Origin of the sequence: Streptomyces sp. H27-D2, assembly GCF_035828615.1 — a bacterium.
Lineage (GTDB): Bacteria > Actinomycetota > Actinomycetes > Streptomycetales > Streptomycetaceae > Streptomyces.
On sequence record NZ_JAYMZR010000069.1, the window covers coordinates 1 to 41,355 of the forward strand.

Sequence of the window (41,355 nt, forward strand, 5' to 3'; positions counted from 1 at the left end):
GAGGCCGGCGGGGTGCCGTTGCCCGCGCGCGGCTACCGGATGACGGACGTGGACGACGTCCTGGACCGGCTCGGAGCCGAGCTGGCCGAGCGGGACGCGCGGATCGCCGAGCTGGAGGCGGCCGTGGCGGGCGCGCAGGCCACGTCGGTCGGCGGTACCGCGCTGTTGACGGGCCACGTACGGGACGAGTCGCCGAGCCGCTGGCCGTCCGGGGAGGACGCGGCTCGGTACACGGAGACCGAGGCTCGGTACACGGAGACCGAGGCTCGGTACACGGAGACCGAGGCTCGGTACACGGAGACCGAGGCCCAGTACACGGAGACCGAGGCCCAGTACACGGAGACCGAGGCCCAGTACACGGAGACCGAGGCCCAGTACGCGGAGGACGCGCCCCAGTACACCGAGACCGCCGCTCCGTACGCGGAGACCGCCGTGGATGCCGATGACGGGACGGGCCAGGGAAACTCCGCCGAGTCCGGACGCCTTGGCGAGTCCGGACGTCCCAGCGAATCCGGACGCCCTGGCGAGTCCAGGGGGTCCGCCGAGTCCGGGTTCCCGGACGCGCCCGGACGCTCCGACGGCGTCGACGCCGAGCAGCCCGCCGCCGGGACCGGAGAGAAGCCGGGCGAGGGCCCGGACGGGAAGCCGGACGGGAAGCCGGACGGGAAGCCGGACGGGAAGCCGGACGGGGACGAGCCCGGCGGCTCCTGGTTCGATCAGCAGCAGCGATGACCGGTCGGGAGACCGGGCCGGGCGGGCCCGCCGCCCGGGCGACCGGCCGGACTGCCCCAGCGGCGCGCTCTGCGCGGCCTGACGCGCCCGCGCAGGCGTGCGGGGTGGTGATCGGCCCGGACGGGCTGGCGCGCTGTCCCTGGGGGCTGGAGACCGCGGACCGGGCGGACTACCGGACGTACCACGACGCCGAGTGGGGACTCCCGGTGCACGGGGACGACGCGCTCTACGAACGGCTCTGTCTGGAGGCGTTCCAGTCCGGGCTGTCCTGGCTGACGATCCTGCGCCGGCGGGAGGGCTTCCGGGCCGCCTTCGCGGACTTCCGCATCCACAAGGTCGCGGCCTTCACCGACGAGGACGCGGCCAGGCTGCTCGCCGACCCCGGCATCATCCGCAACCGCGCCAAGATCGCCGCCGCGATCGGCAACGCGCGCGCCGCCGCCGAACTCGGCGAGGGCGCGCTGGACGAGCTGATCTGGAGCTACGCCCCGGACCCGGCGGGCCGTTCCGCGCCGGGTACCTTCGCCGACGTCCCGGCGACGACTCCCGGCTCGACCGCGCTGGCCAAGGACCTCAAGAAGCGCGGCTTCCGCTTCGTCGGCCCGACCACGGCGTACGCGCTGATGCAGGCCTGCGGGCTGGTCAATGACCACCTGGCGGCCTGCGTGGCCCGCGACACGAGCCGCTGACCGCAAGCCGCCCCCCGGCCGCTACCACTGGCTACCGACGACTACCGCCCCAGATACCGCGGCTTCTCCTTCTTCACGAAGGCTTCGACGGCGATCCGGTGGTCCTCGGACGCCCCGGCCCGCGCCTGGAGCTCGTCCTCCTTGCCGAGCGACTCGCGCAGCGTGTGCTCGGCCGCGTAGGCCAGCGACTCCTTGATCGCGGCGTATGCGGCGGTCGGGCCCTCGGCCAGCCTGCGGGCGATCGCGGTCGCCTCGGCGGCCAGTTCCGCTGCCGGTACGACCTTGTTGGCGATCCCGATCTCCAGCGCGTCCTGCGCGCTGATGCTGCGCGGGAAGAGCAGCAGGTCGGCGGCGCGGCCGTGGCCGATGAGGCGGGGCAGCGTCCAGGAGACGCCGGAGTCGGCGGTGAGGGCGACCCCCGCGAAGGAGGTGTTGAAGGCGGCGGTGTCGGCGACCACGCGGTAGTCGGCGGCGAAGGCGAAGCCCGCCCCGGCGCCGGCCGCGACCCCGTTGACCCCGGCGACGACCGGCTTGGGCATCTCCACCAGCGCGGTGACGATGGGGTTGTAGTGCTCCTTGACGGTGCTCATCGTGCGGCCGGTGCCGTTCGCCCGGTCGGCCGCGAGCGAGCCGATGTGCTCCTTGAGGTCCTGGCCCACGCAGAAGGCGCGGCCGTTCCCGGTCAGCAGGACGGCCCGTACGCCCGGATCGTCGGCGGCGCGCCGGACCGAGTCGCGCAGCGCGACCTTGGTGTCGGTGTCCATCGCGTTCATGGCCTCGGGGCGATTCAGGGTGATCGTGGCGAGGCCGTCGGTCACCTCGTAGAGCACGGTGTCGGCCATGGGCGGGTCCTTCCGTCGAGGCTCGGTGGAACGGGGCCGAAGGCGGCCCAGCGCACACAATGCCGGAGATCACCCACCGCCGATATGTGACGTACATCAAAGAAACCGGCCCGTGGACGTGTCGAGCGGCGGCGGAGTATCGCAGTCGTCTCCCCGAATTGGGTGGTTTTGCGCGAGTGCGTTGCAGAAGGGATGCCGGCCGATGTTGGTCATCGGGTCCTGGGATGCGGGATAATGACTGGGAAGCAATGTGTTCGATGCCGGTGACACCTGGGTTGTCGGCTGCGATGAGCTGGTTTCAGGAAGGGGAACGAGCATGGCGGCCATGAAGCCGCGGACGGGCGACGGCCCGCTCGAGGTGACCAAGGAGGGGCGGGGCATCGTCATGCGAGTACCGCTCGAAGGCGGCGGTCGACTCGTCGTGGAGCTGACACCGGATGAAGCCGAAGCACTCGGTGACGCCCTTAAGAAGGTCGTCGGCTAGCCGACGAGCCCAGCTTTCCCTGAGTCACAGATTTCGCTGCCCCGGCGGGCGGTGCGGAGTTCTTGCGCACCGCCCGTCGGGGCAGCGGCATGTCCGGATACGGCCGGGATGGGCTATTCGAGCCGCTGTGCGGAGGCCCCCGGCGGCGTGAAATTCACGAGTTTCGGCGCCGGACGCGAGCGGAAAGTCAGCTTCGGGGACCGAACGCGGGAAAATTCAGGAAATTCAGGCGCGCTTGACCGCGCACAGCAGGCCGTCCCCGACCGGCAGCAGCGAGGGCACCAGCAGGTGGCTCTCCCGCACGGTGCGCAGCAGTTCGCGCAGCCGCAGCACCTCGGCCGGTTGCGCGGAGGAGTCGACGGTCCTGCCGTCGGCGAAGACGCCCTCGAAGCAGACCAGGCCGCCGGGGCGCAGCAGGCGCAACGATTCGTCGAGGTAGTCCAGGCTCTCCAGCCGGTCGCCGTCGCAGAACACGAGGTCGTAGCCGCCGTCCGCGAGCCGGGGCAGTACGTCGAGGGCGCGCCCGGGAATGAAGCGGGCCCGGTTTCCGGCGAATCCGGCGGCGCGGAACGCCTGCCGCGCGAATTGCTGGCGCTCCGGCTCGGTGTCGACCGTGGTCAGCACTCCGTCCGGCCGCATCCCGTGCAGCAGGTGTATTCCGGACACGCCGGTGCCGGTGCCGATCTCGGCCACGGCCTTGGCGTCCACGGTGGCGGCGAGCAGCCGCAGCGCGGCGCCGGTGCCTGCGGAAACTGAGGGCAGCCCTGCTTCCCGGGACCGGTCGCGTGCCCAGCGCAGCGCGGGGTCGTCGATGTGCTCGACGCCGTACGCCTCGGCGAACGCCCAGCTCGTCTGCCGGTTGGCGGTAATGGCCCTCTCCTGTTCCCGTAGTTGACGCAACCGTGACTGTATCCGCTGCTGACGGGAACCCGCAGATGGGACCGGGCGTTGGTAAGTCGCGGGGGATGCCGTGGAGCAGGACCAAAAGCGGGTCAAAAAAGCTTATCCGGAGCTAACGGGCGAGGTGGATATGGTAGGGGCTCTACTGGACGTCACCAGAGCCGATAGGGGAGGTGCGGCTGCGGCCGTTGACCGGAAGGTGCCCAAACGCCTTTGCAGGTCGTTCGGCGAGCCGAGATCCGTGACCAACACCGCTGACCGTTTCCGCACCGCCAAGACGGCGACCACCGCGACTTTCGCCACTGACGCGGGTTCGCCGGCGTGGACGCCTCCCAGCTGGGAGGAGATCGTCAGCACCCACAGCTCGCGCGTCTACCGCCTCGCCTACCGGCTGACGGGCAACCAGCACGACGCGGAGGATCTGACCCAAGAGGTCTTCGTCCGCGTCTTCCGCTCCTTGTCCACGTACACGCCGGGTACGTTCGAGGGCTGGCTGCACCGCATCACCACCAATCTCTTCCTGGACATGGTGCGCCGGCGTCAGCGAATCCGTTTCGACGCGCTCGGCGACGACGCGGCGGAGCGGCTGCCCAGCCGTGAGCCGTCCCCGCAGCAGCATTTCAACGACACCCACTTCGACGCGGACGTGCAACAGGCGCTGGACACCCTCGCGCCGGAGTTCCGCGCCGCCGTCGTGCTGTGCGACATCGAGGGCCTGTCCTACGAAGAGATCGCCGCGACCCTCGGCGTCAAGCTCGGCACGGTCCGCAGCCGCATCCACCGTGGCCGCTCCCACCTGCGCAAGGCGCTCAAGCACCGGTCTCCCGAGGCCCGTGCGGAGCAGCGTTCGCTCGCTGCTGCCACTCCGGGGCTTGAGGGGGAGGTCGGGATCGCGTGACCCGTTCAGGCGGTACGACCCCCGCCGAACAGCATCTGGGAGACCGACTCGCGGCCCTGGTCGACGGGGAGCTGGGGCATGACTCGCGCGAGCGCGTGCTGGCCCATCTGGCGACCTGTTGGAAGTGCAAGGCGGAGGCCGACGCACAGCGCCGGCTGAAGAGCGTGTTCGCCCAGACCGCGCCGCCGCCCCCCTCGGAGGGCCTGCTGGCCCGGCTCCAAGGGCTGCCCGGCGGCGGAGACGACGGCCCCGGCTTCGGCGGCGGTGTCTTCGACGTGGGAAGAGACGGCTTCGGCGCTGACTCGTTCGGCACGGAGACCTTCGGTACCAACGCCTTCGGCTATGAGCCCCCCGTTCCGCACTCCGCCCCGCATTCCCCGCATTCAGCGCTCGCCTCCTCGGCGCAGCGCGAGCGCGGATTCCGTATCCATGACGTCGAGCGCTCTGGCTCGCGCGGGCGCAGGTTCGCCTTCGCCGCGGCTGGCGCGGTGTCGCTGGCCGCGCTGGCGCTCGGCGGCGCGATGCCGTTCGACAGCACGGTCGACCCGTTCGCCGACGGCGCGGCCACCGCTGCCACGCCGGTGCGTACGGTCCCCGCCGGGTCCGCCGGACAGCCCCGCGGCGCCCGCGGCGGAAGGAACCCCTCCGGCGAGCGGCGGGCAGGTCTGCTGGGAGCTTCGGGCGGCGCCGCGAACGTCACTCCTTCGACGCCCGTCTCGCCGGCCCAGCTGCTGCGGCTCTATGCCGCACCGCTGTTGCCGCGAGTGGAACTGCCGCCGCTGATACGTCCGGCCGTCCCCGCTTCGGGGGTGACTGCCCCCTCGACCTCACCCGGCCTCCGGTTCGGGCTGGTCGCCGCCGACGCCCCGGCGACCCCGTTGCCGAGCGCGCTCCCCGTACCGCCGATCTCGCAGGAGCGCAGCAAGCCGCTCGCCGCCACCGGCGCCTCAAAGGCCCCTGACGTCGCTTCTTCCCTCCGACGCTGAGACGCGGCACTGCGCGGGCGGCCGTGTACCTGGTTGAATCCCTACGGGGGCTGCTGTCGCGCTGGGGGCGCGAGCCGTGAGGTGTGCGGCAGTCCGACCGTGTCGCGGGTGAACTGTGGGGAGATCATGGACGAGGGGAAGGCCACCGGGCCCAGGCCCAAGTGGTGGAGCCGTCCGCGCGTCGTACTCGGCGACCGGCCGGCCCACGAGGAACCGCGGGCCGCGTCGGCGTCAGCGACGGGGGCGGCTGAGCGGACGGGGCAGCGGGATTCTCCCGAGCGGGTGGACTCGGTCGAGCCGTCCGAGCAGGTTGCTTCCGTTGAACCGGTCGAGCCTGCCGGCGAACCGGTCGAGCCTGCCGGGGCGAACGAACCAACCGAAGCACCCGCCGAGCCATCCGCCAAGCTGTCCGGCGAGCCGTCCGCCGAGCTGTCCGACGGGCCCGTCCCGGCGTCCGGGGCGCTGAGCGACGGTCCGCAGGACGCGATCCCGGGCGCTTCCGCCGGGACCGAGCGGCCCAAACCGCTCCATGAGCCGGACCCGTACAGCACCCCGCCGTACGGAGGCCCCGGCCCGTGGGCTCCCGCGCCGCCTGTGCAGCGACCGGTGCCGACCCCGGCGCAGGGCACCCCGGTCCCGCCGCACGCGGCACAGCCGCATCTGACGCCCTCGCAGACCCCGGCGTACGGCACGCCCCACCCGGCACCCCGACCGCCGCACGTACCGCAGCAGCACGTACCGCAGCAGCACGTACCGCAGCAGCACACACCGCAGCAGCACACACCGCAACAGCACACACCGCAACAGCACGTACCGCAGCAGCAGCCACACGCGCCGCAGCCCCAGCAGCACACCCAGCCCCAGCCCCAGCCCCAGCCCCACCCTCAGCAGCAACAGCCCCACCCCCCGACGGCAGCGCATGCCACCGGGCCCGCCGGGCCCACCGCACGGGGCGGACCCGGCGGCCCCGCCCCGTACTCCGCCTGGCAGCAGTACGACCCCTGGGCCGCGCCCCGCCCCGCCTTCCACAGCGGCGCCCTGCCGCAAGCGGCCCCGCCCCGGCAGCCGCGCCGCGGCCGGCTGCTCGCCGCCGGGCTCGCGGTCGGGCTGCTCGCGGGCTGTGTCGGCGGCGGCATCGGCGCGTACGTCGAGCGCAACGGCGGCGTCAGCGACGTCGAGCTGCCGCAGACCGCGCCGGACAAGGGCGGCCGTTCACCCGAGAGCGTCGCGGGCATCGCCGCCACGGCGCTGCCCGGCGTGGTCACGCTGCACGTCAAGGGCTCCAGCGAACAGGGCACCGGCACCGGCTTCGTGCTCGACGAGCAGGGCCACATCCTGACCAACAACCATGTCGTGGAGCCCGCCGGGGCCGACGGCGAAATATCGGTGACGTTCAACGGCGGCCAGGTGGCCAAGGCCAAGGTCGTCGGCCGGGACAGCGGTTACGACCTGGCCGTCGTCAAGGTCTCGGGGGTGTCCGGGCTCCGCCCGTTGACGCTCGGCAATTCCGAGTCCGTACGGGTCGGCGACCCGGTGGTGGCCATCGGCGCGCCGTTCGACCTCGCGGGCACCGTCACCACCGGCATCATCAGCGCCAAGGAGCGGCCGATCACCGCGGGCGGCGGCAAGGAGGACGGCAGCGACGTCAGCTACGTCGACGCGCTGCAGACCGACGCCCCGATCAACCCGGGCAACTCCGGCGGTCCGCTGGTCGACGGCAGGGCGCGGGTGATCGGCATCAACAGCGCGATCCGCGCGGCGGACAACGGCTCGGAGCTGAGCGGCGAGCAGGGCGGCAGTATCGGCCTGGGCTTCGCGATACCGATCAACCAGGGCAAGCGGGTGGCCGAGGAGCTGATCAACACGGGCAAGGCCACCCACCCGGTCATCGGCGTCACGCTCGACATGGAGTACACCGGCGACGGGGCGCGGGTCAGCGCCAAGGGTGCCGGCGGCTCGCCGGTGACCCCTGACGGACCCGGCGACAAGGCCGGAATCCGGGCCCACGACGTGATCACCGAGGTGGACGGCGAGGCCGTGCACAGCGGTGAGGAGCTGATCGTCAAGATCCGCAGTCACCGGCCGGGCGACAAGCTGCGGCTGACCGTGCGGCGGAACGGCGCCGACCGGACCGTGGAGCTGACCCTCGGCTCGGCGAGCAGCGACTGACCCGATCGGGCGGCCGGGCGCTCCGGCGTCCGGCCGCCGGAGCGTGGATTCGTGTTCGTCCGGGTGTCTCCCGCGCGCCGCGCGCAGGCAGGTACCGTGAATACGTGATGGACGGTCCGGGCCGATACCGGCCCGTGGGCCGTGGATACCCCAAGGAGCTGCCAGGTGTTCTTCGACATAGGGGCCCTCGAAGTGGTGGCGCTCGTCATCCTTGCGGTGCTCATCTTCGGCCCCGACAAGCTGCCGAAGGTCATCAAGGACGTCACCGGGTTCATCCGGAAGATCCGGGAGTTCTCGGACAGCGCCAAAGAGGACATCCGCTCCGAACTCGGCCCGGAGTTCAAGGATTTCGAGTTCGACGACCTCAATCCGAAGAACTTCGTCCGCAAGCAGTTCCTGGAGAACGACGACCTGGGGCTCCAGGAGATCCGGAACGGCTTCGACCTGAAGAAGGAGATGGCCGACCTCACGGACGCGGTGACCGGCCGGGAGAGCAGCTCCGCCGGCTCGTCCTCCGCTGACGCGGGCGCGACCGCCGCCGGCTCCGCGGACCGTCCCTCCGGCAGCGTCTCCACGGCCTCGGTGAACGGCTCGCCGGACACCCCGAACCGCCTCCGCAAGAGTGACCCGCTCGCCAAGCAGGACCCGCCGCCGTTCGACTCCGACGCCACCTGATCACCCCGCTTGCCCGCCCCTGGGCAGCGGTATGGCTATTCTCCCTGTGTCCGGGGTGAGGTCGTCCGAGGGGGGCGGGTCGCCCAGAGGTTCAGGGCAACTAGGAGGCGCCGCGCAGATGGAGACGACGAGTCGGGTAGGTGCGCAAGGAGCGACGGGTGAGCCCGTCGTGGAGACCGCATCGCAAGCGGCGGCAGCCCAGGGGGTGCCCGGAACCCGGCGGATGCTCGACGGCTATCTGCTGGCCGCGTTCCCCTGGTACGGACTGGACGAGGCGTACACCGGGGCACGCCGGCTCATGCAGGTCGGCGCCGCCGCCGACGGCACGGTGGAACACGGATCGACGGGGCACGGCGAGGCGCCGTCGCTGCGGATCGAGGTGGACCCGGACGACCAGCGCTTCTCGGTCGTCGTGACGGTCGCCAGCCGCCCGGTGCGGCGCAGCGCCGACGGCACCGGCATGCTGGAGGCCACCTCGGTGTCCTCCGCCGCCTGGCTGGCGGGGTCGGGGCTGCTGTCCTGCACCTGGCCCTCGAAGATGGAGCGCGGGCTGCGGCAGGACTGGCTGGACCAGCAGACCGCCATCGCCTGGGAGCTCGCCGACGACCTGGACGGACCGGGCTGGTCGAACCTCTCACTGCCGGTGGACGGAGTGCCGACGCCCTTCCACTACCGCGAGTCCGAGTACGGCTGGGTGCTCGCGGGCTCGACCCAGACGGGCGTGCACTTGGGCGCTTACGGGCGCGGGATGAGCGCCTACGGGCTGGGCTTCTCGGTGATCAAGGACATCACTTCGTACGACGGCTGAGCCCGCTCGACGCCTGAGCCCGCTCGCGGCACCCGCGAGCGCGGCCGGCGCGCCGGAGAGCGCCCCGGAGGACGAGCAGCGGGACGAGCAGCGGGACGAGCACCCAGACGTGCACCCCGCGGGCCCGGTCGGGAAGACCGGGCCCGCGCGCGTCACCCGGGCCGGCTCAGAAGGCGTCGGCTCAGAAAGTGCCGGATCGGAAAGTGTCGGCTCAGAACTTGTTGCGCGGGGTGATGCCGAGCGAGAGCCCGGACAGCCCGCGCGCACGGCCGCCGAGCTTGCCCGCGATGCTGCGCAACGCGCTGCCCGCCGGGGACTCGGGGTCGGTCAGCACGATCGGCGTGCCCGAGTCGCCGCCCTCGCGCAGCCGTACGTCGATCGGGATGGTGCCCAGCACGGGGACATTCGCGCCGGTGGTCCTGGTGAGCCCCTCGGCGACCCGCTCGCCGCCGCCGGAGCCGAAGACGTCCACGATCTCGTCGCAGTGCGGGCAGGGCAGCCCGGACATGTTCTCGACCACGCCGACGATCTTCTGGTGGGTCTGCACGGCGATGGCCCCGGCGCGCTCGGCGACCTCGGCCGCGGCCTGCTGCGGCGTGGTCACCACCAGGATCTCGGCGTTGGGCACCAGCTGGGCCACCGAGATCGCGATGTCACCGGTGCCCGGCGGCAGGTCGAGCAGGAGTACGTCCAGGTCGCCCCAGTAGACGTCCCCGAGGAACTGCTGGAGCGCCCGGTGCAGCATCGGACCGCGCCAGACGACCGGTGCGTTGCCGGGGGTGAACATGCCGATCGAGATGACCTTCACGCCGTGCGCGGACGGCGGCATGATCATGTCCTCGACCTGGGTGGGCCGGGCGTCGGTGCCGAGCATCCGGGGGACCGAGTGGCCGTAGATGTCCGCGTCCACGACGCCGACCTTGAGCCCGTCGCCCGCCATCGCGGCCGCGAGGTTGACCGTCACCGAGGACTTGCCGACGCCGCCCTTGCCGGAGGCCACCGCGTACACCCGGGTCAGCGAGCCGGGCTGGGCGAACGGGATCTCGCGCTCGGCCTTGCCGCCGCGCAGTGTGGAGGCCAGCTCCTTGCGCTGCTCGTCGCTCATCACGTCCAGCTCGACGCTCACGCCCGTCACGCCCGCGACCGCGGCGACCGCGTCCGTCACGCTGTTGATGATCGTCTCGCGCATCGGGCAGCCGGAGACGGTGAGGAAGACGGCGACCGCGACTGTCCCGTCCGCCGCGATCTCCACCGATTTGACCATGCCGAGATCGGTGATCGGGCGGTGGATCTCCGGGTCGTTCACCGTCGCGAGTGCTGCGCGCACCGCGTCCTCGGTGGGCGCGGAGTCGTACGTGTCGGTAGCCATGACCCGATGGTACGGCGCGGGAGGCGGCCTCCGGAAAGGGCTCTCAGCGGTCGCGTTCGTCACTCTCGGCGGAGCCCCCGGACGAGAGCGCCTGCCGCTGCTCCAGTTCCTTCACGAGATCCTGGAGTTCGGAGCGGATCCAGTCGCGGGTGGCGACCTCGCCGAGGTTGATCCGCAGCGCCGCGACCTCGCGGGTGAGGTACTCGGTGTCGGCGATGCTGCGCTCGTTCTGCTTGCGGTCCTGCTCCAGATTGACCCGGTCCCGGTCGTCCTGCCTGTTCTGCGCGAGCAGGATCAGCGGGGCCGCGTAGGACGCCTGGAGGGACAGCACGAGGGTCAGGAAGATGAACGGGAACTCGTCGAAGCGCAGGTGCTGCGGCACCGAGACGTTCCAGACCACCCACAGGATGATCACCATCGTCATCCAGGCGATGAACCGCCCGGTGCCCAGGAAGCGGGCCGTGCGCTCCGAGGTCCGGCCGAACGCCTCCGGGTCGAACGACGGCCACAGGCTGCGCCGCTGGGCGCGCGGCTGGTCGAGCCGCTCGCGCCGGGCGGTCGGGCGGCCGTCCCGCCCGGAGCCGCGGCGGCTGTCCGGTCTGCCGGTGTGCCGGCTGTCGTGCCGGCCATTGTGCGGGGTGCGGTCCGAGCGGTCAGCGGCCATCGGTGACCTCCCGGGCGTCGTCGTCCGTCACGGTGAAGTCGTCGGCGACCGACTCGCGCCAGTCGTCGGGCAGCAGATGGTCGAGCACGTCGTCCACGGTCACCGCGCCGAGCAGCGATCCGCTCTCGTCCACCACCGGGGCCGAGATCAGGTTGTACGTCGCGAGGTAGCTGGTGACCGCGGGCAGCGAGGTGCCCGGCGGCAGCGGCCGCAGGTCGGTGTCGACTATCGAGCCGACGAGGGTGCCCGGCGGGTCCCGCAGCAGCCGCTGGAAGTGCAGCGTCCCGAGGTACTTCCCGGTCGGCGTCTCGTCCGGCGGCCGGCAGACGTACACCTGGGCGGCGAGGGCCGGCGACAGGTCCCGGATGCGGACCCGGGCGAGCGCCTCCGCGACCGTCGCGTCGGGCCGCAGCACGATCGGCTCGGTGGTCATCAGGCCGCCCGCCGTGCGCTCCTCGTACGACAGCAGGCGGCGCACCGGCTCGGCGTCCCGCGGCTGCATCAGCGCGAGCAGCCGCTCCTGCTCGTCCTCGGGCAGCTCCGCGAGCAGGTCGGCCGCGTCGTCCGGGTCCATCGCCTCCAGGACGTCGGCGGCGCGCTCCTTCTGCAGCTTGCCGAGGATCTCCACCTGGTCGTCGTCGGGCAATTCCTCCAGCACGTCGGCGAGCCGGTCGTCGTCGAGTGCGGCGGCGACCTCGGCGCGGCGCTTGGGGGAGAGGTGGTGCAGCACGTTCGCGAGGTCGGCCGGGCGCAGCTGTTCGAAGGTGGCGAGCAGATTCTCCGCGCCCTGGCCGTCCTCCTCCAGCGAGAAGCCGCTGACGGCGGACCACTCGACGGTCAGCGTCTCGCCGCGCTTGCGCAGCGCGCCGCCCTTGCCGCGCCGTACGAAGACCTTGTCGATCTCCCAGTCGCGGCGGGCGGGCAGTTGGGCCATCGAGACGTCGAGGACCGTCACCTCCTCGTCCGGCGCGACGTCCGTGCCGACCAGCTGGACCCGGCGGTCGAGCAGCTCGCCCAGCACCAGAGTCTCGGTGGGGCGCTGTTCGAAGCGCCGCATGTTGATCACGCCGGTCGTGATGACCTGGCCCGACTCGACGCCGGTCACCCGGGTCATCGGCAGGAAGATCCGGCGGCGGGTGACCACTTCGACGACGAGTCCGAGCACCCGCGGCGGCCGGCCGCCCACCCGCAGCATCGCCACCAGGTCCCGGACCCGGCCGACTTGGTCGCCGTTGGGGTCGAAGACCGCGATGCCGGAGAGGTGCGAGACGAACACGCGGGGCACGCCTGCGGCCATGTCAGCGCCTCCCATTCGGGTTGTACGGGGCTCATGCCGGGTTCAGGTTAACGTGACCTGATCAGTGCCGCTGTCATGCGAGTGACGGTACAGCTCTCCTCCAAAGCTCGTAGCCGACACAGGTACGCTGCCGTACTGCTGTCGAGGTCACCCGCATCAGGAGGCAGAGCAGACGTGACTCCATTCCCCCGGACCACCGCATCGTCGGGTGGCGCCCGACGACTGCGCAGCGTGACCCTCGCCGGGGCGGTGTGCGCCGGGCTGGTCGTGTCGCTGGCCGGCTGCGGCGGCGGCGATGACGCCGCCGCGGACCCCGACAAGGGGACCAACGGGGTCGGGAAACTCTCCCCCGGCAAGATCGAGAAAAGAGCTCTCAAGGCGGCGCGCGGCGCGAAGGCGGTGCGGCTGTCCGGCACCGTCGTCAGCAAGGGCCACACCTACAGACTCGACATGCGGCTCAAAGAGGGCGGCGGCACGGGTCAGCTCACCGCGAAGGACCGCACCTTCGAGTTGCTTCGGTCCGGCGACGAGCTCTACCTCAAGGCCGACGCCGCGTTCTGGGCCGATCAGCAGGGCGGCGCGCAGCCCTCGAAGGGCGACAGTGTGGCCAGCAAGCTCGACGACAAGTACGTCAAGGTGCCGACCGGCGACCCCTCGTACAAGCAGTTCAGCGGCTTCACCGACAAGAACGTGCTGCTCGACGGGCTGCTCGGGCTGCACGGCCGGCTGGCGACCGGGGACCGCGGCTCGGTGGACGGCGTCCGCACCATCCGGGTCAGCGCGGGGAAGGGCAGCGGCGGCACCCTCGACGTCTCCCTCGAAGGCACGCCCTACCCGCTGCGGTTGCAGCGCGCGGGCGGTGCGGGAACGTTGCGGCTCGGCGACTGGAACAAGGATTTCTCGGCCGAGGCCCCGGACCGGGAGCACGTCCTGGATTACGGGCAGCAGATCCCTGGCACCGGCTGACCGGCTGAGGGAGGGGCCGACGGGCGGGGGGTCGCCGTCGGTTGGATGGCCGGGCGGTCGGACGTTCGCTGAGGCTACGGGGGCGGGCGCGGGCGGGGCCGTTTGCGGCGGCAGGGCCCGCCGTCGTTGGTCGTGGCGGCGCGGGGCGCTGCGGCCGTCCCGGACTGTCCCAACCTCTCCGTAGCCCCCGCGCGGGCCCGTCAGCGGCGCTTGAGGCCCTTGCGCAGCAGCCTGGGCAGCGCGGCCGGCATCTCCTGCCGGGTGGTGGCGGGGCTGGGGTACGGCGCTGCGGCCAGGGAGCCGTCCGGCATCGCGTCGGGGCGCTGCGCCGCCGGGCCGAGCGGTTCGAGGCGTAGCACCCGGCACTCGCGCGCCCAGCGTTCGGTGATCCGGTCGGAGTCCGGCGCGTTCAGCCGCTTCGCCTTCAGCTCCGCGGCGGTGGCGGTCCACGGCTCGCTGCGGGGCGCGAGTTCGACGACGCGCGCCTCCCAGGCCACGAGCCGCCCGCCCTTGTCCTTGCTGCGCACGGTCACGGTGGCGGTGCCGCCGTCCACCAGGCCGAGCCCGGCGAGCGGCTGCTCGCCGTCGCCGTCGCCGATCAGGCACACCGCGCCCTCGTGCCAGACGTGCCACAGGGCGCGCGAGGGGCCCTCGGCGCCGCGGACCCAGATGAGGCCCGATTTCTTCGTGGCTTCCTCGATGAGGGCCCGGTCGGAGCGGGCCTGATCCACGGTCTGCGTCATGGGTGAAGCCTAGGGGGTGGCCGCGCCGGGCTTGGTGGGGTGGGGCTCGTGGGGTGGGGCGTGGAGCGCTGCGCGCGACGGGGGCGCGCGGCGGGGCGTACGGCGGGGGCTCCGGCGGGGGCTCCGGCGGGGCGTACGGCGGGGGCTCTGGCAGGGGCACCGGCGGGGGCTCCGGCGGGGCGTACGGCGGGGGCTCCGGCGGGGCGTACGGCGGGGGCTCTGGCAGGGGCGCGTCCAGCGGCCGGACGGACAGTTCCATGGAGCGGTCATGCGCCTTACGCTGGGCGGGCCCTTGTCACCCGACCGCGAGGACCGCCGTGCCCACCGCCCAGACCGGCCGCGCCGAAGCCCCCGGCGTCGAAGCAACCGCCGCCGCAGGCTCCCCGCCGCCCCTCGGCGGGCTGCACACCCGCGCGCCGATGGACCTGGCGCTGCTCGCGGTCGCCATCGCCGGGATCTCGTTCTCCGCGCCGCTGATAGCCGCGACGGCCGCGCCCGCGCTGGCCATCGCGTTCTGGCGGAACGCCATGGCGGTGGGGGTGCTGACCCCGCTGGCCCTGCTGCGGCACCGGGTGGAGTTCCGGCGGATGGGGCGCAGGGCCGTACTGCTGTCGGTGGCCGCCGGCGGGCTGCTGGCGCTGCACTTCGCGCTCTGGCTGCCCAGCCTCCGTATGACCTCGGTCGCCTCGTCCACCGCGCTGGTGACGACCACTCCGATCTGGACCACGCTGCTGCTGAGGCTGCGCGGGCACCGGCCGCCCCGGCTCGTCTGGGCGGGCACGGCGGTCGCCTTCCTCGGCGTGGTCATCCTGACCGGCGTCGACATGTCGATGTCACCGCAGGCCCTCGCGGGCGACGCGCTCGCGCTGGCCGGCGGCATGGCGGCGGCGGGCTACGTCCTGCTGGGCGCCGAGGTGCGGCGCACGGTGAGCACCACCGCCTACACGTACGTCTGCTACTCCACGACCGCCGTGCTGCTGCTGGCGGCCTGCCTGGTGTCCGGGGCCTCGCTGTCCGGCTACAGCGGCGAGACCTGGCTGAAGCTGGCGGTGCTGACGGTCGCCGCGCAGCTGCTCGGCCACTCGATCATGAACCGGGTGGTGCGCGGCCTCGGCCCCTCGATCGTCTCGACCTCGATCCTGCTGGAGACGCCGGGCGCGGCGCTCATCGCCGCGCTCTGGCTGCACCAGACGCCGCCGGCCGCCGCCTACCCGGCGCTCGTGGTGATCCTTACCGGGCTGGGCCTGGTCGTGCTGGCGGACCGCAGGAAGACGACCTAGGGCCTCTTCCGGGTTTGCGGCCGGGCTCGCGGGGCTCCCTGATCCAGCCGCAAACCCGGAAGAGGCCCTAGCGGGCCGGTCGGCCCGCCGGGCGATCGCCGACCCCGCCAGGCCATCGCCGACGCGGGCTGCGTCCCGCCGACTGCAGCCGGCCGACTACAGCCAGCCGTTGCGGCGGAAGCCCCGGTGGATGGCGACGCAGATCCCGGCCGTGATGATCATCACCATCGGATAGCCGTACCGCCACTCCAGCTCCGGCATGTACTTGAAGTTCATGCCGTAGATCCCCGCGATCATCGTGGGCACGGCGAAGATCGCCGCCCAGGAGGTGATCTTGCGCATGTCCTCGTTCTGCGCGACCGTCGCCTGCGCCAGGTTGGCCTGCAGGATCGAGTTGAGCAGGTCGTCGAAGGACACCACCTGCTCGTGCACCCGCGCGAGATGGTCGGCGACGTCGCGGAAGTACTTCTGGATGTCCGGGTCGACCAGCCGCATCGGCCGCTCGGAGAGCAGCTGCATGGGCCGCAGCAGTGGTGCCACCGCCCGCTTGAACTCCAGTACCTCTCGCTTGAGTTGGTAGATGCGGCCCGCGTCGCCGCCGCGCGCGCTGCCGCCGGTCTTCGGCGCGGACGCCTTGCCGGGGCCGGCTGTCCTGCCCGGGGCAGCCGTGGCGGAGCCAGAGAAGACCTCGATCTCGACCTCGTCGATGTCGTCCTGGACCGCGTCGGCGACCGCGATGTAGCCGTCCACCACTTGGTCGGCGATGGAGTGCAGCACCGCCGAGGGGCCCTTGGCGAGCAGCTCGGGGTCCTGCTGGAGCCGGTGCCGCAGCGCGCGCAGCGAGCCCTGGCCGCCGTGCCGCACGGTGATGATGAAGCTCTGGCCGGTGAAGCACATCACCTCGCCGGTCTCCACCACCTCGCTGGTCGCGGTGAGTTCGGCGTGCTCGACGTAGTGGATGGTCTTGAAGACGGTGAAGAGGGTGTCGTCGTAGCGCTCCAGCTTCGGCCGCTGGTGTGCGTGCACCGCGTCCTCGACGGCGAGCGGGTGCAGGCCGAACTCCCGTGCGATGTCGGAGAACTCACGCTCCGTCGGCTCGTGCAGCCCGATCCAGGCGAACCCGCCGTCGGCGCGTACCCGTGCCATCGCTTCGTTCGGTGTGACGTGGTCGCTGACGCGCCGGCCCTCGCGGTAGACGGCGCAGTCCACCACGGCGCTGGTGCTGAACGGGTCGCGGGTGGTCTCGTAGTCGGCGGCTGCGTGGGTCCGTTGCCGGGTGGGGCGAACCGCTGCGCGCAGGTCTCGGATCATCGACATGGGCGGGCTCCTTCGCGGGCCGGCCGTCGGCGGCGAGTGCGGCGCTTCCCGGAATGGGGACCTACGGGCCCCGGTGAGGGCTGTGGTACGTCCACAAAGCGGGAGGCGCACCGCTCGTCGCGGTGACGGCGTTTCGCTGAGATCGCTGAGTGCTCGGGTCAGGGCGAAACTGTGAATGGCGCTCTACCGACATGCGCTGCCACACGCTGCTTTGTGCTGCGGCGCGATCGGACCCGGTGAAAAAATCGAGAACTTCAGTGGTTGCCCGGCCGAATGGCGGGGTATTGAAGATCTCGGATCACTTGGAAGGGTGCCGGACGGGAGAGCTGCCGGTACTGCACGGTCGACTAGGCTCCATCGCAGCCCCACCTCCTCCGGCCGATCCCCGCTGGGGGATGGTTCAACGCACCTTCGACGGCCGGACTCCCGGCGGCGATTGAAGTGCCGCACCGTCATGTCCTGACCAGCGGCCCAGGCTATCAGCCGGCGGAAGCGCCACGGTGCCGCTTTGCCGGTTCCATGCGCGTTCTATGCTCGCCGCATGGCAGACGTTCTTGAGCTGGTCGAAGCCCGCTTGCGCAGCGCACTGGGCGAACCGGAAGCGCGCGCGGCGGTGACCTTCCTCGGCACCGACCGGATCGAAGTGCTTCGCTTCAGCAGCGACACCGACGGCGGCCTGGTCCGCTACGCCACACTCGGCATGTCCCGGCTGCCGATGGGCGATCCGACCGTGGTGCTCGCCGACCCGCTGCGCGGCCCGCGCGCCGAACTGGTGCTGTCCGTGCGCCCGGCGGGCGCCGAGGTCGACAAGGTGCTGCGGCCACTCGCGGTGCTGGGCGCCTCGCCGCAGGTCGAGGGACTGGTGGTGTCGCCGGGCGCGTCGCTGGACGTCGGCGAGCCGCTGTGGCCCGGGGCCGCCTTCACCTCCGTACTCGTCGCCGAGTCCGGCGGGCTGGTCGAGGACCTGGAGCTGGACGAGCCGATGGACCCGGTGCGGTTTCTGCCGCTGCTGCCGATGACGGGCAACGAGGCGGCGTGGAAGCGGGTGCACGGCGCGACGGCGCTGGAGGAGCGCTGGCTGTCGCACGGAACGGACCTGCGCGACCCGCTGCGCAGGTCCGTGTCGCTGGAGAGCTGACGGGGAGATCCCTGGGGCGGGGAGATCCGTGGGGCGAGCTCAGGCCCCGGCCCGCTGTATCCGGCGCTATTGACATCATTGACATCAGCGACAGCGGAAATTCACGGGTGGGCGGGCGCGGGCCCCTCCGCGAGCGCGACGGCCCGTGGCTCTCCGGACGGGTGATCGTCCTTGACGCGGCGAGCACTGGGGAGGACCGTGGGCCTCATGAGGGGCGAACCCAGTTGCCCGAAATGCGGTGGCCGGGTCAGGGCGCCCGGTCTCTTTGCCGACTCCTGGCAGTGCGGAGTGCACGGATCGGTGCATCCCCTGCAGCCGGTCATCCCGCCCAGCGTCGAAGCGCTCGGTGTCGTCGTGAACCGCGCGCGGGTGCCGGTGTGGATGCCCTGGCCGCTGCCCGTCGGCTGGCTGTTCAGCGGCGTCGCGTACGCCGGGGACGACCGCAGCGGCGGGCGCGCCACGGCGGTGGCCTGCTCGGGCCCGGGGCCGCTCGGCGGTCCCGCCGAGCTGCTGCTGATCACGGAGGAACTGGGCGTCGGCCTCGGAGCGCGCTTCGCCGGCATCGAGGGCCCCGACCCCGGCCCGTACATGTGCGTCGACAGGCCGCCGCACGCCAAGGTCCTGGCCGCCGGCCGGCCCACCCCGCTCTGGCACGTCGACGCCGCGCCCGGCGACCGGGCGGTCTACGCGGGGGAGGCGCGCGGCCTCTGGCTGTGGGCGATCATCTGGCCCGAGGCTTCCGGGCTGCTGATGTACGACGAGCTGGTGCTCACCGATCTGCGGGACGCGGGCGCCGAGGTCGATCTGCTGCCGTGCGGGGCGTTCTCACCGCGCATCCTGTCCTGACCGGGCCCTGTGCCGTGCTTGTCCCTTGCCTTGCCCTGACCGGTCGCCGTTCCCGTCCCGACCGGGCGCGTCGACCAGTCCGAATGCCCGCTCCGGCCTCCGATGGGGGCGCGGCCGGCTGCGGTTATCCTGAAGCGACCGTTCCGCTGTCCCCCGTCCCCTGGCCTGGAGTCCGTCCGTGCGCATCGACCTGCACACCCACTCCACGGCTTCGGACGGCACGGACACCCCCGCCGAGCTGGTGCGCAACGCCGCCGCGGCCGGGCTCGACGTCGTCGCGCTGACCGACCACGACACCGTCGGCGGCTACGAGGAGGCGATCCGGGCACTCCCGGCCGGACTCACCCTGGTGACCGGCGCTGAGCTGTCCTGCCGGATCGACGGCGTGAGCATGCACATGCTGGCCTACCTCTTCGACCCGACGGACCCCGAGCTGACGCGCGAGCGGGAACTCGTACGGGACGACCGGGTGCGCCGCGCCCGGCTGATGACCGAGAAGCTGGTCGAGCTCGGCGTGCCGGTCAGCTGGCAGCGGGTACGGGAGATCGCGGGCGACGGATCGGTCGGCCGGCCGCACGTCGCGACCGCGCTCATCGAGGCGGGCGTCATCGCCGACATCGGCGAGGCCTTCACACCGGAGTGGATCGGGCCGGGCGGCCGGGCCTACGTCGAGAAGCACGAGCTGGACCCCTTCGAGGCGATCCGGCTGGTCAAGTCCGCCGGCGGGGTCAGCGTCTTCGCGCACCCTGCGGCGGTCAAGCGCGGCGCGGTGGTCCCGGAGAGCTCGATAGCCGAACTCGCCGCCGCCGGACTCGACGGCATCGAGGTCGACCACATGGACCACGACGCGCCCACCCGCGCCCGGCTGCGCGGGCTGGCCGCCGACCTCGGGCTGCTCACCACCGGCTCCAGCGACTACCACGGCAGCCGCAAGACCTGTGAACTCGGCGAGTTCACCACCGCCCCCGAGGTCTACGCCGAGATCGCGGCCCGGGGCTCAGGCGCCCGGCCGTTCGAACGCGCGTCGTAACACCCGTGTCCGCGCCCGCCACCGGCACCGCCCCCCCGTCCTCACACCACCGCTAGGCCATGATCGTGTTCGACTTTGCTCTCTTCGGGTCCGTCTTCGTGACACTTTTCGTGATCATGGACCCGCCCGGCATCACGCCGATCTTCCTCGGGCTGACCTCAGGGCGTCCCGCCAAGGTGCAGCGCAAGATGGCCTGGCAGGCGACCGCGGTCGCCTTCTGCGTCATCGCCGTCTTCGGGCTCTGCGGCCAGCAGATCCTCGACTACCTGCATGTGTCGGTGCCCGCGCTGATGGTCGCGGGCGGCCTGCTGCTCCTGCTCATCGCGCTCGACCTGCTCACCGGCAAGAACGAGGAGCCGACCCAGACCAAGGACGTCAACGTCGCGCTGGTGCCGCTCGGCATGCCGCTGCTGGCGGGGCCCGGCGCGATCGTCTCGGTGATCCTCGCGGTGCAGCACGCCGACGGCATCGGCGGCCAGCTGTCGGTGTGGGCGGCGATCGTGGCGATGCACGTGGTGCTGCTGCTGACCATGCGCTACTCGCTGCTGATCATCCGGGTGATCAAGGACGGCGGTGTGGTGCTGGTGACCCGGCTGGCCGGGATGATGCTCTCCGCCATCGCGGTGCAGCAGATCGCGAACGGGGTGACGCAGTTCGTCCGGAACGCCTGAACGGGCCGGGAGCGCGCACAAAACGCGAAGGGCCCCCGAACCGTCAGGTCCGGGGGCCCTCCACGAATGCGTTAACGGGCGACTGCGTCGGCCGGGCGGATGTAGATGCGCTGGCCGATCGAGGCGGCCTGCTGCACAATCCGGTTGACGGAGGCGGCGTCCACGACGGTGCTGTCGACGGCTGAGCCGTCGATGTCGTCGAGGTGCATGATTTCGAAGCGCAAGGCTTCTCCCTTCGTCTGATCCTCCTGCTGAGGAGAACTACTGGTGCTGGTGGTGCTGGTGGTGCAGCGTTCAGTGCGCCGTCGGTGCCGCACGTTCTGATGTGTATAACCCAGTCTCCCATGAAGTCATTCCCTACGCTAAGGAAAACTTTCGATTGCCTAAGTACTCATGGGTTGCGGGACCGGTTGTGTCCCTTGCGTGAGCACCCGGACAATGGGGCCCGTATGAACCACGTACAGCCCCCGGGCCCCCCTGATACCGCCGCGCCACTCGACCTCGCCGCGGTCGCCGCCGGCATCGAGCGCACCAACCACCTGCTGGAACGGGTGCTCGCCGAAGTCGCGACCACGCCCTCCACGCACGCGATCTTCGTGGACGCGGGCTACGTCTACGCCGCGGCCGGCCGACTCGTGGCCGGGACCGAGGACCGGCGGGCCTTCGACCTCGACTCCGAAGGCATCATCGAAGCCTTCATCGACAAGGCCCGCATGCTCTTCCCGGACAGCAGACTGCTGCGCGTCTACTGGTACGACGGCGCGCGCCGCCGCATCCACACCCCCGAACAGCAGAAGATCGCCGAGCTGCCCGACGTCAAGGTCCGGCTGGGCAACCTCAACGCCAACAACCAGCAGAAGGGCGTCGACTCGCTGATCCGCACCGATCTGGAGTCCCTCGCCCGGCACCGAGCGATCAGCGACGCGTCGCTCATCGGCGGCGACGAGGACCTCGTATCGGCCGTCGAGGCGGCGCAGGGCTACGGCGCGCGCGTCCACCTCTGGGGCATCGAGGCGGCCGACGGACGCAACCAGGCCGACCCGCTGCTCTGGGAGGTCGACAGCCAGCGCACCTTCGACCTCGACTTCTGCAAGCCCTACGTCACCCGGCGCACCGCCCCGGTGTACACACCCGTGCTCAGCACGGGCATGGACGCGGAGGCGCTGGACGGGCCCGCCCCGACCCGCGAGGACTTGCGCTTCGTCGGGGCGCAGGTCGCCGCCCAGTGGCTCGGCACCCGCGGCACCGAAGCCCTCGCCGACCTGCTGCCCGGCCACCCGTACCTGCCGGGATCGGTCGACCAGGAACTGCTGATCGAGGCGGAAGCGCTGCTCCGGCACTCGCTGCGCGGCCACGGTGACCTGCGGCGGGCGCTGCGGGACGGGTTCTGGGCGCACCTTCAGGCGCAGTACTAGGCCGCGCTGGGGCAAAGCTCGCAGGGAGGGGCACCAGGCCGCTGGGGCGCGGTGCCGGGCCGCCCAGGGCCCGGGGCCCCGCCCCGGTTCCGGCTGCCCGCTGTGGGCGGCCTGCCGTCAGACGCTCCGCCAGAAGTCGATCAGCGCGCGGGCCGTCTCCCGCGGACGCTCCGCGTTGGGGGAGTGCTCGGCGCCCGCGATGACGGTCCGGCGGGCGCCGAGCCGTTCGGCCATCGAGTCCATCAGCGGCACCGGCCAGGCGTAGTCCACCGCGCCGGACAGCACATGCTTGGGCAGCGGTACGGCGGCCAGCTCCGCGACCCGGTCCGGCTCGCCGATGAGCTGCCGGCCGGTGGCCATGAGCTGCTGCGGGACCGTGCCGAGCCAGCGCTCGCGCAGGAACTCCCGTACGGCGGGCGGCGTCCCGTCGTCGGCCGCCTCCGGCGGGTCGAGCTCGCGCATCGCCCGCCAGACCCCCTCCATGTCGAGCTGACCGAGCGCGTCGATGAGCAGCGTCGTACGGGCCCGCTGCGCCTCGGAGATCGCGCCGGGCCCTGAGCTCACGATCGTCAGCGAACCGAATCGCGCCGGGGCCAGCAGCACGGCGGCGCGGGAGATCAGGCCGCCGAGCGAATGCCCGAGCAGATGTGTGGGGTGCGCCGTTGCCGTGGTCTGTGCGGTGTCGCCGCCGTTCGCTTCGCCGTCGCTGAGGGCGGCCGCCTGGGCGAGCACGTCCCGGGCCAGTTCCCGCTGGGCGTACGCGGCCTCGTCGGACGGCCCGGCGCTCTCGTACTGCCCGCGCCCGTCGACCGCGACCGCCCGGAAGCCGGCGTCCGCCAGCGGTGCGAGCAGCGCGATGAAGTCTTCCTTGCTGCCGGTGAAGCCCGGCACGAGCAGCGCCGTCCCCCGCGGCGGCGACGCGGGCCGTGCGTCGAGCACGGCGAATTCCCCGCGCGAGGTCCGGAGTCGGTACGCGCGAGCGCGCTCGGGCAGCGATAGATCAGGCGGCCTGCTCATGGGGGTGAGGCTAGTCGCAGCGCGTTTCGGCTCGCCGCCCGCCACCGGGGTTACGCGTCCTTCGGCCGCGCTGTCCTCAATCGCCGGACGGGCTGAAATTCAGCCCGTCCGGCGATTGAGGACACCCGTCCACCGGGCGGACCCGTCCACCGGGCGGACCCGTCCACCGGGCGGACCCGTCCACCGGGCGGACCCGGTCAACGGGCGGACCCGGTCAACGGGTTACAGCATCGCGCTAGCGCGAGCGCCGACGCGAAGGCTGCGACTGCGACGTCTGGGCCGCGGCAGCCGCCGCGGACTCGACCGTCTGGAAGGACTCCGTCTCCGGCTTCGCCTTGCGGACCGGGCGACGGGCCGGCTTGCGCGCGGCGACGATCGTGTCGACGGCCACTACGGGCTTCGGCGGGCCGCTGCGTGTCGCCCGGCGACGGGTCGGCACGGTCGGCTCGGCGGCCTCCACCGTGTCGAGCGCCGCCTCGGCGGCGACCGGCGCTGCCACGACCTCGGCCGCGACGGCCGGGGCCGCCTCGGACTGCGGGGCGCTGCGGCGGGTGCGACGCGCGGACCTGGCCTCGGGGACGACGGCCTCGGCAGTCTCCACCGCCTCAGCCGGCGCGATCGTCTCGACCGGTGCGAGCGGCTCAGCCGTCACAACGCTCTGCGCGGTGTCGAGCACGGCCGTGGCCTCGGCCGTTTCGACGCCCGCCTCGGAACGCGGCGCGGCACCGCGGCGACGGCGGCGACGGGGCTGCCTCGGCTCGGCGGAGTCCTCGGAGTCCGTCGGGGCCGCGGGGACGGTCTCGACCGGGGCGGAAGCCTCGGCGGTGTCGACGGCGGTGACCGCCGACTGCGCCGGAGCGCCGTCCGTGCCGTCCGTGCCGCCGTTACGGGTGCGGCGACGCGGGGTGCGGTCGCGCTTGGGGCGCTCCTGCTCCTCCGCCTCGGCCACGACGGGGGCGCCGCGGCCGGCGTCGCGGCCACCGCTGTCCTTGCCGCCGGAACGGCCGCTGTCACGGCCGGCGTCCTTGGGACCGCGACCGCGGCCGCCCGTCTCGCCCAGGTCCTCGACCTCTTCGGCCCGCAGGCCGGCGCGGGTGCGGTCGGAGCGAGGCAGCGTGCCCGTGGTGCCGGCCGGGATGCCCAGCAGCTCGTAGAGGTGCGCGGAGGTGGAGTAGGTCTCCTCCGGGTTGTCGAACGGCAGGTCCAGCGCCTTGTTGATCAGCTTCCAGCGGGGGATGTCGTCCCAGTCGACCAGCGTGATCGCGATGCCCGACTTGCCCGCGCGGCCGGTGCGGCCGATGCGGTGCAGGTAGGTCTTCTCGTCTTCCGGCGACTGGTAGTTGATGACGTGGGTCACGCCGTCGACGTCGATGCCGCGGGCGGCGACGTCGGTGCAGACCAGCACGTCGACCTTGCCGTTGCGGAAGGCGCGCAGCGCCTGCTCGCGCGCCCCCTGGCCGAGGTCGCCGTGGACCGCTCCGGAGGCGAAGCCGCGGCGGGCCAGCTGGTCGGCGATGTCGGCCGCGGTGCGCTTGGTGCGGCAGAAGATCATGGCCAGGCCGCGGCCCTGCGCCTGCAGGATGCGGGAGACCAGCTCCGGCTTGTCCATGTTGTGCGCGCGGAAGATGTGCTGCTTGGTGTTGGCGACCGTCTGGCCCGCGTCGTCGGGCGAGGTGGCGCTGATGTGGGTGGGCTGCGTCATATAGCGGCGCGCGAGCGAGATGACCGCGCCCGGCATGGTCGCCGAGAACAGCATCGTCTGGCGCTTCGCCGGGAGCAGCTGGAGAATCCGCTCGACGTCGGGGAGGAAGCCCAGGTCGAGCATCTCGTCGGCCTCGTCGAGGACGAGCGAGCGGACGTCCCCGAGGTTGAGCTTCTTCTGACCCGCGAGGTCGAGCAGCCGGCCCGGGGTGCCGACGATGACGTCGACGCCCTTGCGCAGCGCTTCGACCTGCGGCTCGTACGACCGGCCGCCGTAAATGGCGAGCACCCGGACGTTACGGACCTTGCCGGCGGTCAGCAGGTCGTTGGTGACCTGCTGGCACAGCTCGCGGGTGGGGACGACGACGAGCGCCTGCGGGGTGTCGGTCAGCTGGTCGGGGGTGGCCCGGCCGGCCTCGACGTCCGCGGGGACGGTGACGCGCTCCAGTATCGGGAGGCCGAAGCCCAGCGTCTTGCCGGTGCCGGTCTTGGCCTGGCCGATGACGTCGGAGCCGGTCATGGCGACCGGGAGCGTCATTTCCTGGATGGGGAACGGGGAGATGATGCCGACAGCCTCAAGGGCCTCGGCGGTCTCGGGGAGAATCCCGAGGTCTCGGAACGTAGACAGGATCTTGCCTCTTCTGTGAGACGCGACGCGAGGAGGCGAGGGGGGTCGTACCGAGCCTGGTGCTCAACCGGCTTTGCTATGGCCGGGCGGCGCGGGACCACTGCCCTCGCTCAAGCGCTCTTGTCGCGCGAGCGGGTTCCTCTTTCGCCGTGCGTACGTTGCGTACACACCGCGCTGAGGGCGGTCTGGTGGAGCCGATCGGGCCACCGACCGGGCATCCGCTGGGGGTCCGGAACGTTGGATCTCCGGGAAACTCAGCATTCTGTGACACATGCGGACGCACGTGGAAACATGCGACTGTATGCGGCTATATGCAATGACCCACCGAATACTCGGCGGGTGCATTACCACTGTACCCCCTAACGGCGCATGTGCGTCCGGACAATCGTTCGTGCGCGTGGGGCGGGGGTGACTGACCAGGGCCTTCCGCCGGCTGCGAAGCGGGCTATTGTGCGCTGCATGGAGACGCCTGACGAGACCACCGCGCCCGCCGCCGCCGCTGCCCCGCAGCAGACCGGCATCGCCGCCCAGGACTGGGCACAGGCTTCCGGCGACCCGCAGTACCGGGCCGCCGTGATCGATCTGCTGGGTGCGCTCGCGTACGGCGAGCTGGCCGCCTTCGAGCGGCTCGCCGAGGACGCCAAGCTGGCGCCGACCCTGGACGACAAAGCGGAGTTGGCCAAGATGGCCTCCGCCGAGTTCCACCACTTCGAGCGGCTGCGCGGCCGGCTCGCGGCCGTGGACGCCGCGCCCACCGGCGCCATGGAACCGTTCGCCGCCGCGCTCGACGACTTCCACCGGCAGACCGCTCCGTCGGACTGGCTGGAGGGCCTGGTCAAGGCGTACGTCGGCGATTCGATCGCGAGTGACTTCTACCGCGAGGTGGCGGCCCGGCTGGACTCCGACACCCGTTCGCTGGTGCTCGCTGTGCTGGACGACACAGGCCACGCGTCGTTCGCCGTGGAGAAGGTGCGCGCCGCGATCGAGGCCGACCCGCGGGTCGGCGGGCGGCTGGCGCTGTGGGCCCGGCGGCTGATGGGCGAGGCGCTGAGCCAGGCGCAGCGGGTCGTCGCGGACCGCGACGCCCTGTCGACGATGCTGGTGGGCGGGGTCGCGGGCGGCTTCGACCTCGCGGAGGTCGGCCGGATGTTCTCCCGGATCACCGAGGCGCACACCAAGCGGATGGCCGCGCTGGGCCTGGCGGCCTGAACCGTTCGCTCCGGCCCGTGGAAGCGGGCCGGACGGGGGCCGACCGCAGCCTTCAGGCCGCGGCCGACCGCTGCGGACGCCCCTCCGGGCGGAGCAGCAGTGAGAGCAGGGCCACCGCCACGCAGAGCGAGGCGAGCAGGGTCGCGGGGGCGTGCCCCGAACCGAGGATGTGGTGCGCGATCACGCCGCCGAACAGCGCGGCGCCCGGACCGGTGGCCAGCACCAGCTGGTGGGACGGGAGTCGCCGGGGCAGCCACCGGGTGGCGGCGTGGGCGAGAGCGAGGCCGACGATGACGAAGCCGATTGCTTCCCAGAGCAAGATGGTTTCCCTCCCTCAAGGGTGACCTGCGGGCTGACGAGTTCCGTTCACAGCCCGTCCTACCCGGTCGACTCGGCGGGCAATCAGCTTCGCCGTTCCTCATCCGGGTGGTCCCGCGCCGCGCGGACGAGCGGCCGCGTACGACGAAGAGGCGGCCCGGTCGATGTGACCGGGCCGCCTCTTCGGGTGGCGCGTTCGTGCTGGCGCGTGCGCCGGGTGGTGCGCTCTACAGCGCGCCGAAGCCCACCTTGCGTGCGGCGTGCTCCCCGATCTCCACGTAGGCCAGCCGGTCGGCCGGCACCAGGACCTTGCGGCCGTGCTCGTCCTTGAGGCTCAGCAGCTGTGTCTTGCCGTTGAGCGCGTCGGACACCGCGCGCTCGACCTCTTCGGCAGACTGCGCGCTCTCAAGAACGATCTCGCGAGGCGCGTGCTGCACGCCGATCTTGACCTCCACGGCTTGGTCCTTCCGACGTTCAGTGTGGTGCGCGGTACCGCGCTGTACCCAGCACACATTAGCCGGGCACGAGTGCCGCGCGGCCCGCATGGAGGAACGCCCGCAGCGAACACGTGCGTCCACCAGGAAGGACCGCGTACGGCCGCTCACGACCGCGTACGGCTACGTATAACCGCGTACGGCCGCGTACAGCCGCGAGCACGGCCGGAGCGGGATCGCCCGCTCGGCCCCGCTACCGCTCCTACTGCTCCGCGCCGTGCAGCGGGAAGCCCGCGATGCCGCGCCAGGCCAGCGACGTCAGCAGATGGACCGCCGTCTCGCGGGGGATCGTGCTCTTGCTCGACAGCCAGTAGCGGGCGACCACCTGGGAGACCCCGCCCAGGCCGACGGCCAGCAGCATCGACTGCTCCTTGGGCAGCCCGGTGTCCTCCGAGATGACCGCGCTTATCGCTTCGGCGCACTGCAGGGAGACCCGGTCCACGCGCTCGCGCACCTGGGGCTCGTTGGTCAGGTCGGACTCGAAGACCAGCCGGAAGGCGCCGCCCTCGTCCTCCACGTACGCGAAGTAGGCGTCCATGGTGGCCTCGACGCGCAGCTTGTTGTCCGAGGTGGAGGCCAGCGCGGTGCGCACCGCGTGCAGCAGCGACTCGCAGTGCTGGTCCAGCAGAGCGAGGTAGAGGTCGAGTTTGCCGGGGAAGTGCTGGTAGAGCACCGGCTTGCTGACCCCGGCCCGTTCGGCGATGTCGTCCATGGCCGCTGCGTGATAACCCTGCGCGACGAAGACTTCCTGGGCCGCCCCGAGAAGTTGGTTGCGCCGGGCCCGGCGTGGCAGACGTGTCCCTCGCGGGCGCGCCTCGGTCTGCTCGATGGCTGTCACGCCGCCTCCCATGCTTCGTTCCGTGCGCGGTGTGCACCGCGTCGGCCATCGTACTTTCGGGTAACCCCGCTGTGTGCGGTCCGCGCACAGAATTTCACCGACCGGACACGGCCGGAAGCTGATATATCACCCCAGGTCATCGGTATTCGTCTTCATTCAGCTCCACGACGCGTGCCTGTTCGGCGCGATCTGCGGCATTGGCGGTGTCCGGGTCGGCGCCGGTGAGTGGTTCGTCGCGGTTCGGGATGAGCTCGGCGTGCTGTTCGACGGCGTCGGCCTCGGGGGCCTCCACGTCGAATTCGCCGGGTCCGCCGTCGCCGTCCGGGTCGGAATCCTCGAAGGTCTCCGGGTCGGTCGGGTCAACAGGCATGGTCACTCCCTTGTCCGGGGTGCACTTTCCGGGACGAACGCCCCTGTACCCGAGGGTAAACGCCCCTGTACCCGAGGGTAAACGCCCCTGTGCCCGAGGGTAGGAGAGTGTGCGCGACAGCGCGATGGCACCTGTGACCGCGAACACACGATCGGAGGCGTGATCGTCTCGTAACATTGCCGCATGTCTTCGACCGAGTCGCCCGGAATCCGGGCCACCCCGACGGAAGCACTTCCCCGGGGACCCAGAGCCGGCGCCGGCGAGACGCTGCGGGCGGTGAGCCTGCCGGGGCTGACGCTCAACGTCCGATCGCGCCCGGCGGTACGGGCCGGTCTGCCGCCCGCGCTGTACGTCCACGGGCTCGGCGGCTCCTCGCAGAACTGGTCGCTGCTGATGGCGGAGCTCGCCGACACGGTCGACGGCGAGGCGATCGACCTGCCCGGCTTCGGGCACTCCCCGCCGCCGGACGACGGCGGCTACTCGATCTCCGCCCACGCCAGAGCGGTCATCCGCTTCCTGGAGGCGGGCGGCCGAGGCCCGGTTCATCTGCTCGGCAATTCGCTGGGCGGCGCGGTCGTCACCCGCGTCGCGGCCGTCCGTCCTGACCTGGTGCGCACGCTCACCCTGGTCTCGCCCGCGCTGCCCGAGCTGCCCCCGCAGCCCAGCGCGGTGCCGACCGCGCTGCTGGCGCTGCCCGGCGTCACCCGACTGTTCGGCCGCCTCACCCGGAACTGGAGCGCCGAGCGGCGCACCCGCGAGGTGCTCGCGCTCTGTTACGGCGACCCCGCCAGGGTCACCCCGGAGGGCCTGGCGCTGGCCGTCGAGGAGTACGAGCGGCGGCTCGCGCTGCCGTATTTCTGGGATTCGCTGGCCCGCTCGGCGCGTGGCATCGTTGACGCGTACACGCTGAGCGGCCAGCATTCGCTGTGGCGGCAGGCGGAGCGGGTGCTCGCCCCGACGCTGCTCGTCTACGGTGGACGGGACCGGCTGGTCTCCTTCCGGATGGCCAAGCGGGCCTCCGTGGCCTTCCGGGACTCCCGGCTGCTGACGCTGCCCGACGCCGGACACGTGGCGATGATGGAATACCCGGATGTGGTGGGCCAGGCCCTCCGTGAACTGCTCGCCGACACGAGCGTGGACGAGCACGATGATCCGGTCGCCGACCGGGACTGGAGCTGAGACGCCGAGTGGGACGCCATAGCCGTGGAGGCCGGGCAGGACCCGGCGACGACACCTCCCGAGCCTCAGGAACCTCAGCCGACGCCCCCGGCGCATCGGCGGGCGGCGCGGGATCACCGGGTGTCGCGGCGGCGTCTCCGGCGGCCGACGACGGCCCGCCGTCCGAGGGCGGACGGGGACGCAGGCGGCGCGGCGGCCTGCCCGGAACCGGGCAGGCCGCAGCTCCCGGAGTCGGCCCCGGCCCCGGAGTACGGCCCGGCGCGGCCTCGACGCCGCCGCACGGGACATCGCGGCAGCCGTCCGCCCCGGTGCGCGGCGGACACCCCGAGCACCATGAGGGTGGCGGCGGCTGGGGCGCCCCCGGCCGTTCCGCCGACCCGCGTTCCGCCGACCCGCGCGCCCTCGACCCGCGCTTCAGTGGCGTGCCGCGGCCCGCGGGCTACCCGGCGCCGTCCGCGGCCGGGCGAATCCCGGGGCCGCGGCGGGAGTACGTCGGAGCGTTCGACGACGGCGATGTGTTCGCGGCCGGCGCGGCAGGGGCCGCCGGTGCGAGCGGGCGGGTGCTCGGAGCGCGTACGGCCGAGCAGGGCGACGGAGCCTTCGGCCCGCTGGGCGCGGACGGGTTCGCCGAGGAGAGCGACGACGAGGCCGGGACGGAGGCTGAGAGCGAGGCCGACAGATCCGGGCAGTATCCGCCCGACGGGCCGGAGGCCGCCCGTGGAGTCGCAGCCAAGGGCGCGAAGGGGCGCACCTTCACCGGCATCGCGGCGGCGGCCGTGACCACCGTGCTGGCGATCGTGGTGGCCGGGCAGGTCGCGGAGGGGCCCAAGGACAGCGGGCAGGTCGAGGCCAAGAGCACGATGGACCGCAAGGAGGCCGACGACGCCTCGCGCTCCGAGCAGCGCCCGACCCCGGTCGCGAAACCGGCCTCGTACGACGATCTGATGGCGCAGAAGTTCCCGCTCGCCCCGAAGCTCCAGGCGTCCCGCGAGTTCAAGACCGTGCCCGGCAACGACAAGGCCCTCGGCCGGGGGAACGTGCTGCGCTACCGGGTGGACGTCGAGCTGGGACTGCCGCTGGACGGCAAGCTGTTCGCCGACGCGGTGCACAAGACGCTGAACGACAAGCGGAGTTGGGGGCACGACGGCAGCCGCACCTTCGAGCGGGTGTCGAAGGGCCGCGCCGACTTCGTGATCACCCTGGCGAGCCCGGGGACCACCGCGACCTGGTGCGCCAAGTCCGGCCTCGACACCAGGGTGGACAACGTGTCCTGCGACTCGGCGGCGACCGAGCGGGTCATGATCAACGCCTACCGGTGGGCCCAGGGCGCCGAGACGTTCGGCGACAAGATGCACCCCTACCGGCAGATGCTGATCAACCACGAAGTGGGCCACCGGCTCGGGCGCAATCACGAGCCGTGCGGCAAGGAGGGCGCGTTGGCCCCGGTGATGATGCAGCAGACCAAGACGCTGACCACGGACGGCGACACCTGCAAGCCCAATTCCTGGCCCAATCCCTGATCGTGAGACGAACGGTCTCTGATCGTGAGACAGCTTTGCCAGCGGGCGAAAAATCGTCCAATGTTCTGCGCATGTCGCATCGCCACGTTCCCGAGATCACCGGCTTCGATCTGGTGCTCATCGGCGTGGCCGCGCATGCTGTCGCCGACATCGACTGTCGCTGAAGTCCCGCTCCTCCCGGGTCCGTCGAGGCGTTCCGCCCCGGCCCGGGTGCACCCCCGCGCGTGTCTCCTCACGCCTGCCGGGAGCGGCCCAGCGCTCGCCCGAGCTCCGTCCGCCGCCTTCCGCAGGTGATCCCTGCTGCGAAAGGCACCCTTCGTCATGCGTCAACTCTCCGTCATATCGCGCCGGGTGGCCGCGGCCGCCGTCAGTCTGGTCCTCGTCGGAGGCGCGGCGGCCTGCGGCCCTGAAGGGGACGACGACGCGGCCTCGGGCGGCGAGCGCGACGCCGCGCCGGCCAAGGGCGGCACGCTCAGCGTCCTCAACGCCGTCCCGCAGGAGAACTTCGACCCGGCGCGGCTCTACACCTCGGGCGGCGGCAACGTCCCCTCGCTCGTCTTCCGCACGCTGACCACCCGCAACCGGGAGGACGGGGCGGCGGGCGCGAAGGTGGTGCCGGACCTCGCGACCGACCTCGGCAAGCCCAGCGAGAACGCCACCGTGTGGACGTACAAGCTCAAGGCCGGGCTGAAGTACGAGGACGGCTCGGCGATCACCAGCGGCGACGTCAAGTACGGCATCGAGCGCTCCTTCGCGGCCGAACTCTCCGGCGGTGCGCCGTACCTGCGCGACTGGCTCGTCGGCGGCGACGACTACCCGGGCCCGTACGAGAAGAAGGGCAAAGGCGGCCTGGACTCGATCGAGACGCCCGACGCCAGGACAATCGTCTTCCACCTCAAGAAGCCCGAGGGCGAATTCCCCTATCTGGCTACCCAGACCCAGTTCACCCCGGTGCCGAAGGCGAAGGACGAGGGCACGAAATACGAGGAGCACCCGGTGTCCTCCGGCCCGTACAAGGTGGTCAAGAACACCGGCGACGGCGAGCGCCTGGTCCTGGAGCGCAACCCGCACTGGTCCGCGAAGACCGACCCCGAGCGGCACGCCTATCCGGACCGGATCGATGTGAAGTCCGGTCTCGACTCCGCCGTCATCAACCAGCGGCTGTCCACGGGCTCCGGCGCCGACGCCGCCGCGGTCACCACCGACACCAACCTCGGCCCGGCCGAGCTGGCGCAGGTCAGCGGCGACAAGAAGCTCGCCGACCGGGTCGGCACCGGCCGCTTCGGATACACCAACTACCTCGCCTTCAACCCCAAGGTGAAGCCGTTCGACGACCCGAAGGTGCGGCAGGCCGTCTCGTACGCCGTCAACCGGACGAGCGTCGCCAACGCGGCCGGCGGCTCCTCGCTCGCCGAGCCCGCGACCACGTATCTGCCCAACCAGAAATCGTTCGGCTACACGCCGTACGACCACTTCCCGGCCGGGAAGACGGGCGACCCGAAGAAGGCCGCGAAGCTGCTCAGGGAGGCCGGGTACAAGAACGGCCTGAAGATCACCCTGACCCACTCCACCGCCAAGGACTTCGAGACCAGCCCGGAGATCGCCTCCGCCGTGCAGGACGCGCTCAAGAAGGCCGGCATCACCGTCAAGCTGGAAGGGCTGGAGGACAACGACTACAAGGAGACCGTCCACAGCGTGAAGGGCGAGCCGGGCCTCTTCCTCGCCCACTGGGGCGCCGACTGGCCGTCCGGCGGCCCGTTCCTCGCGCCCATCTACGACGGCCGGCAGATCGTGCGGAACGGCTCCAACTACAACCACGCCCAGCTCGACGACGCGTCCGTCAACGACGAGATCGACGCCGTCAACAAGCTGACCGACCTCGACGCGGCGGCCCGGCGCTGGGGCGCGCTCGACAAGAAGACCGGCGAGAAGGCCGTCACCGTGCCGCTCTTCCACCCGGTCTACAAGCGGCTGTTCGGCAAGGACGTCAAGAATGTCGTGATCAGCGACTGGACCGGCGTCCTCGACATCTCGCAGGTCTCGGTCAAGTGACCACCGAACCCCTCACGGCCGTCAAGGCCGGAGCGAGCGGGGCGGGGACGGCCGACGTCCCCGCCCCGGGGTCGGGCCGGTTCTGGCGGCGGCTGCGCTCGCACCGCTCCGCCGTGGTGGCCGTGGCTGTCCTGGCGCTGCTCGTCCTGCTGGCACTCGCCGCCCCGCTGCTCGCCGCGCTCGAAGGCCAGGACCCGAACACGTACCACGACGCGCTGATCGACTCGGCGCGCGGCGGCGTGCCGCTCGGCTCCTACGGCGGGGTCGGCGCCGACCACTGGCTCGGCGTCGAACCGGGCACAGGCCGCGACCTGTTCGCCCGGCTGCTGTACGGAGCGCGGGTCTCGCTCGCGGTCGCCGTCGGCGCGACCCTCATCCAGGTGGCGATCGGCGTTGTCATCGGCCTCGCCGCCGGGCTGGGGAATCGATTCGTCGACAATGCGCTGAGCCGCGTCACCGACGTCATGGTCGCGCTGCCGATGCTCGTCCTGGCCATCGCGCTGACCGCCGTCGTCCCCGCCGACTTCCCCCGGCCGCTGCTGCTCACCCTCGTCATCGGCTTCCTCAGCTGGGGCGCCACCTCGAAGGTCGTACGCGCCCAGACGCTGACCCTCAAGCGGCTCGACTTCGTCGCGGCGGCCCGGCTCGGCGGCTCCCGGCCCTGGCGGGTCGCGCGCCGCGAACTGCTGCCCTCGCTCGCCGCGCCCGTCATCACCTACGCGGCGATCCTGCTGCCCTCCAACATCGTCACCGAGGCGTCGCTGTCCTTCCTGGGCATCGGCGTCAAGCCGCCCACCCCCTCGTGGGGACAGATGCTGTCCACGGCGACCACCTGGTTCCGCGCCGACCCGATGTACGTGCTGGCGCCGGCCGGGCTGCTGTTCGTCACCGTGCTCGCCTTCACCGTCCTCGGCGACGCCGTCCGCACCGCGCTCGACCCGCGGGAGGAGTCCCGGTTGCGGGTCGGCACGCGGTCCGGCGGGCGGTCCGGCGGACGGCGGGCGGGGAAGGCCGGCGGGGCCAGTGGGGCAGACAGGGCGCGTGAGACCGCTTCCGGTGCGGCTCGCGAGGCCGCTGTGGTGAAGACGGCTGTGCCGGGAACGGCTGCGGCGGGAACAGCTGCGGCGGGAACGGCTGCGGCCAAGACGAAGGAAGGCCCCGCATGACCGGCTACGTGCTCCGGCGGCTCGGCGGCGCGGTCCTGGTGCTGTTCGCGCTGTCCGTCGTCGTCTACGCCCTCTTCTACCTCGCGCCCGGCGACCCCGCCAAGCTCGCCTGCGGGCCGCGCTGCAACCCCGGACAGATCGCGCAGGTACGGGACCAACTCGGCCTCAACGAATCCGTGTACACCCAGTACCTGCACTTCCTCCAGGGACTGGTGACCGGCCGCGACTACTCCACCGGCACCTCCGTGCTGCACTGCGACGCGCCCTGCTTCGGCCTCTCCTACCAGAACGACCAGCAGGTCACCGAGCTGATCCAGGCCCGGCTGCCGGTCACCGCCTCGCTCGCGCTGGGCGCCATGGTGCTGTGGCTGCTGATCGGCGTCGGCACCGGGCTGCTGTCCGCGCTGCGACGTGGCGGCGTCACCGAGCGGGTGCTCACCGTGCTGACGCTCGGCGCGACCGGCACCCCCGTGTTCATCCTCGGGCTGCTGATCCTGATGCTCTTCTGCGCGTACCTCCAGTGGCTGCCCTTCCCCTCGTACGTCCCGCTTTCCGAGGACCCCGAGCAGTGGGCCTGGAACATGCTGCTGCCGTGGTTCACCCTCGCCCTCTTCGAGTCGGCCAAGTACGCCCGGCTCACCCGCTCCGCCACCCTGGAGACGCTCGCGGAGGACCACATCCGCACCTTCCGGGCGTACGGCGTCTCCGAGCGCGCCATCGTCACCCGGCACGCGCTGCGCGGCGCGCTGCCACCCGTGATCGCGCTCAGCGCCGTCGACCTCGGCACGATGTTCGGTGGTGCGCTGCTCACCGAATCGCTCTTCGGACTGCCGGGGCTCGGCCAGTTGCTCGTGCACTCCGTACGGGTCATCGACCTGCCGGTGGTCGTCGGGCTGGTGCTGGTCATCGGGGCGTTCGTGGTGCTCGCCAACGCCGTCGCGGATGTCATCTACGCGCTCGCCGACCGAAGGGTGATCCTGACGTGACCGCCGAACCGAGTTCCCGTGAACGAGCGCGTCCGGATTCCCGGGCGGCCGGCGGGGCCGTTCCCTTTCCCGCTCCGGTTCCCGCTCCTGGGCCGAACAGTCCTGGGCCGCTGGTCGAGGTCCGGGACCTCACCGTCTCCTTCCCGGTCGCGGACCGGACCGTACGGGCCCTGGACGGCCTGTCCTTCACGCTCCAGCCGGGCAGGGCGCTCGGCCTGGTCGGCGAGTCGGGCTCCGGCAAGAGCAGCCTCGCGGCGGCGCTGCTCGACCTGCACCGGGGGACCGGCGCGGAGGTCGGCGGCACGGTCCGGGTCGACGGTACGGACGTACTGGCCGCCGACGACGCGCAGTTGCGACGGCTGCGCGGCGGGACGGCCGCGATGGTCTTCCAGGACCCGCTGTCCTCGCTCGACCCGTACTACGCGATCGGCGACCAGATCGCCGAGGTGCACCGTGCGCACCGGCGGGGCGCGTCGCGGCGGGACGCGCGGGCCAAGGCGGTCGAGGTGCTGGAGCGGGTCGGCATCCCCGACGCGGTGCGCCGCGCGCGCTCACGGCCGCATGAGTTCAGCGGCGGCATGCGGCAGCGCGCCCTGATCGCGATGGCGCTGGCCTGCGAGCCGCGGCTGCTGATCGCGGACGAGCCGACGACCGCGCTGGACGTGACCGTCCAGGCACAGATCCTCGACCTGCTGCACGGGCTGCGGACCGAGACGGGCATGGGCCTGATCCTGGTCACCCACGACCTGGGGGTGGTCGCGGGCAGCGTCGACGAGGTCCTGGTGATGAAGGACGGCCGGGAGGTGGAGTCCGGGCCCGTCGCGGCGATCCTCGGGTCGCCGAAGGCGACGTACACCCGCGCTCTGCTGGCGGCGGTGCCCCGGGTGGACGCGCCGAGGGCCGGCGCGAGGCTGCTCACGGTCGGGAGCGGCGGCGCGGGCGGTCGGGGCGCGGGCGGTCGTAGTGCGGGGATGCGTAGTACGGACAGTCGTAGTACGGACAGTCGCGGCCTGGAGGGGCGGGGCGCTCGGGGTGCGGAGGTTGGCGGTACGGAGGCGCGGGGCGTGGAGGCGCGCGGTGTGGGCGCTCGCGGTTCGGAAACGCGCGGCGCGGAGGCGCGCGGCGCGGAGGCGCGCGGTGTGGGCGCTCGCGGTACGGGGGCGCGCGCCGCGGAGGGCGAACCGCTGATCGAGGCGCGCGGGCTGCGGCGGGAGTTCGGGCGGCGGCGCGGGACCGTCACCGCCGTGGACGGGGTGTCGCTGACCGTACGGGCCGGCGAGACGCTCGGCATCGTCGGCGAGTCGGGCAGCGGCAAGACGACGCTCGGGCGGATGCTCGTGCGGCTGCTGGAGCCCAGCGGCGGCGAACTGCGCTACCGGGGGCAGGACATCGGCGGCCTGCGGGAGCGCGAGCTGAGGCCGCTGCGCGGACAGTTGCAGATGGTCTTCCAGGACCCGGTGTCCTCGCTCAACCCGCGGCGCAGCATCGGGGAGTCCATCGCCGACCCGCTGCGCGCGGCGGGCGGCGCGGACGACCGGCAGGTGGTGCGGCGGGTGCGGGAACTGCTGGAGCGGGTCGGCCTGGACCCGCAGTGGTACCACCGCTATCCGCACGAGTTCAGCGGCGGCCAGCGGCAGCGCGTCGGCATCGCGCGGGCGCTCGCGCCGCGGCCCCGGCTGATCGTCTGCGACGAGCCGGTGTCCGCGCTCGACGTCACCACGCAGGCGCAGGTGGTGGCGCTGCTGGACGAGTTGCAGCGCGAGCTGGACCTGGCCCTGGTCTTCATCGCGCACGACCTCGCGGTGGTGCGGCAGGTGAGTGACCGGGTGGCGGTGATGCGCGCCGGACGGATCGTGGAGGAGGGCGCGGCGGACGAGGTCTACGACGCGCCCCGGCACCCGTACACGCGCGGTCTGCTGGACGCCGTTCCGGTGCTCGATCCGGTGCGCTCGGCGGAGCTGCGCGCCGCCCGCGCGGCTGCCTGACAGCGCGTCAGGGTGCGACGGAGGGGCAGGCAGGGGCACGGAAACGCGCCGACAGCGGGAAAGTTACGGGTGTTCACCCCTTCAGGTGGCGCGATGGACAACCGTCCGTCGCGCCACCCACCTGCCCGCATAGCGTCACTCCTCGAACGGCGGCGCGGTCGCCCGAAGGGAAGAACGGGGTGCACTCGTGCGCGTTGGACTGCTCACCGAGGGTGGCTATCCGTATGCGACCGGTGAGGCGCGCGTGTGGTGCGACCGGCTCGTGCGCGGGCTCGCGAACCACGACTTCGAGGTCTACGCCCTCAGCCGCAGCGCCCGCCAGGAGGCCGCCGGCTGGAGCGAACTGCCGCAGCAGGTGGGCCGGGTGCGGACGGCCCCGCTCTGGGGCGAGTTCGCGGAGTGCAGGCCGAGGGCGCGGCGGGGCGCGGGGCGGCGCGCACCGGGGGGCGCGTACGGCCGGCGCGACCGCCGTCGGTTCGCCGAGAGCTTCGGCGAGCTGGCCTCGGCGATCAGCGTGCCGCCGGTCGCGGGCCCGGGTATCCGGAGCGCCGCGGCGCGCTCGGTGCCGGGGGGGGACGAGGGGTCCGGATCGGGCGTCGGCGCGGCTGCGGGCAGCGGCTCGCCCGAGGGCTCCATAGCTCAGGCGGACCGTTTCTCCTCCGGTCTCTACGGTCTCGCCGAGCTGGCCCTTGAGCGCGGCGGGCTGCCGGTGCTGCTCCGCTCCGAGCAAGCCGTACGCACCCTCCAGGCGACCTGCCGCGCACCCGGCGCGCAGCGCGTCGCCCACGGCGCGCAGGTCTCCGACCTGCTCGCCGTCACCGAACTCCTCGAACGCGCGCTGCGCCCACTGTCCCTCGACTGGTACGGCGACGAGGGCGGCCCCGGGCTCAGCGGGGTGGACCTGTGCCACGCGGCGTCCGGCGGCTCGGCCGCATTGCCTGGGCTGCTGGCCAAACGCTTCTTCGGGACGCCGCTGCTGGTCACCGAGTACGGCGTGCGGCTGCGCGAGCACTACCTCGAACGCGCCGGTGCGCCGTCGAGCGTGCCGGTGCGCTCCCTGCTGTCCTCCTTCCAACGCCAGTTGGCGATGGAGACGTACGCCCAGGCGGCGCTGATCACCCCCGGCAACACGCACGCCCGTCGCTGGCAGGAGCGCTGCGGCGCGGACAGCGCGCGGCTGCGCACCGTCTATCCGGGGATGGACGCGAGCCGGTTCACGGCGGTCGGCGAGCGGCCCAGGGAGCGCGACGGAGGCCGCTCGGGCGGGCCCGTCGACGCGGGGGCGTGGCGCTCGGCGGGACAGTGGGCCGACGCGCGGGAGTGGGGCTGGGAGCGGGACGGGGATTCGGCGGGCGACGGCCGGACGCTGGTCTGGGTCGGCCGGATCCAGCCGGCCAAGGACCTCATCGCCCTGCTGCACGGCTTCGCCGAGGTACGCAAGGCCGAGCCGTGCACCCGGCTGCTGATCGTGGACCTGGGGCACGGCGAGGCCGGCCGCAGCCCGGACATCGCCGCCTACCGCGCGCACTGCCAGGCGCTCACCGCCCAGCTCTTCCCCGGCACAGCGGCCGACGCGATGACGGCGGGCGACAGCCCGGTCCGTTTCGAGGAGATCGGCGGCCCCGCGCTGCCCAGGCTCGCCGACGCGTACGGGGCGGGCAGCGTCGTCGTGCTGTCGAGCGTGGTCGAGGGCTTCCCGGTCTCGCTCGTCGAAGCGATGTTCTGCGGGCGCGCCACGGTCTCCACGGACGTCGGGGCGGTCTGCGAAGTCATCGGCGGCACGGGCCTGGTGGTGCCCCCGCGCAACCCGCGCGCCCTCGCGGACGCCTGCCTCGCGCTGCTCCGCGACCCGGACCGGCGCGCACGCCTGGGAGCGGCGGCGCGCGCGCGGGCGCTCGAACTGTTCACCGTCGAGCAGAACGTCGAGGCATTTCGTGGCATCTACCTGGAGCTGATGTCGCACTGCCCGGTGCCGCAGGACACGGTCGGCGCCGACGGCGGCCCGCAGCCCTTCGCGCGCCCCGCCGAGTCGCATGTGCCCGGCCGTTGGGCCGGGGGGTCGGCCGGTGGTGCCCGGCGGGATGCCTGGGCTGACCCTTCCGCTTCCGCTTCCGCTGCCGCTCCGGTTGCTCCGGCCGTCTCGGGGGGTGCGGCACCGTCCCGCGCGCCCTCACCGGGCGCGGGCACGCTGCCGAGGCGCGTGCCGAGCTGGGTGTCACGCGAGGCGGCTTTGAGACGAGCGGGGGAGGCGCTGCCGGGTGGTGTCGCTCCGGCGGCGTCGTCGGAGGCGGTCGGGCTGGGCGAGGCGGTCGGGCTGGGCGACGCTGGTGGGGCGGCCGGTGCGGTCGGGCCTACTGGGGCTGCGGGGTTAGAGCGGGTGGGCTGGGAAGCGGCGGGTCCTCAAGCCGTTTCGCCCGGACCCGCTCCCGTGCGGGAACCCGTACCCGCCCCTGCTCCCGCACGGGAACGCGCACCCGTACCGGCTCCCGCTCCGGCCCCCGCCGGACGGTACGAGGCACCCGCAGCCGAACCGGTCGGTGCCTGCGCCTCGTACCGCCCCGCGGGGGCGGAGCAGTCGTGACCGAGCCACGACCCCGGACGAACGCCCCGGCCGGGCCCGCCGCCGCGGGTGCCGCCCCGGGCGGTCGGCGGGGCCCCGCCGATCCCGTGCGGGCGCTGATGGAGCGGCATCGGGAGCTGTGCGAGCGTGCGGTCGATCCGCTGGAGATCGCCGCCGGGTTGGAGGCGCACGGCATCACGGACCGCACCGCCGCCCGGTTCCGGCACCGGGACGTGTTCTCGCTCGCCGAAGAGCTGTACGCCCGGGTGCCGCGCGCCGAGAGCGGCCCCATGGTTGTGCGCGAGGCGTCCGAGCGGGCGCGCGTCGGGCGGAGTGCGCTGCATTTGGCACCGGGCGCGGTGTGCGCGGTGACCGTCGCGGGGCTCGTGTTGACGGAGGACGCTCAGCTGGTTCTGCGGCTGGCCGTCGGGATGGTCGGCGTCGCGCTGGCGGGCGTCATGCTGAGGCTGTGCCTGCGGCGCGGCCCGTTGAGCACGGCGGGTGCGGCGGCCGGGACCGGCGCGCGGGCAGGCGCGCGCGCCGGTGCGGGAGGGGGCGCGGGGGCCGGTGGCAGGGCGCTGCTGACCTGCTGGCTCCTCGGCTACGCCCTGCTCGGCGACTGGCTGCTGGCCAAGGTGCTCGACGGCGGTCCCGATTCCGTCGCCCTGGCCTTCGGGCCGGCCGGTACGGGCGAGGCCGTCGGGCTCGCGTTCGCGGTCGCCCCCGCGGCCGGGTGCGCCCACTGGTTCGCCGTACAGGCACGCGGCCGGCTCACGGCGAGCCGTGGCCTGGAGGAGTTCGGCGCGGCGGTGCGGCCGCTGCTCACGGGCACGCTCGCGCTCTTTCTCGGCGCGCTGCTGGCCCTGCTGCTGGCCGCCCGGCTGGTCGTGGGCGACGGGCTGCCGGCCCCCGGGGCGCTCGTCTCGGCGACCGCGCTCGGCGGGCTTCTCTACCTGGCCAGGCTGGTCGCCGTGCACGGCTTCCCCAAGGCGGGAGCCACCGCGATGAGTGCCGCCTGCGCGATGGAATGCGGAGCCGTCGGGCTGGTGCCGGCGGCCCGGCTGCCCGGCTGTGAAGCAGCCGGACGGCCGATCGAGCTGCTCTTCGCGGCCTACGGGCCGGCGGCCGTACCCACCCTCGCCTGCGGCACGGCCGCGCTCGCCCTGCTCGGGTACGCCGCCGGCACCTTGACCCGCGCCTCCGCCCATCACGCGCACCCGCGACCGCACTCGATGAGCGGGTCGCGAGCCGACGGCGAACCGAGCGCCGGGCCCCCTGCGAGCCGGGGATGAGACCCCGTCTCACTTATCGGACACGGCTGACCGGATGGCCCGTACCGCCCGTACCGCCCGCATCGGCCGGCTGAACCCCACCTCCCGTCACCCCAACTACCCCCCCCCCCCGCCCGCCCAC

Annotated in this window: 38 protein-coding genes and 1 pseudogene; 25 read left to right on the top strand and 14 right to left on the bottom strand. The window is 72.6% G+C overall.

From position 1 onward, the window contains the following. Together QMK28_RS23790 and QMK28_RS23795 are read left to right on the top strand one after the other, a co-directional pair. A pseudogene (locus QMK28_RS23790) lies at positions 1-166 on the top strand (DivIVA domain-containing protein); the annotation flags it as partial. A gap of 670 nt (positions 167-836) precedes the next feature. After that, a complete protein-coding gene (locus QMK28_RS23795; protein ID WP_326441330.1) occupies positions 837-1,421 on the top strand; it encodes a DNA-3-methyladenine glycosylase I in 585 nt (194 codons plus the stop codon). A gap of 41 nt (positions 1,422-1,462) precedes the next feature. Here the strand turns inward: QMK28_RS23795 and QMK28_RS23800 are convergent, their stop codons facing one another. Then, complete coding sequence (locus QMK28_RS23800; protein ID WP_326441332.1) at positions 1,463-2,263, bottom strand: enoyl-CoA hydratase/isomerase family protein; 801 nt, start codon at positions 2,261-2,263, stop codon at positions 1,463-1,465. A 316-nt stretch (positions 2,264-2,579) separates the two neighbouring features. Between QMK28_RS23800 and QMK28_RS23805 the strand changes: the two genes are divergently transcribed. Further along, positions 2,580-2,747, top strand: coding sequence for a DUF3117 domain-containing protein (locus QMK28_RS23805; protein ID WP_009997451.1), 168 nt, complete (start codon positions 2,580-2,582; stop codon positions 2,745-2,747). 225 nt (positions 2,748-2,972) lie between these two features. On the opposite strand, the gene QMK28_RS23810 is transcribed toward QMK28_RS23805, so the two are convergent. Beyond that, positions 2,973-3,647, bottom strand: a complete 675-nt coding sequence (locus QMK28_RS23810) for an O-methyltransferase (protein WP_326441335.1) — start codon at positions 3,645-3,647, stop codon at positions 2,973-2,975. A 130-nt stretch (positions 3,648-3,777) separates the two neighbouring features. Here QMK28_RS23810 and sigE point away from each other — a divergent pair, with 130 nt between their 5' ends. The 5 genes from sigE (at position 3,778) to QMK28_RS23835 (ending at position 9,183) form a co-directional block, all read left to right on the top strand. Continuing rightward, complete coding sequence (gene sigE / locus QMK28_RS23815; RefSeq protein WP_326441337.1) at positions 3,778-4,545, top strand: RNA polymerase sigma factor SigE; 768 nt, start codon at positions 3,778-3,780, stop codon at positions 4,543-4,545. Beyond that, a complete protein-coding gene (locus QMK28_RS23820; RefSeq protein WP_326441340.1) occupies positions 4,542-5,531 on the top strand; it encodes an anti-sigma factor family protein in 990 nt (329 codons plus the stop codon). The genes sigE and QMK28_RS23820 overlap by 4 nt, the downstream gene beginning before the upstream one ends. Before the next feature lie 126 nt (positions 5,532-5,657). Beyond that, a complete protein-coding gene (locus tag QMK28_RS23825; RefSeq protein ID WP_326441396.1) occupies positions 5,658-7,700 on the top strand; it encodes a S1C family serine protease in 2,043 nt (680 codons plus the stop codon). Between the two features lie 165 nt (positions 7,701-7,865). Then, positions 7,866-8,375 (top strand): sec-independent translocase, encoded by a 510-nt coding sequence (locus QMK28_RS23830; protein ID WP_326441342.1) that lies wholly within the window; start codon positions 7,866-7,868, stop codon positions 8,373-8,375. Between the two features lie 118 nt (positions 8,376-8,493). Next, on the top strand, positions 8,494-9,183 hold the full coding sequence (locus tag QMK28_RS23835; protein WP_443050801.1) for a hypothetical protein: 690 nt from the start codon (positions 8,494-8,496) through the stop codon (positions 9,181-9,183). Positions 9,184-9,394: 211 nt separating this feature from the next. Here QMK28_RS23835 and QMK28_RS23840 read toward each other — a convergent pair whose 3' ends face one another. Genes QMK28_RS23840 through QMK28_RS23850 form a run of 3 tightly spaced genes read right to left on the bottom strand, consistent with a single transcriptional unit; the run spans position 9,395 to position 12,513 of the window. After that, positions 9,395-10,552, bottom strand: coding sequence for an Mrp/NBP35 family ATP-binding protein (locus QMK28_RS23840; protein ID WP_326441344.1), 1,158 nt, complete (start codon positions 10,550-10,552; stop codon positions 9,395-9,397). A gap of 43 nt (positions 10,553-10,595) precedes the next feature. Beyond that, positions 10,596-11,216: a DUF1003 domain-containing protein gene (locus QMK28_RS23845; RefSeq protein ID WP_326441346.1), complete on the bottom strand. Its 621-nt coding sequence runs from the start codon at positions 11,214-11,216 to the stop codon at positions 10,596-10,598. Beyond that, positions 11,206-12,513 (bottom strand): magnesium transporter MgtE N-terminal domain-containing protein, encoded by a 1,308-nt coding sequence (locus tag QMK28_RS23850; RefSeq protein WP_326441348.1) that lies wholly within the window; start codon positions 12,511-12,513, stop codon positions 11,206-11,208. The genes QMK28_RS23845 and QMK28_RS23850 overlap by 11 nt, the downstream gene beginning before the upstream one ends. 174 nt (positions 12,514-12,687) lie before the next feature. On the opposite strand from QMK28_RS23850, the gene QMK28_RS23855 reads away from it, so the two are divergent. Next, positions 12,688-13,479: a hypothetical protein gene (locus QMK28_RS23855; RefSeq protein ID WP_443050802.1), complete on the top strand. Its 792-nt coding sequence runs from the start codon at positions 12,688-12,690 to the stop codon at positions 13,477-13,479. A gap of 200 nt (positions 13,480-13,679) precedes the next feature. Here QMK28_RS23855 and QMK28_RS23860 read toward each other — a convergent pair whose 3' ends face one another. Next, complete coding sequence (locus tag QMK28_RS23860) at positions 13,680-14,222, bottom strand: hypothetical protein (RefSeq protein ID WP_326441350.1); 543 nt, start codon at positions 14,220-14,222, stop codon at positions 13,680-13,682. Between the two features lie 419 nt (positions 14,223-14,641). On the opposite strand from QMK28_RS23860, the gene QMK28_RS23865 reads away from it, so the two are divergent. Beyond that, positions 14,642-15,502, top strand: a complete 861-nt coding sequence (locus tag QMK28_RS23865) for a DMT family transporter (RefSeq protein ID WP_326441402.1) — start codon at positions 14,642-14,644, stop codon at positions 15,500-15,502. Between the two features lie 156 nt (positions 15,503-15,658). On the opposite strand, the gene QMK28_RS23870 is transcribed toward QMK28_RS23865, so the two are convergent. Beyond that, complete coding sequence (locus QMK28_RS23870; protein WP_326441352.1) at positions 15,659-16,819, bottom strand: magnesium and cobalt transport protein CorA; 1,161 nt, start codon at positions 16,817-16,819, stop codon at positions 15,659-15,661. A gap of 541 nt (positions 16,820-17,360) precedes the next feature. On the opposite strand from QMK28_RS23870, the gene QMK28_RS23875 reads away from it, so the two are divergent. The 4 genes from QMK28_RS23875 (at position 17,361) to QMK28_RS23890 (ending at position 20,504) form a co-directional block, all read left to right on the top strand. Beyond that, entirely contained in the window at positions 17,361-17,957 is a 597-nt protein-coding gene (locus tag QMK28_RS23875) for a suppressor of fused domain protein (RefSeq protein ID WP_326441354.1), read from the top strand. Positions 17,958-18,164: 207 nt separating this feature from the next. Continuing rightward, entirely contained in the window at positions 18,165-18,803 is a 639-nt protein-coding gene (locus tag QMK28_RS23880; RefSeq protein ID WP_326441356.1) for a DUF6758 family protein, read from the top strand. A 178-nt stretch (positions 18,804-18,981) separates the two neighbouring features. After that, positions 18,982-19,833, top strand: a complete 852-nt coding sequence (locus QMK28_RS23885) for a PHP domain-containing protein (RefSeq protein WP_326441359.1) — start codon at positions 18,982-18,984, stop codon at positions 19,831-19,833. A 65-nt stretch (positions 19,834-19,898) separates the two neighbouring features. After that, a complete protein-coding gene (locus QMK28_RS23890) occupies positions 19,899-20,504 on the top strand; it encodes a MarC family protein (RefSeq protein WP_326441361.1) in 606 nt (201 codons plus the stop codon). Positions 20,505-20,575: 71 nt separating this feature from the next. Here the strand turns inward: QMK28_RS23890 and QMK28_RS23895 are convergent, their stop codons facing one another. Further along, positions 20,576-20,728: a hypothetical protein gene (locus QMK28_RS23895; protein WP_326441363.1), complete on the bottom strand. Its 153-nt coding sequence runs from the start codon at positions 20,726-20,728 to the stop codon at positions 20,576-20,578. Positions 20,729-20,953: 225 nt separating this feature from the next. Here QMK28_RS23895 and QMK28_RS23900 point away from each other — a divergent pair, with 225 nt between their 5' ends. After that, positions 20,954-21,919 carry an NYN domain-containing protein gene (locus QMK28_RS23900; protein WP_326441365.1) on the top strand — a complete coding sequence of 322 codons (966 nt, stop codon included), beginning with the start codon at positions 20,954-20,956 and terminating at the stop codon, positions 21,917-21,919. Between the two features lie 117 nt (positions 21,920-22,036). Here QMK28_RS23900 and QMK28_RS23905 read toward each other — a convergent pair whose 3' ends face one another. Both QMK28_RS23905 and QMK28_RS23910 read right to left on the bottom strand, forming a co-directional pair. Continuing rightward, entirely contained in the window at positions 22,037-22,936 is a 900-nt protein-coding gene (locus QMK28_RS23905; RefSeq protein WP_326441367.1) for an alpha/beta fold hydrolase, read from the bottom strand. Between the two features lie 235 nt (positions 22,937-23,171). Further along, complete coding sequence (locus tag QMK28_RS23910; RefSeq protein ID WP_326441369.1) at positions 23,172-25,175, bottom strand: DEAD/DEAH box helicase; 2,004 nt, start codon at positions 25,173-25,175, stop codon at positions 23,172-23,174. A gap of 549 nt (positions 25,176-25,724) precedes the next feature. Here QMK28_RS23910 and QMK28_RS23915 point away from each other — a divergent pair. After that, on the top strand, positions 25,725-26,474 hold the full coding sequence (locus QMK28_RS23915; RefSeq protein WP_326441371.1) for a ferritin-like fold-containing protein: 750 nt from the start codon (positions 25,725-25,727) through the stop codon (positions 26,472-26,474). Between the two features lie 52 nt (positions 26,475-26,526). Here the strand turns inward: QMK28_RS23915 and QMK28_RS23920 are convergent, their stop codons facing one another. The 4 genes from QMK28_RS23920 to QMK28_RS23935 form a co-directional block, all read right to left on the bottom strand. Further along, the gene (locus tag QMK28_RS23920; RefSeq protein WP_326441373.1) at positions 26,527-26,793 is read right to left on the bottom strand and encodes a hypothetical protein; all 267 of its coding nucleotides are present in this window, start codon (positions 26,791-26,793) and stop codon (positions 26,527-26,529) included. Between the two features lie 226 nt (positions 26,794-27,019). Beyond that, entirely contained in the window at positions 27,020-27,247 is a 228-nt protein-coding gene (locus QMK28_RS23925) for a DUF3107 domain-containing protein (protein WP_326441375.1), read from the bottom strand. Between the two features lie 241 nt (positions 27,248-27,488). Beyond that, the gene (locus QMK28_RS23930; RefSeq protein WP_326441377.1) at positions 27,489-28,124 is read right to left on the bottom strand and encodes a TetR/AcrR family transcriptional regulator; all 636 of its coding nucleotides are present in this window, start codon (positions 28,122-28,124) and stop codon (positions 27,489-27,491) included. Positions 28,125-28,260: 136 nt separating this feature from the next. Continuing rightward, on the bottom strand, positions 28,261-28,494 hold the full coding sequence (locus QMK28_RS23935) for a hypothetical protein (RefSeq protein WP_326441379.1): 234 nt from the start codon (positions 28,492-28,494) through the stop codon (positions 28,261-28,263). A 183-nt stretch (positions 28,495-28,677) separates the two neighbouring features. On the opposite strand from QMK28_RS23935, the gene QMK28_RS23940 reads away from it, so the two are divergent. The 9 genes from QMK28_RS23940 to QMK28_RS23980 all read left to right on the top strand — a co-directional run bounded on the left by QMK28_RS23940 (position 28,678) and on the right by QMK28_RS23980 (position 41,234). Continuing rightward, a complete protein-coding gene (locus QMK28_RS23940) occupies positions 28,678-29,673 on the top strand; it encodes an alpha/beta fold hydrolase (RefSeq protein WP_326441381.1) in 996 nt (331 codons plus the stop codon). Between the two features lie 308 nt (positions 29,674-29,981). Beyond that, on the top strand, positions 29,982-31,193 hold the full coding sequence (locus QMK28_RS23945; RefSeq protein ID WP_326441383.1) for a DUF3152 domain-containing protein: 1,212 nt from the start codon (positions 29,982-29,984) through the stop codon (positions 31,191-31,193). A 71-nt stretch (positions 31,194-31,264) separates the two neighbouring features. After that, positions 31,265-31,357, top strand: coding sequence for an Ms4533A family Cys-rich leader peptide (locus QMK28_RS23950; protein WP_326441384.1), 93 nt, complete (start codon positions 31,265-31,267; stop codon positions 31,355-31,357). Between the two features lie 157 nt (positions 31,358-31,514). After that, complete coding sequence (locus QMK28_RS23955) at positions 31,515-33,245, top strand: ABC transporter substrate-binding protein (RefSeq protein WP_326441386.1); 1,731 nt, start codon at positions 31,515-31,517, stop codon at positions 33,243-33,245. Beyond that, entirely contained in the window at positions 33,242-34,411 is a 1,170-nt protein-coding gene (locus tag QMK28_RS23960) for an ABC transporter permease (RefSeq protein ID WP_326441388.1), read from the top strand. Before QMK28_RS23955 ends, QMK28_RS23960 begins: the two co-directional genes overlap by 4 nt. Next, positions 34,408-35,397 (top strand): ABC transporter permease, encoded by a 990-nt coding sequence (locus QMK28_RS23965; RefSeq protein ID WP_326441390.1) that lies wholly within the window; start codon positions 34,408-34,410, stop codon positions 35,395-35,397. The genes QMK28_RS23960 and QMK28_RS23965 overlap by 4 nt, the downstream gene beginning before the upstream one ends. Before the next feature lie 110 nt (positions 35,398-35,507). Continuing rightward, the gene (locus QMK28_RS23970; RefSeq protein WP_326441404.1) at positions 35,508-37,382 is read left to right on the top strand and encodes an ABC transporter ATP-binding protein; all 1,875 of its coding nucleotides are present in this window, start codon (positions 35,508-35,510) and stop codon (positions 37,380-37,382) included. Positions 37,383-37,569: 187 nt separating this feature from the next. Next, on the top strand, positions 37,570-39,963 hold the full coding sequence (locus QMK28_RS23975) for a DUF3492 domain-containing protein (RefSeq protein WP_326441392.1): 2,394 nt from the start codon (positions 37,570-37,572) through the stop codon (positions 39,961-39,963). Next, the gene (locus QMK28_RS23980; protein WP_326441394.1) at positions 39,960-41,234 is read left to right on the top strand and encodes a hypothetical protein; all 1,275 of its coding nucleotides are present in this window, start codon (positions 39,960-39,962) and stop codon (positions 41,232-41,234) included. The genes QMK28_RS23975 and QMK28_RS23980 overlap by 4 nt, the downstream gene beginning before the upstream one ends. Positions 41,235-41,355 lie beyond the last annotated feature (121 nt).

What these genes read in the sequence shown, in the direction of transcription:
- QMK28_RS23935 (WP_326441379.1), bottom strand. Translation starts at nt 28,494, where the DNA reads ATGCCTGTTGACCCGACCGACCCGGAGACCTTCGAGGATTCCGACCCG.
- QMK28_RS23915 (WP_326441371.1), top strand. Translation starts at nt 25,725, where the DNA reads ATGGAGACGCCTGACGAGACCACCGCGCCCGCCGCCGCCGCTGCCCCG.
- QMK28_RS23910 (WP_326441369.1), bottom strand. Translation starts at nt 25,175, where the DNA reads ATGACGCTCCCGGTCGCCATGACCGGCTCCGACGTCATCGGCCAGGCC.
- QMK28_RS23940 (WP_326441381.1), top strand. Translation starts at nt 28,678, where the DNA reads ATGTCTTCGACCGAGTCGCCCGGAATCCGGGCCACCCCGACGGAAGCA.
- QMK28_RS23865 (WP_326441402.1), top strand. Translation starts at nt 14,642, where the DNA reads ATGGACCTGGCGCTGCTCGCGGTCGCCATCGCCGGGATCTCGTTCTCC.
- QMK28_RS23965 (WP_326441390.1), top strand. Translation starts at nt 34,408, where the DNA reads ATGACCGGCTACGTGCTCCGGCGGCTCGGCGGCGCGGTCCTGGTGCTG.
- QMK28_RS23825 (WP_326441396.1), top strand. Translation starts at nt 5,658, where the DNA reads ATGGACGAGGGGAAGGCCACCGGGCCCAGGCCCAAGTGGTGGAGCCGT.
- QMK28_RS23880 (WP_326441356.1), top strand. Translation starts at nt 18,165, where the DNA reads ATGAGGGGCGAACCCAGTTGCCCGAAATGCGGTGGCCGGGTCAGGGCG.
- QMK28_RS23905 (WP_326441367.1), bottom strand. Translation starts at nt 22,936, where the DNA reads ATGAGCAGGCCGCCTGATCTATCGCTGCCCGAGCGCGCTCGCGCGTAC.
- QMK28_RS23875 (WP_326441354.1), top strand. Translation starts at nt 17,361, where the DNA reads ATGGCAGACGTTCTTGAGCTGGTCGAAGCCCGCTTGCGCAGCGCACTG.
- QMK28_RS23800 (WP_326441332.1), bottom strand. Translation starts at nt 2,263, where the DNA reads ATGGCCGACACCGTGCTCTACGAGGTGACCGACGGCCTCGCCACGATC.
- QMK28_RS23950 (WP_326441384.1), top strand. Translation starts at nt 31,265, where the DNA reads ATGTCGCATCGCCACGTTCCCGAGATCACCGGCTTCGATCTGGTGCTC.
- QMK28_RS23805 (WP_009997451.1), top strand. Translation starts at nt 2,580, where the DNA reads ATGGCGGCCATGAAGCCGCGGACGGGCGACGGCCCGCTCGAGGTGACC.
- sigE (WP_326441337.1), top strand. Translation starts at nt 3,778, where the DNA reads ATGGTAGGGGCTCTACTGGACGTCACCAGAGCCGATAGGGGAGGTGCG.
- QMK28_RS23900 (WP_326441365.1), top strand. Translation starts at nt 20,954, where the DNA reads ATGAACCACGTACAGCCCCCGGGCCCCCCTGATACCGCCGCGCCACTC.
- QMK28_RS23835 (WP_443050801.1), top strand. Translation starts at nt 8,494, where the DNA reads ATGGAGACGACGAGTCGGGTAGGTGCGCAAGGAGCGACGGGTGAGCCC.
- QMK28_RS23860 (WP_326441350.1), bottom strand. Translation starts at nt 14,222, where the DNA reads ATGACGCAGACCGTGGATCAGGCCCGCTCCGACCGGGCCCTCATCGAG.
- QMK28_RS23840 (WP_326441344.1), bottom strand. Translation starts at nt 10,552, where the DNA reads ATGGCTACCGACACGTACGACTCCGCGCCCACCGAGGACGCGGTGCGC.
- QMK28_RS23955 (WP_326441386.1), top strand. Translation starts at nt 31,515, where the DNA reads ATGCGTCAACTCTCCGTCATATCGCGCCGGGTGGCCGCGGCCGCCGTC.
- QMK28_RS23845 (WP_326441346.1), bottom strand. Translation starts at nt 11,216, where the DNA reads ATGGCCGCTGACCGCTCGGACCGCACCCCGCACAATGGCCGGCACGAC.
- QMK28_RS23870 (WP_326441352.1), bottom strand. Translation starts at nt 16,819, where the DNA reads ATGTCGATGATCCGAGACCTGCGCGCAGCGGTTCGCCCCACCCGGCAA.
- QMK28_RS23850 (WP_326441348.1), bottom strand. Translation starts at nt 12,513, where the DNA reads ATGGCCGCAGGCGTGCCCCGCGTGTTCGTCTCGCACCTCTCCGGCATC.